This is a genomic window from Companilactobacillus zhachilii (genome assembly GCF_003606365.2).
GTDB lineage: Bacteria > Bacillota > Bacilli > Lactobacillales > Lactobacillaceae > Companilactobacillus > Companilactobacillus zhachilii.
On the sequence record NZ_CP031933.2, the window covers coordinates 1,671,049 to 1,728,719 of the forward strand.

Here is a 57,671-nt window from a genome sequence, read left to right on the forward strand (position 1 = left end):
TTTGATTAAATAGGTCCATTCAGCTTTTAGCATTAGAATCACCATCCATTCAATATCTTGTATATTTCATATAATAGAAAGTTTGGCAATTTAAACAATATTCAATATTTCAATATGTGTTGATTTGTATTTAGCCATTTAAATGCAAAAATAAGTTATATCAACTTTAAACAATCAACATATTCAACAAAGTGTTGATTACTTGAATTTATTATTTTTTTCATTATGATTAGCTTCAACAAATCAACCAAGTGTTCAATAGGTGTAAATCATGGAAACTGATCTCAAGGTTATTCAAACAGAAATAAAGATACAAAAAGCATTTATCAAACTAGTGAGTTTGAACGGTTTCGATAAACTATCAGTCAAGGACTTAGTCACTGAGGCTCAAATAAACCGTGGCACTTTTTATTTACATTACTTGGATAAATATGATCTAATTGAAAAATATGAAAACGAAGTCCTTCTTCAAATCGAGGATATCTTCGAAAAATATCCCAAAGCTTCATCGACTGATATCAAAAATAATAAGTATAATAATGCCTTCTTTCAATTATTCAAATACTTATATAGTCAAAAGGAGCTTGCCGTCGTTTTAATGAAAAGTCCCGATTCAGTTATCATTCGAAAAGCTAAATTATTAATATTGCGAATCGTGCATGGTGGAACGATGTTTAAAGATAAAGTTCCGACTGATTTTGCTAATGAAATTTTGTCACAGGGAATTATCGACTTTATTCTCTATTGGTTAAGTCAAGCTCACGTTAAAAGCCCTAAAGATGCATACAATATTTTCTTGAATTCACGAGCACTCAGTCCGGAATTACTTACTCAAGATTAAAAATGCTATATTATTTGAAATTGAATATAATCAAAAACGGCTAGATATTTTTTCTGGATATACCAAAAAATATCTAGCCGTTTTTACATTCATTTCTATAACCAAAGCTGAGAAAGAACCAAAATATGTAAGGATGAGAGCTTTTTTACTGAGTAACTTCAACTTTTAATGAACTAATTTTACCTGCATTATCAAACTGATAATAATCAAAGCCATGCAATGAGAACAAGCTCCCATCACTCTTTAATCCAGCAACGACCCACTCAGTTTGATATTTGTTAGCCACATCTCTAACTGACATAATATGTTTCAATTGCTCATTGCGGCCAAAAAACACTTTGAAAAAATTTGAAATCTCAGTCTTCCCTGTAAACTCGTCACTTGTAGCCGTTTGAATATGAGCTGTTTCACTAAATAAAGATACTATTTCCTGAAAAGCTCGCATATCACTTGAAGCATAATCAGATAGTTTAAAATATTTTTGAATCGTTTTGACATTCATTTCTACATCAGCCATTTCAGTCGCTCCTATTGCTAAATAATAAAATGATTGTACGCCAAAATTAATTTAAAAATACCCCACTATACTGCTCGTCACTATTTAGTTTACTTTCTTACGCCAAAAAGTCTCACAATCTTTTTTATCTTCAACATTATATTCAATAAGATCTTTTAACAAATCATAGTTAACATCTTGATCGAAACCAATCCGAAAAATATGACTGCCATGGCCATATCCAGCAGCTTCAACTTTGGAGACAAACTGATCCATCCACTTCTCTTCAGGTGCCACAGCAATATGCTTCTTAGCGACACTGAAGCCAATAATGAAAGTTCCATGATCAGTAAACATTGGTTGATTCCAAGCAAATCGCTTGTTCAAATTTGGAAAGGTCTTTTCGACCCAATTCAAAATATCTGCCATACGTTGACGATGTGTTTCATCCTCAATATTATTTAAAAAATCCTCGAATACATCCATAATTTTCTCCCTGATAATCTGACTTTTATTTATTATAACAGTAGCGTTCAACTTTTATAAAAATGAAGTACCCATCCTTATGAAAAAAATTCACCATTAAGTTGAAATCTCAAGACTTCAAACTTAACAGTGAATTTTTTTCTAATGATTTATTAACTAAATATCCTTTTGATAAATAAAAAGTTCTCCCAATTTTCCAACTGCTCGACGTTGCGTATCAACAAAGCCTGCTTTGACATACAAGGCTTGAGCTGGGAGATTATTATGATTAACGGCAATAATAATCCGTTCAATTTCTTTATAATGAAAATAAATGAACTCCGGTAGCTGTAACAATGCTACTAAAGCAAAATCTTTTCTTCGAAAACGACTATCGATTGAGAAAGCTCGCACCAAAATATCAGTTCCAAAATTGCCGCCGTAAGCCAGCGGACCATCATTTGTATGCAAACAAAAACTACCAACTAAGCGCTTATCATCTAAAATCATAATTGGCGTCATATTAGAATTACTTTGACTGCGTTTTATTAAAGACTTAGGTTTACTAATCGGTTCATCTTCATTCAACTGATAATCATCTAGCATCGACTGTGTTATCACAGTTGGATCATATTCTACTAATCTAATTTTCATCTTGCGTCACGACCTATTAAGAACAAAACTTAATTAGCTTTCTGCCAAAATATTTTTCACTTAATTTGAAACAAATTTGATGAAAAAATCTTGACACCCTGAGTATAACCACTAGCTTTCACTTTGGGTATTAATAAGTCTATCCAACTATTCAACCCAAAGCACCATGACATGTTTAATCAAAAATAATCGAAAGTAATAACAAAACTTGCTCAGCTTTGTCCTACTTTCGACTATTATTTTAGCCTATGACTAATTTTTTTCACATCAACTTTACCCAAAATACAATTACCATCACAATCCCCATTGCAATCGTAAGACCGGTAAATTCATTCATGAGTGATTCAATTTTTCCAGTTGTAATCATTCTAAAACCTGTGTATGTCATTAACACCATTAGTCCGACCAAAATCCAATTTGACGGTATGCTCAACGATACAATTAACTTAGCAAAAGCAATTGCAGCAATACTTTCAAATATAATCGATTCTAGTGGATGTCTGATAACGTTATTTTTCAATTTTCTCATTTTAAAAATTAATCAATTCCCCATCGCTTAATCATCAAACTAAAAAATGATTAAAAGTTTAATGCAAAACTTGGTTCTTTAACCGCGATACTTGGAACTGAATCAGCATCACCATATGACATATTAACGAATCGATTCTTGCTATCACTTATCTTAATCCATTCGTTATTCGATACTTGACCCCAGTAAACATTATTACTATTAACAACGACTTGACTTACCTTCCATGATGAACCGTTCTGTAACGACCTAGTTAAGGTATTTGAAGACGTGTCATAAACTTTTTGATTGCCTAATAAAGTTACAGTTATAGAATTATTAACCGGTGTGTATGCTCTTTTAATCCATTGATTAGTGGCAACACGGTAATATCTAACATTATTGATAACTTTAACTTGATCGGCTTTCCATGATGAACCAACTGGTAAAGTTCTGCCAGTTACTACACCACTGTCGTTAACCACCGCTGTTTCAGCATTACCAACTGTTACGGTCATATCAACCTTGGCAGTTTCTACGTTGGAACCAGTATTATTATCATTAGACTTTACGATAATAGCTAAAATATATTCATTAGTTGCAACTTGATAATAATTATTACCTTGAATCGTTACGAGCTTACCTAATTGCCATGACGAACCTGCGGGAAGAATTACTCCATTAGATTGTCCATTAATATCGACAACTTTAACATTATAGCCTAATGTGCCAACAACTTTTTGTTGTGTATTAGTAGCTGTACTGCTACCTGTTGAAGTAGTATTTGAGCTATTGTTATTAATCTTCATTACAACAGCATCGGCATATGCATTTGTGCCCACTTGATAATAGGTATTTCCCTTAATAGTTACCAACTCGCCAAGTCTCCATGACGATCCGGCTGGTAATATTCTTCCGGTAAAATCTCCATTAGCATCAACTAATTTAACGTCATAACCCAAAGTACCGATTTTGGGCGTCGTGGCAGCCTTAACTGCGATAGGTTCCTCTACATGAGCGACAGAATCAATTGAATTTAAAATTGAAGGTGCCATTAAAATTGCTAATGAAGTTGCTAATACGATTCTTTTTTTATTCATAATTTTTTCATCCCTTGAAATAAAAATTTTCTAATATGACAGTGTTATTTATATAAACTCTACTATTACTGTTTATCACCATATAACATCTTAATCAAAGTTCGACAGGCCATTACAGAACTCAATAATTTTTCACCATTAATCATCGTAATTTCTCTAGTATGACGGTCAATCGTTTTAATATTTTTTGTGTTCACCACAAAAGATTTGTAACAACGGAAAAAGGCTGCGTTCTCAGCTTCAATCTCTCTTATTGTACTGTAAAACTCGAACTGTCCATTCATCAAGTGAACTATCACTTTGTGTGGGACGGTTGAACTCTCAAAAAATAAAATATCAGCCACCTTAATAGAGCGAACGTGATCGGCTGTTTTGATTTGATAAAAATCTTCATTGTGAGATTCTTTTTGCTTGAACTGTTCAACCGCGAGATTCATTGCCTTAATAACCCGATTTTGAATTTCATCTGGAAAATCTTTTAAAACAAAATCGAGCGCCTCAACTTGATATTTGAAAGTTAAAAAGACAAGTTCCGCATGTGTGGTGATGAAAACTATTTTGCTAGTTAAATCACGTTTACGGATTTTAGAAGCTAATTCAATGCCATTGATATCAGTTTTTAAATCGATATCCAAAAAGTAAAGACTGTTATTAACTTCGTTATTTTTCAAATACTCTAAAATTTCATGCGGACTTTGACTTGCTACTTGAATCTTCATTTCCAAATCTTCAATCAAAATATAATTATTAATATAATTAACTATTTCATTCAATTGTTTAGCGTCATCTTCACAGACATAAACATCAATCATTCTGTACCTCCCCGATTTTAATATTCAACTTTTGTAAGAAGTAACCGTTCAACTTCATCGTTTCTAAAGTAACGTTTTGATTTCGATCGATTATTTCCGTTAGATTTGCTAAACCCATTCCGCGATTATTTCCTTTAGTCGAATATCCTGGAGTCTTCATTTTCCAAACGGGTGGTGTTTCTTCTGTGATAGAATTCTGCACAATTATCATGATTGAACTTTCATCTTTCATTATTCCTGTCAGAATATCGCCATGGCTTTGTTTTTCGGTATCTTCAATCGCATTATCCAAAATAATCCCCAATGCTAACGCTAAATCCAACGAATCAACATAAAAATCATTTATCGGACTTCTAGCTTCAAAAGTTACTTCGATTCCTGCCATTTGAGCTGAATATAATTTATTAAAGATAATACTTTTTAATTCTTTATTTCCAACTCGGCTAATATCTTCCAATTTGTACTTTTCAGAATTCAACTTGGAAGATATCGGTTTAATCGAGTTGTCATAATATTGCTTTAACCCGTCAATATCATCCGTCTTAATGTATTCGTCCAATGACAATAAAGTATTTTGATAATCATGTCGAAACTTTCTCAACTCATTGTAGTGTTTTTCCATTTCTTTGATATAGCGATTATCATTTTTAATACGTTGCTTTTGGCTACGTAATTCGTAATCCCTTTTCGTCTGTTGAACACGTTCGTAAGATATTACGAAAAAAATAATAACTATCAAAATCAATAAAATTAAATTATAGACAATATTATTCAAATGATTATCTTGTCGTATTTCCGTAAAGAAAATCAATAGACAAAATATAATAGATGTCACCATCGCCATAACAGATTCAAGCTTCGTAAATTTAATATCGACATAACTCTGTCTATTTCTCACATACCTAACAAATAAACTTAAAGATAGGGCAAAAATGATCTCTAAAATAATCAAAACAATTAGATATAATTGTCCTAGTTTAAAGGAATCTACAATTATATCCGAAAAATGATCAAGCATAATGCCAGCCAAATATGACATAGTTACTGCAATCACTGAGGTTTCAAGATTACGTATATCTAGATACAAATAGATACAAGTTATCGAAACAAATATTGTCATTGCCAACAGTTGACTAAAATTACTCAGATACCCAATCAGATATGCTCCTGCAATCGAAAAAACTATATCCTTAATTTGAATCTTTTCACGACCTAAAGCAATCTTTGCATTCAAAACTATCATTAACTGCTGAACAAACAACATACTAAGCATTAGCAATAAATATCCTCTAATTATCTGATTTTAATTCTAATAGAATTATATCAAATAGTGCTCCAGTAATATGAAGTTGTCAAAATTCACTCATTTATTATCTTAAACTGATATTTATATTTCAAAATTATTCTATGTATTAACACACTTCCATTTCAAAACAAATGAATATATTGATTATCGATAATAATTTCATTTTTACAAGTTTAGTTTGCATTCCTCCCCAGGTATTATTCAAAACTATACAGATATGAAAATACTCTATCGATTTCATCAATAGTTCTAATAATATCGTATGAAAGTACCTGCAATCGATATTTATCTTAAACTACCTTTTTGCGTTCAAAATCTATTTAAATTACATTAACCATTTGATAATGACATCAAAATTTTTTACTTTTATTCCGATACTCCAGTTATCAACGATACAATAATATCCAAAATTATTTACCATTAATTAAAGAATAAATAATAAACTAGCCGGAAAGAACAAGAAATTTGGGTCGCTGTGAAGGTAGCTTTGGCACTTTAGTACCTACACCACGGGACAACTTTTGAAACTTTCGATTTATACAAGGCTCCATCCAGTCCCATTAGCGACCAAAATGTCTTGCTCTTGTTGGCGGAATATTTAACTAGCACTACGCGTAAAAGCCAGTTTATTAAAAAAGATATAAACTACTCTAAACTGATGATTTTTTAAGTTTGAACGAAAAAATTATCCCTAAAATAGAAATAAGACCAGCACTTAACATTACTGCTCGAAAACCATTGGTAAACAATGCTAAACTACCCATTCCACCAAATTGATAAAAGATAATCACTGAAATAGTCGTTCCTACTGCTCCACCTAATAAACGAAATACGTTATAAATTCCTGAGGCCTTACCGATTTCTGTTTTAGCAACTGCCCCTAAAACAACTTTTTGCAGAGCTGGTCCAGCCATTGACAAACCAACTCCAGCAATCGCTAACGGAATAATCAACTCTACATATGAACTACGATTATTCACTAATATCATAATCAAAATATAGCCAAGGCCTTGAAAGATCAGTCCCCATGTTGCAATCAATTTTTCTCCATATTTATCAACTGCGGTACCTGCAAACGGAGCCACTAATACCAAAGTCCCTGTCCAAGGTAATAGCTCTAAACCGGCAGTTAATGAATCGGCTCCTCCAACTACTTGTAAAAACTGTGGTAAGAAGAAAACTACCCCATACATTGACCCATACAGTAAAAAGGTCGCAATGTTTCCACCTGTAAAAGTTACTGATTTAAAATATTTCAGCGGAATCATTGGCTTAGTTTCCGACTTTTGACGTAATACGAACCAAACACCCGCTAATAAGCCTAAAACACCGACTCCAAGCGGCAATACACTTGATTTAATATCTGTTATGGCGGACAAAGCCCAGATAATGCTACTTGATGCGACTATAACTAACAGTGAATCAAGTAAACCCACCTTATCGCTATTACCAATACTCTCTGGCAACATCTTAACTGATAAAAGGATTACCATGATTCCTATTGGAACATTAATCCAAAATATCCATTGCCATGTCAATTTGGCTACGATCAATCCGCCTAAGGATGGTCCGACAATAAGTGCTAAACCACCGATACCACTCCAAATTCCTAAGGCTTTACCTCGTTTAGAAATTGGTAAAGCATTCGTCAAAATTGCCATCGACATTGGCGTCATCACTGATGCTCCGATTCCTTCAATAACACGGGCAAACACTAGAAATGTAATGTCAGTTGATAAGGCACAGAGAACTGAACCAATCGTAAAAATAAGTATTCCTAAGTTATAAACTTTTCGACGACCAAATCTCTCACCAAAAGAAACCCCAACTAAAAGAACGGCTGCAATCGTAATATTGTAGGCATTCATCGCCCACTGCAAAGTTGAAACGGAAATATGAAAATCAGTGCGAATTGCAGTCGATGCTGTAGTCACAATCATTGAGTCCATCATCGACATGAAAAATCCTAATGACGTTAAAACTAAAATCCAACTTGAGTTAATTTGTCTCTTTATCATTTCTCTTCCCCAGTCTTAAATTTCGTTCCAAAATAGTTCAAAACATTTTGAACTATTTAAAATTAACATGGGGCAAAATCTCTAGCAAGTAAAAAAAGCCAAACAAAAAGAGTGGAAATATCCACTCTTAAATATTTTTATAAAAATTAGTAACATACTTATCAAACGTTGACTGATTGAGACTGACATATTTTTCGCGAGCTTCTTTGTGAGCATTTATCAAGCCAGCTGCTTGTAAGAGCTTAAAGTGATATGATCCAGAGGTTTTACTAATATCAATTGCCCTACCAACTTCACCACAAGAAACTTCGTGATCGGTTTGCTTTAGATATTGAATTATCTCCAAACGCACGGGGTCCGCCAAGGCTTTAAATACTGCTATTTGTTGTGTCTTATTAATATTCTTCATATTGCTTATAATACTAAACCTCTATCATATTATTCAAGTATTCCTAAACCTATTTCTTTTCAAAAAATAATTCAAATTTGCTTTTAAGAATCTTTTTATAAAAAATATTAATACTACTTTATTGACAACATTTTTTGTTTATCCTTTAAATTCAAAATTATTATTATAATAAAAATAATCAAAACAGTTCCAAAGACATTATGGAATGAATTAAGCAGTACTTTATGAATAGCCACCGAATCCTCGATTTTTATAGAACTATTTGTCGAAATAGCCATGTTCAAATGCGCCAAACTTAAACCAGGATACAGTTTAAGATTATGATTAACAGTCAAATTAAAAATCAATCCTAAAATACCTGTCATAAGTGTCTGCCCTAAAGTAATTCCTAAAGTAACCATTGATGAAGCCATCCCGACATTCTTTTCGTCTACCAATGCTTGGGCCAACATAGTGTTCATCGTAATAACAATTCCCAAACCAGCACCTGTTATTCCGGCGATGATGTAAAACCAAACTACTGGCACTTTAAAACTGCTTAATACAAGAATTAAATAAAATAATCCTTGTATCGTTGCAACGGTAATAGTGATATATTTGGGAACATATTTACTAATTAACACTCCCGTAAAAAATGAAGTTATTAACCACATAATAGGACTAGGCGTAATAGCTAGCCCAGCAACTGATGCCGGAAGTTGGTATATTGCCTGAATCCACATTGGAAAATAAATCTGAAAGCCAATTTGAATGCCACTCATCAATAAAGCAGTTGTGACTTGAATCGTAAAAGTAGTTGACCTAAACATCTGTAGCGGGATTAATGGATCCAATGACTTTTTTCAATATGAATAAATAAAAACAATGAAATAACAAATATAAGTAATCCGCTAACAATTATCACTACATTTGGTCGATTGATTCCTAATAGCTGTAAACTAACTAAGGCTGAAAACAACATAATTGTTAACAAAGTTATGCCTAAATAATCAATTTTCAATAAATCATTCTTAACAAAGCTTTCTGTAAACTTAAATAAAATCAATAAGAAAACAATAATTCCTAATGGTACATTTATAAAAAATACCCAATGCCAATTCAATTTATCCACTATGAAACCACCTAACAATGGTCCTGATAAAGCAGAAACACCCCAAGCTGTATTATTCAATGCCATAATTTTAGAACGTTCTTGAAAACTGAACATATCAGCAATTATGGTAAAAGTAATCGGCCGTACAGCTCCGGCACCAATTCCTTGTATAGCTCGAAAAATAATTAATGAGTACATGTTAGTCGCAAAACCACATAAAAATGATCCTAAAGTGAACAAAAACACTCCTATTAAGAAAACCGGCTTACGACCTATATTGTCACTTAGTTTTCCATAAATTGGCGTTGAAATTGCAGTCGTTAACAAATAAATAGCAAAAACCCAACTTTGAATTGATAATCCATTCAGACTACTAACAATAGCTGGTAAGGCAGTCGTCACCACCGTAGTTTCGACTGATGTCATAAATGTAGCTATGAAAATAGATATTAATAATATCCTTCTGTGCATATTCTACATCTCCAAATAGTTTCATTAGTTGTATAACTATCGAAGTACGAACTAATAAAAAGATCCTATAAAGAATCTAAAAATCCTGGTAAATATTTCTTAAATGTTTGTCGATTAATGGATAAAAATTTGGTTTGAGCTTCCCTTCTTGTATTAGTTAGACCTATCTCACGAAGTGCTTTAGCATGATATGATACTGTTGACAGACTAAGGCTCAACAATTCACTCATTTCACTGCAAGACATTTCTTTGTCAGTTTCATTTAAAATCCGAATCATTTTCAAGCGATTTGGTTCTGAAAGTACCTTAAATATTTCTGAAAGGATTTTATCTTTGTTCTGTTCTTCGATAATCATAAAAGTATAGTAACTCCTATTTGTTAATTTTTCCATACTAATTCTTAAAATATACACAACGTTTTTATTATATATATCATTATTAATTTTATACTATCACTAATCAAAAAACATTTAACTGAATCAACTAAATGTTTTTACTACTAATGTTCTTTACGACGTTCTTGTCTTCTATCATAGTGACTGTTCTCTTTTCTTTGTGCCACAATATTTGTTGATATTTTTTGAGGATATTTAACTGAAGCTCGATACCAAACCATCCCTCGTTGTATCAACAATGTCACGCCTAAATATAATAGCAACTTTCATTTTTAAATTTCTACAAAAAAAGACAATCAACTTCATCATGAAATTAACCGTCTTTCCCGTCTCTGGTTCAATTTTTTCTGTGCAAAATAGACACTTTTTATTTATGAATATACATTCTTGTTATATCAGTGTCATCGTCCGCTTGAACCATACACAAAAATTTCCAGCCATATTTTCCATAAAAATTCGTATGATCTGTAATCAAATAGATGGGAGTAATTCCCTTTAATTTCATATCTTTTACAACAATATCGAGTAATTGTCCTGCAATTCCTTGATTACGATATCCTTGCTCGGTATATAATGCACATACGTTTGGAGCCAAATCTTTCCTGTTATGAAAATCATTTTCGATTACGCCCAGGCCACCTACAATATGCATATTATCCAAACAAAGATACCAACCGTACTCTGTTTTATGATTAAGATAAGATTCTATACATTCAAGGTAAGCCTCTTGTGGAACTTTCCATTTGTCATGAAACCACTCAGCTGCTATTTCTTTTAATTCTGGCACTTGTCTCAAAGTGACATATTTATATTCATTCATATCAGCATTTCCTCAATCTTAATTTTTTCTTATTAATGAAATGGCTGTTTTCTTATATCCACCAACTAGTAGTGATATCTCCTAATTTGACAATTTTCTTATTTTCATAATCCAACATAATCTCAATAGATTGATAATTCTCCGGCATCAGCTGCACCATAAATTCTCTACAGGCGCCACAAGGTGGGATAACTTTTCCTTTACCACCAATGGCTATAACTCGACAAATATCTTTCTCACCATTTGTAATCATATTGGCAATAGCACTTCTTTCCGCACACATCCCCAAAGAACATGCTGTGTCAATACAGACGCCGACATAAATATTTCCCTTATTCGTAAGAACTGCTGCACAAACACCTCCTGCTTCAATCAAAGAAGATATTTCTCTTTCATATTGGACATTTCGTGCAACAAGATACATTTTATCCCATGTTCCATCAAATTGTGAGAGGGCTAATTTTTCTATTTTTTGCACAAAATTATCTTTTCCATCACAATATCCATCTATGTCATAAGGAAATTCCCTTGCAAGTTCTTTTTTATCTTTGCATATTCATCTCGTTCTTTCTTATGGGTGCGCATATAATCACGAAAGGCAAGATGTCTTCCAATATTATTCCAGTCCTCCGCCTGAAAGATATGAATTTGATATGTTCGTTCATCTCCGCCTTTACGAAGATACCGTCTACCTTTAATTCCAAATTCACCAAGATACTCATATCCTATTTTTGAAAAATCAGCTGCGGTATGATCTACCCTCACCATACCGGTTCGCTCATTATATATGTCAGAACTTATATCTTCAATATTCATAGATTTAGTAGCATTCTTTAAATCATACTCTTGATGTTGTTCAAATAGACTTTTATAGACTGGAACAAATGATATTACACCGTTATCGTCCATTCTTAATAATGTAGTTATATACAAACATTCTAAACTGATTCACTCTTCATGAAATCACTCGGAATTACCCCATCCATCCCAATCATAGGGTTAATAGCATTATTCATAACCATATCCATCGTCAAACGGTAATCTTTAGGTTCAGCATCTTCCGGTTCCACGTCTTTATCAGTTTCAACATCAGGCTGCTTAATCTTAAAGGTCGTAAAGATACGTTCCTTCAAAGTTGTCTGACGTTCACTTGATTGATCACGAATTGAACGCTCAAAAGCACTCCGATCGCCAACCATAATCAACAAACGTTTAGCACGAGTAACAGCGGTATACAACAAATTACGGCGTAACATCCGTGATTCTTCATTGACCAATGGCAAAATTACCATCTCAAATTCAGAACCTTGCGATTTATGAATCGAAGTACAATAAGCTAACGTGATATTAAGCCAATCTTTCCGGTCCAAAGTTACTTCATTCCCGTCAAAATCAATGACTAATTTATCAACTTTATCCGTATTCTCTTTAGCTAGAATAATACCAACAATTTGACCAATCTCACCATTGAAAACATTGTCTTCCGGCGTATTGACCAAGTAAACAACTTTATCTTTAATCCGATACTTAATGTTTCCCATCGAAACTTCTTTACGCTTAGGTGTCATCGGATTGACGACATTTTGAATCACGTAATTTAAATTATCGATTCCGGCAGTACCACGATACATTGGGGCTAAAACTTGAACATCCGCAATATCAAAACCACGTTCACTCGACTTACTAATAATCTGCGACAAGACATTGGGTACATCTCGACTTGTACAATTGATAAAACTACGGTCAGAACGATTTTCGAAAATTCCGTCAACAATAATACCTTCGTTGATATCATGTGCCAATTGAATAATCGTTGAATCTTCGTCTTGACGGTGAATGTCTTTCAACATCATCGTTGGAAAGGCCTCACTATTGATCAAATCAGCGAACACTTGCCCCGGTCCGACTGAAGGTAACTGATCACGGTCACCAACAAGCACTACTTGTGTTCCCGGTTGAACGGCTGAAATCAAAACTTTAAACAATTTCGTATCAACCATAGACATTTCATCAATAATCAACAACTTACAGTCCAAACTTGGTTCAGCATACTCATCGTCTTCTGTACCAGTTAAACCTAATAACCGATGAATCGTCATTGCTGGCAATCCAGTTGACTCACCCATATGTTTAGCTGCACGTCCTGTTGGGGCTGCTAAGGCGATTGCATAATCATCGGAGCTAGGGTCAAGGGGCATATCGTTTAAGCTCCCATAGGCTTTAACAATCGCATTGATAATTGTTGTCTTACCAGTACCAGGACCACCAGTTAGTAGAAATATCGGTGCGGTCAATGATTGTTCAATTGCTTGAGCTTGTGAATCATCATAATGAACATTGAAATCCGACTCAATTTCTTTAAGTTCTTTTTTCAACGCCTTTTTCTTCCAGGGAACACCCTTAAAACTATCCGTAATCATCTTCAATGATTGAGCAATTGACCATTCGCTGTCTGCTAAATCCTTCAAATAAACATTACCATCTTGAACTAACAAAACACCGTCTTTAACTAAATTACGTAACCCCGCAACAAGTTTATCTTGTAAATTATCAGTTGAACCGGCACGCAAAACTCCACTTACACGTCGAATCAATTCTTGACCATCAACGTAAGTATCGCCAGTCTCATTGATCAACAAACTAACCATTTGAATCAAAGCACCTTTAATTCTACGTGGGTCATCACCGGTAATTCCTAATTGTTTGGCCAATTCATCAGCACGTTTAAACCCGACACCTTTGACATCGATCACCAACTGGTACGGATCTTCGGTCAATTTATCAAGGGTCTGGACACCATACTTTTGAAAAATTCGCGCACTAAGGGTTGGTCCAAAACCATAATTATTCAACTGATACAATGTCTGTTCAGTTTGATGATTGCTAGAAATTTGTTCGACAATCATCTTAGTTTTGTCCTCACCAAGTTTGAGAAAATCTAAAGCATGTGGATCTTGGATAATTTTGTCAATCGCACCCTCACCAAGTTCATCAACAATTTTCTCAGCTTTTTTCTTGCCGATACCAGGAAATTCATCTCCTGAGAAAAAGGCAATCAACTGTTTGCGGCCACTAGGTCGGCTCCGTTTATAAGTTGTCGCTTTGAATTGTTTACCATATTTAGGGTGATCAACGATTTCACCTTCAAATTTATACTCTTCTTCAGCTATTTCACCAAAACTACCGGTGACAACAATATCGCCGGCATCCCAGTCAGTATTGGTCTTCTTAACTTTAATCGTAAAAATTTTATAGAGATTTTCTGGATTTTCAAAAAAGATGGCTTTGACAGTCCCCAAGAAATATGGTTTCTCGTTACTTTCTGTCATCGCTATCTCCTTGTTTGATAAATTCTTGTAAATCGGCTAATTTTTTCTCGTTTTTCAAATAATACTTTTCATCAAGTTTTTTCGATTGATCCAAGTAATTTTGATAATCTTGATGTAAGTTCATCGCACATAAAGCCATATTGAAGTAATACTTCGCCTGTGGCTTGATTTTGTTAGCTGTCTGGTAAAACCCTAAGGCTTCTTGAAAATTACCGTTAGCGAGCAATAAATCAGCTAATAGCTCATTAGCTTGTAAATCACGTGGGGCCTTTTCAGTAGCAGTCAAAGCGTACATAATTGCCAACTGCTTTTTACCTTGTTGATCAAGCGTTTTAGCCATCATGAAATAAGCTTCAAACGCATAGTTATCATTAATTAAACTTTGGAAAATCTCATTTGCTTTATCAAATTTATCGGCTAGATAATAAACATTACCTAAGTTATAAAGTAAATCTTGATTATCCTTAAACATTTCTAATGAACGCGCTAGTAATTCTTCAGCTTGTTCCAAATCACCGGCTTGAACCAAATAAGTCGACAATTGTAGAATTTCAGGTAACTGTTTAGGATTTTTATTCAAATCAGCCACAATCAGTTTGATTGCTTGTTCTTTGTCACCTTGATTAAATAATTTTTCTGCCTGTTTGTTCATAAATACCTCAAATAGTATCCGAACTCTCTAGTTTCTTGTTCAGATATCCTGTCTCATTCCATTTAATTAATCTAAAATAGCCATCCTCATAGCGTAAATGCGTCAAACTAGTATTCGATAGCCCACCGTTTTTGCGGATATCAGCTATTTTGGTGCCTAAAAGTGATTGGATCATAGTAACTAAAGCTGCCCCGTGACTGACGATAACAATATTACTTTGTTCATCGTTTTCGGCCACGATTTTTTTAACCGCTTTGGTCGTCCGTTCAGCAACTTTTTCAAATGATTCCCCTCGAATCAAACCATAATCATAGTTAGTTGGATCATTTCTAAAAGCGTAAATTACTTCGGGCATTTCCTCTTCTAGCTCAGAGAATTTACGACCTTCCATGATACCCAAATCAAATTCACGCAAGTCACGGACAATTGATAACGGAATTTGATGTTTCAAATCTTTGATCAATGTTTCTGCAGTAGTTTTAGCACGGGGTAATGGACTCGAATACATATGATCAATCTTTGTATTCTGAAGTCTTTTTGCCAACAGACTGATATCATGCAAACTTTCTGGTAGTAATGGTGAATCACCATGTCCACCTTGATACTTTCCCTCTAAGTTCCATTCGGTCTTTCCATGTCTGACAAAATACAATTCCATTTTTTTCTCACCTTACCAAGTTAGTTAAGTATAATTATCGGTTTTTTTGTTGGTTTTTTCAAGGTGGATTGAATATAGTGCTGATGTGTATAACATATTTAATAGAATTTTACGAATTGTCTTTTATATATAAAAAGGTTCACTTGAAGTTTGTTTTAACTTCATAGTGAACCTTTCGTTTTTTTGTTGTTTTAAACCATATATTTGCGGCGGCTCTAAAACGAGCTACGACAGGGCAACTCCTTCCGCTTTTCATAGGACTGCAAATCGCACACAAAACCGGTGTGCAATTCACAGTCCTACGAAAATGCTCGGGAGCTGGGCGCCCTGTCTGCCTCTCTGCCTCTCTTAGATATACTGCAACTTCTTCTCTGCCATATAAGCAGCGTCGATTGTTGCTCCTCCTAGGCACTCTTCACCATCATAAAAGACAACTTCTTGTCCTGGTGTGATAGCACGTACTGGATTATCAAACTCTACGTTTACCTTACCATCGTCCAAGACGTGAACTGTAACGCCGACGTCTTGTTGACGATATCTGAACTTAGCTGTGGAATGGAATGTATCGCCATAGTCTAAGCCTGTGATAAATGATAGGTCTGATGCATCCAAATGATCGGCGTATAGTGCTGGATTGTCATATCCTTGGTCAACGTAAAGAATGTTCTTTGACATATCCTTACCAACTACGAACCAAGGCTCGTTTGACTTACCATTTCCGCCAAGACCAAGTCCTGATCTTTGACCGATTGTATAGTACATCAAACCAGCATGCTTACCTTTAACTTCACCATCTGGTGTCATCATTGTACCAGCTTGGGCAGGCAAGAATTCGCTTAGGAACTTACGGAAGTTTCTCTCACCGATGAAACATACACCTGTTGAATCCTTCTTCTTAGCAGTAGCTAAACCAGCCTCTTCAGCAATACGACGTACTTCTGACTTTTGCATACCACCGATTGGGAACAAAGCCTTTTGTAGTTGATCTTGTTGAACAGTACTTAGGAAGTATGTTTGGTCCTTGTTAGCATCACCACCACGTAACAAGTGAACAACACCATTGTCATCGCGGAATGTTTGGGCATAATGACCCATAGCAATGTAGTCAGCATTTAACTTATTAGCATAGTCAAGGAAGGCCTTGAACTTAACTTCCTTGTTACACATAACATCAGGGTTTGGAGTTCTACCCTTACGATACTCATCCAAGAAATATTCGAACACACGGTCCCAATACTCCTTCTCAAAGTTAACTGAGTAGTAAGGAATACCAATCTTGTTGGCAACCTTAGCAACATCCTCATAATCCTCAGTTGCAGTACATACACCAGAGTCATCAGTGTCATCCCAGTTCTTCATGAAAACTCCGATAACCTCATAGCCTTGTTGTTTCAAAAGAAGTGCACTAACTGACGAATCAACGCCACCACTCATACCTACTACAACACGCTTCTTCTTATTATCCATTTCAAAACCTCATTTTATTGGACTTTCTTTATCTTCGGTCGTACCACAAAAACAATTATTAACTTCATTCAATATTTTTTATAGTTATATCGCACAAAAAGTAACAAATACACTAGCCACTGGTTGCAACAAATGTTGACCGCAGTGAAGGTGGCGTTATGGCTTTAGCCATTACACCACGGGACGACTTTTGAAATTCGCGTACTTTGCGAAGTTCAAAATCGAGACTTGAGACCGCTCTTCGGCTCAAGTCGGTCCCCACAGCGGCAACATTTGTTGCAACCAGCGGCGGCAGCTAACCAAAATTAAGAAAAATCCATTTATTTAACTAATACATTTTTTTCTTTTAAAAAGTTCATTAAGTATCGATAATCACTTACTTCTGCTTCAGTGTTCTTTACTTTGAACATATTGATATTATGCAATCCTGATTTATCAGTAATTGCTAATTTTAAACTATCTAAATCTTTGTCAACAGTTGCACGCAAATAATAGCGAGCTTCATATGGAGACGATCCATTGATTGGATGTACCAAACGAAAACTTCCTTTATTTGATTCCATGAATCCTGCATCCATTAGTGAATATTTCTTTACTTCGGGGTCAAGTGTGTAAACCTCTTGGTCCCCTTGTACTTGAGCTTGTCGTTTATCCATTTTATTCATCCCTTACAAAAATTTTATCTTAATTATAAGTTTGAATAAAATGACCTAATTAGTCAAGTCGGAAACGATTTCAATCAATTTGTTGGTAAATTTAACAACTTCTTCTTCAGTGTTATCTTTACCAAAACTAATTCTAACTGAATCATGAACTCGCGGACTATCTTCACCATACATCGCAATCAATACGTGTGAAGGTTCCAAACTACCAGCAGTACATGCCGAGCCACCGGAGATAGCAAAACCTTCCAAGTCTAATCTAGTTAACAAGACGCCACGATCAACTCCTGGCAAATACAAATTCATCACATGATTCAAAGCATGGGCATCTGTTGGCCCATTGATAGCAAATTTTATATTATTTTCTTTTAAAATATTTTGAATTGTTTGTTTAAAACCAAAATATCTAACTTGTCTAGCTTGTTTTTCTTCCGGAGTAATCAGTTCGACGGCTTTAGCAAACCCAGCGATGGCAGGAACATTTTCTGTCCCAGCACGTCGTTTGGTTTCTTGGTCGCCTCCTTTAACAAATGATGGAATTGAAATTGCATCATTGATATAAAGAAAACCGATAAATTTAGGCCCATTAATTTTATGAGCTGATGTCGATAACATATCAATGTGTTCTTTTTTTACATCAATATCTTCCATTCCAAATGCTTGAACAGCATCAGTATGGAAAAAGGCTTGATGATCTTCTAGAACTTCTCCAATTTCCTTGATAGGGTTCATGGAGCCGACTTCGTTATTGCCATACATGATTGATACTAAAATAGTATCGTCTCTGAGGGCATTTTTAACTTGTTCGGCAGTCACTTCACCACGTTCATTAGGTTTCAAATATGTTACTTCAAATCCTAATGATTCAAGATATGCTAAAGGTTTGAGGATAGCCTCATGTTCAATAGCAGTTGTAATGATATGTTTACCTAATTTTTGTCTAGATAATGCTGTTTCGATAATCGCTGTATTATCACTTTCAGTACCACCACTAGTAAAGACAATTTCTGAGTCTTTAGCGTTAATACTTTGAGCAATCGTATGGCGACTTTCATCTAAGACTTTTCGTGCCTGACGACCAAAATAATTGGTAGCTGAAGCATTACCAAAATTATTAGCCATCTGGTCATGAATCACATCGACTACAGGTGTAGCCATCGGTGTGGTGGCAGCATTATCTAAATAAATAAATGCCACAATAAATCCCCTCTATTCTTGGTCTAAAAAGTTCAGCAACATAGTTACTGATTTGCGTCCGGCTTGTAAAACAAAATCGTCAAAATTGACACTAGCATCTTCGTCTCCCACATCACTCATTGAACGAATAACAACAAATGGTGTATGGAATTGTGCACAAGTTTGAGCCACAGCGGCACCTTCCATTTCAGCGGCTAAAGCATCTGGGAACGACTTTTTAATTGTAGCAATTTTTTCTTTAGAGTCAACGAATTGGTCTCCGGTCACAATTAATCCGACACGTGCAGTTAAACCTGTCCGTTCGGCAGCGTCAGAAATTTTCTTAACGTAAGTGGAATCAGCATTGAAATAAAGCTCTTGTTGTGGAAGTTGACCAACTTTGTAGCCAAAACCAGTTGCATCAACATCGTGATAAGCCATTTTATCAGAAATGACTACATCACCGATATGTAAGCCAGTACCAATACCACCAGCTGAACCTGTATTAACAACAAAATCTGGTTGATAACGGTCATTGATCAAAGCAGTTGTAATACCAGCTTGAACCTTACCAATACCACTTTGAGCTAGATATACATCATGGTTCTTATATTTACCAATTGTAAATTCAACACCAGCAACTGATTCCTCTTTAACATCAGTTAGTGATTCCTTCATTAATTTAATTTCTTCTTCCATTGGAACAATTACACCAATTTTCATACTTTACCCCTCAAATAAAAAATAATATTAAAAATACTAACACAATTAAGCCGAATACTGTAATGATGGCAATATTTAACTTTTTTTTCAATTTATTTGTCTTTTCATCAAAAACCGATAAATTTTCTTGTATTACTTGCTCTGGATGTTGCTGACGATACTCTTCTTCAGCCCGACGACGTTCTTGTTCGCGAATCTTTTGCTGTTGAGCTTCAACTTGATCAGCTCGAACGACCGTCTGCGGTTGTTTGGATGATTTAACTTTTGAATTATAAAAGTCCTTTATTTTATCAAACATTTATTTTTCCCTTGCTTGTAATAACTCCCAATAAGTAATGGCATAAATTGATTTCGAATCACAAATTACACCAGCCTCAACTTGAGCTTTGGCTTCATCAAGAGTTAGTTTTTCAACATTCAAGAATTCATCTGGATCAAGTGGACGTTTGAATTCAACTTCCTTCAAGTCAGTTGCCTTAAAGACAGTTAATTTTTCATTGGAATAACCCGGGCTAGCAAAAAAGGCCGTTACCTTTTCTAGCTTGTCAGTTGTCATCCCCAACTCTTCATCCATTTCACGTAAAGCAACTTCTTTCAAGTCACTACCTTCATCTGGATCAATTTTTCCGGCTGGAATTTCTAAAGTTTCTTGTTCTAAAGGTGTCCGCCATTGTCTAACAAAAATCATCTTGCCATCATTAGTAAACGGAATAATCGCCACAGCACCATGATGTTGTACAACCTCACGAATATCAGGAATACCGTTAGGCAAAACAACTTGTTCCACGTCAACGTTAAAGATTTTGCCGCCAAACATCCGTTTTTTAGCAACAACCTCTTCGTAGTATCTTGAGTCTTCTTTTTCCATTGTAGAACCTTCTTCTTCAGATTTATCAAATAGAGCCAATGCAAGTATTTTACCAGATTTTCTATTATCTACAAGGTTCCGCCTCCAGTAACAAGCAAATTAGAGCGCTATGGGGACCGACTTGAGCCAAAAAGCGGTCTCAAGTCTCGATTTTGAACCTCGCAAAGTACGCGAGTTTCAAAACTCGTCCCGTGGTGTAAGTGCCAAAGCACTAACACCACCTGCACAGCGCTCTAATTTGCTTGTTCCTTCTGGCTCTTATATACATTATTTTATTAATAAATAACAAATACTTTTAACTAATTTAGTATAAATGAATAGGAATTTTGAAGCTATTCCGCGACTAAGTGCAACGTAATAGTTATAGTGTCTGAACATTCTTGATAGTTTAATCTTGTCTATTAATTAAATTATCCTATTTTAGAATACTTAAGCAATCCATGGAAAAATTTAGTTCAAAAAACTAGTCGGAAGAACCGAGAAGTAATTACTGGCAGTGAAAGTGGCGTTAGGCCGAGTGAATTCCTCGACCATACACCACCGGGCGTGTTTGGAGACTCGCCGCTTTTGCGAGGCTTCAAACCGAGGTATGAGACCTTGGCTCATACCGGTCCGCACAGCCTGTAATTATTTCTCGATTCTGGAGACGGCATGCTACCCATAAAAAAAAAGAAAGCGCTATTCAGCACTTTCTTCCTCTTCTTTAATGGTAATATTGACAGCTTGTGGTCCCTTATAACCGGGCGCAACTTCATAGCTAACCGTCAAACCGTTCTTGATGAAATAGTCATCACGGTTCAACACTGAGTCAGCAAAGAAGAAAATATCCTCGCCATCGTTACTAATAAAACCAAAGCCACGATCATTATTAAATCTTACAATTTTTCCGGTAAACATTTAGTCACCTATCCTATTTTTCATCAAAGCCATCTGTCATTGTTTCTGGATACTCTGCAGCAACAATTTTAGCACATCTAGCACAGAATGTTGGATAATTTTCATCACTACCGACATCTGTCTTGATCATACGACATCTTTGACAAACATCGCCTTCAGCTTTTTCAACTAATACATCAGCAAGTTCATACTTGTCAGCACCGTCTAAATCAGCATCAGTTAAGGCAAATTGTGACACGATCAATAATTGACCAAAGTTACTATTGATTTTATCAAGAACGGCCTTCAAATCTGCACTTGGTTTAACAGTTACTTTAGCTTCAAGTGACTTACCAATCAACTTATCAGCACGGGCAACTTCAAGTGACTTCAAGACGTTATCTCTAAAGTCCATGAAGACTGACCAGTCTTTTTCAATTTCAGCTTGATCAGCAATTTCTTCAACCTTAGGCATTTCTGCTAGTTGTACGAAATCTTCTGGTTCCTTCAAGTATTCCCAAACTTGTTCCATAGTATGAGGCAAGATTGGGGTCAATAACTTAGCTAATTTAACAGCAACGTTATAAATAACAGTTTGCATTGAACGACGTGCATGTGAATCTTCAGCATCAATGTAAACGACATCTTTAGCAAAATCTAAGTAGAATGTTGACATTTCATTAACGATGAAACTAACAACGTCTTTTGATACGTCAGCAAAGTCATACTTATCATAGTCAGCTAGAACTTCTTTAACGAGGTCATTTAACTTAACAGTTACGTACTTGTCTTCTGGACGAAGGTCATTGTATGCAACAGCATTAGTCTTAGGATCAAAGTCAGTTGTATTAGCTAACATAAATCTGATGGTATTTCTAATCTTACGATATGTTTCAGAAACTTGTTTGAATGAGTCCACTGAAACAGAAACGTCAGAACTTGAATCAACTGAAGCAACCCAGAGACGAATAATTTCAGCACCGAATTGTCTTTCGATATCGCTAGGAGCAATAACATTACCAAGTGATTTACTCATCTTAACGCCGTTCTTATCAAGGGTGAATCCTTGTGAAAGAATAGCTTTATAAGGTGCAACACCATAAGCAGCAACTGAAGTTACAAGCATTGAGTTGAACCAACCACGATATTGGTCAGAACCTTCAAGAATCAAGTCAGCTGGGAATGTTAAGTTGTCACGAGTCTTGGCAACACCTGAATGCGCTGTCCCAGAGTCGAACCAAACATCCAAGATATCTGTTTCCTTAGTAAATTTACCATTGGGACTACCTGGATATGTAAAGCCTTCTGGTAGAAGATCCTTAGCATCACGTTCAGCCCAAACGTTTGAACCATATTTACCGAATAAGTCAGCAACATGATCAATTGTCTCTTTAGTCATGATTGGATCGCCATTTTCAGCATAGAAAATTGGTAGTGGAACACCCCAAGCACGTTGTCTTGAAATTACCCAGTCACCACGATCACGAATCATGTTGTAAAGACGAGTTTTACCCCAGTCAGGCATGAAGTCGATTTTTTCGATTTCATCAAGAATTTGTTGTCTGAACTTGTCGATTGATGCAAACCATTGTGGTGTAGCACGGAAAATAACTGGTTTCTTTGTACGCCAATCATGTGGATAACTGTGAGTGAAGAAACTTAGTTTCAAAAGTGAACCATTTTCTTTCATTCTGTCAGCAATGATCTTATTAGCATCATCATAGAAGACACCTTCATATTCAGGTACTTCATCAGTAAACTTACCTTGAGCATCGATTGGTGAGAAGATTGGTAATTTGTATTTCATACCAACAACAAAGTCATCAGCACCAAATCCAGGGGCTGTATGAACTAAACCAGTACCATCATCAAGTGTAACGTGGTTACCAAGAATCAAGAGTGATTCACGGTCATAGAAAGGATGTGTAGCTGTGAGGCCTTCAAGATCACGACCTTGAATCGTCTTAATAACTTCAACATTTTCCCAACCTAATTGTTCTTGAACGTATTGCAATCTTTCTTGAGCAACAACGTATTTCTTACCGTCAGCATTAACTTCGCTATAAATGAACTTAGGGTTCACACAGATAGCTTCGTTTGATGGGATTGTCCATGGAGTAGTTGTCCAAATAATGAATGAAGCATCTTGATCAACAACACCTTTACCATCACGTACTTTGAAAGCAACAAAAATTGATGGTGACTTAATATCTTTATATTCAACTTCGGCTTCAGCTAAAGTAGATTCTGAAGATGGTGACCAGTAAACTGGCTTCTTACCACGGTAAATGTAACCTTTATCAACCATTTCACCAAAAACTTCTACTTCAGCTTTTTCAAATTCTGGTTGGTAAGTAATGTATGGGTGATCCCAATCTGCAGAAATTCCCAAACGTTTGAATCCTGCCATTTGTTTCTTAATTTCACCTTGGGCAAATTCAAAACATAACTTACGATAATCAGAAAGGCTCATTTCCTTACGTTTAACACCTTTTTTAGCAAGTTGTTGTTCGATTGGAAGACCATGAGTATCCCAACCAGGTACGTAAGGTGCACGGAAACCATTCATTGATTTATAACGAACGATAATATCCTTTGAGATCTTATTTAAAGCATGTCCCATATGGATATCACCATTAGCAAATGGAGGGCCATCTAGTAGTTCAAAAGTTGGCTTACCTTCATTTAATTTTTGACGACGTTCATAAAGTTTATTTTCTTCCCAAGCTTTTTGCCATTCAGCTTCTTTGGTAGGTAAACTACCACGCATTGGAAATTTAGTTTTACCTAAATTTAAAGTATCTTTTACTCGCATTCTTTCACCCCTTCTAAAATAAAAAAAACTCATCCAATTACTAGGACGAGTTCTCGCTATACCACCTATTGGTAAATTACATAAATTGTCTAAGAGCTGATATACCCGAAATTATTTTTACTAGTCTCACACCATACACTAGCTCGCTGAAAAAATATCTTTTAAGGCACGTGGTCTCTTATTCTTTTTTAGAATTATCATTGTCGGTATCATCTTTAAAATTGAACGTTGGTTCATTTTGTTGATGATTGATCGTGTAAGATTCATCCGGCTGATCATTCTGAATATTGTCATTATAATTCATTTGCTCGGAATTGAAAACCGAATTTTGGTCATTTTCATAATCTTGTTGATTATTTGGTTGATCAGCTTGATAATTTGGGTCCATTTGTGAGTTTGTCTGGTCGCCAACTTCTTGTTTAAGTTTATCGGTAGATGTACCGTCATTAAGTTTTGACCACTCTGGACTGTCGACCATATCTAACTGTTGCTTCAACATTCCCTGTAACCCTTGACGGAAGGAATTGACACTCCGCTTCAAGTTGTCAGTTTCAATCGTGACTTGACGAGCACGCTCAGAAGCATCTTGCAAGATTTGATTAGATTTTTCAGTCGATTGATTCAATAAATCACGAGCTTTTTTTTGTGATTCTTCGACAATAATTTGTGCTTCTTGCTCAGATTCAGTTTTAACTTTTTCAGCCGCTTCTTGCGCAACTAAAATCGATTGATTCAAAGCATCTTTCATATCAGTAAAGTATTTCAACTGTTCTGAAGTTTCTTTAAGTTCTTTTTCTAATTGCGCATTTTTTTGCAATGCCAAATTATAGTCTTGAGCTGCTTGCTTCAGAAAGCTGTCAACTTGGTCGCGGTCATAGCCTCGAAATTTACTATCAAATTCTTTATCATGTATTTCTACTGGTGATAATACCATAACGTCACGCCCCTACTATTTCTTAATGATATTGACCGAAAGTAAGTATTTTTTATTCTTTGATCGACCCATAATATCATTAATTCTTATTCGGCCATAGCCTCTGGTACTTAGTGTATCAGTAATTGTAATAAATGAGCTAGCATTTTTATTCACAACCCAATTAATCTGGACTTTACCATGTTCAACTAATGCTTTCGCATTTTGTCGTGATAGATCATATACATCTGAAATAATCGTGTCCAAACGTAATGATTGAACAGTGATTGTCTCATCAGTCGACTCATCTTTTGGTAATAGCAAATCATTGAAGCTCTTCGCAATTAAATGAATCTTATATGGCCCAATTTTTTTAACTTGGTCTTCAATGTAATCACTCATTGACTCAAAAACAAAAAATTGCCAATTTTCGCCATCGGTAATAATGTCTCCAAAACGGTCACGTTCAACGCCTGATCCCGTTAAGGAGCCTAATATTTGACCGTGATGCAAATTAGCAAATTTTTCTGGATAACGAATCTCATACATTGCGATTCCATAATCCGACTCTTTGGGTACAAAATAGTCAGGAGCAATTATTCCCCTGACTCGTTCTGCACCATCATAACCACCAAAGTAGTGAACGAACAAATCGTCATATTTATTGATCAAGTTATTTAAAATCGTCTGTTCACGCAGATTCAAAAAATCAGTGAGTTGTGGAGTGTACATTGTTTGAGCTTTTAGTAAAATATCGCTTACTTTATCAATGAACGTTTTCTCTTCTGGACGGAAAAAACCTCCACCAATGATTGTTTTTTTATCATCCATATTTAGATTATTAAGAATACCGCTTTCTGCAATAATTGAATTACGATAAGTGCAATTATTGGAGAGAAATCAAGAAAACCTATACTTGTTGGTATAATTTTTCTGATTAGATTTAAGAATGGTGCCACCAATGCAACGATGAACCTTCCAAAAGCTGAATTGTATAGTGAAGGTATAAAGGATAACAAACAGTATACAAAAATTATGAATTCATACAATTGAAAAGCCATGCTGATGATAAATGGCAAGCCACTTAAAATTCGATCCATATCTTTCCTCGACTTTATTCGTTTATATCTGGTATGCTTCCATCAATTTCAAACTTAGGTGGTGTACAAAGAAAGATTTTTTCTCCAACACGTTTAATTTCACCATTTAAGGCAAAGATAGTACCTGTTAAAAAGTCTACGATTCTCTTCGATTGTGCATCATTGACATTATTAAAATTAACAATTACAGCTTTATTATTCAAAAGTTGCTTGGCAATAACTTTTGCATCTGAGTAAACTCTTGGTTGATAAATTGCAATTTTACTACTTGATTTAGTCCTTGCCTCACTAGCTGTACTCATTGATACTACCTTTTCATTATTTGAATAATTTGATTTAGGTTGTTCAGTATTAGTTTGACCAACGGCTTTTTCTTCAAAGTCCTCATCATCATTAATACCAAAGAAACTGCCTAATTTTTCAAATGCCATCAGAAAATCTCCTTTTATTTATTATTACGACGTTTAAAAATTGGAGGAGTTGAGTCATCATCGTCGTCACTTAAATCAATTGTTTCTGGTTTTTGGAAAATTTCAAAATCGCCCTTTTCGCCAGAAGTGTTCTTTGACTTAGATGCTTCACGATTGATGTCCCAGTCGGCCAATGGGTCATTAGATGGTTGTTGTGTAGGCTTTGGTTGTGCAGTTTCACTGCCATCAGCCTTTTTATTATTATCTAATGTTGCACGAGGGTTGTTAAGTGGACGTCTAGATGGTTCACGTTTCTTGCTCTCTTCACTTTCAACACCCGTAGCAATAACGGTAACTTTAACTTGGTCACCCAAAGTATCATCAATTGAAGTACCAAAGATAATATTAACATCAGATGTAGCTTGTTCGGAAACAATTTGCGCTGCATCTTGAGCTTCAAATAGTGACAAGTCTGGGCCACCGGTAATGTTAAGAAGAACTTGTTTAGCACCATCGATTGAAACTTCAAGTAATGGTGATGAAATAGCCTTCTTAGTAGCTTCAGTAATTCTGTTCTCGCCGTTAGCTTGACCAATACCCATAAGAGCTGAGCCTTGATCTGACATAACTGTTTTAACATCGGCAAAATCCAAGTTAACGAATCCTGGTGATGTAATCAAATCAGAAATACTTTGAACACCTTGACGTAAAACATCATCAGCAATACTGAATGCTTCACTCATTGGTGTCTTCTTATCAACGATTTCAAGTAATTTACTATTTGAAATTAAGACTAGTGTATCAACGTCTTTTTTCAATTCAGTAATACCATCAGCGGCAAAGCGTGAACGTTTTGCACCTTCAAATGCGAAAGGACGTGTCACAACACCAACTGTTAGGGCACCACTTTCTTTAGCAATATTAGCAACGATAGGAGCAGCACCTGTACCAGTACCACCACCCATTCCGGCTGTTACGAAGATCATATCAGCGCCTTCAAGGGCTTCTTTAATGGCTTCTTCACTTTCTTGAGCAGCTTTTTGTCCAACCTCAGGGTTTGAACCGGCACCTAGACCACGTGTCAATTTAGGTCCTAACTGAATTTTTGTTTCAGCATTTGAATTTTCTAGAGCTTGAACATCAGTATTAGCGGCAATAAATTGTACGCCTTTGATTCCTGCTTCTACCATTCGATTGACAGCGTTGCCACCGGCACCACCGACACCGATAACTTTGATTACCGCTCCCTTATTTTGGGTAGAGTCTAAAGTATATTCCATTAAGGAGTTCCTCCTATATAAATCATTTATTATTTATTGTTAATCAAAAAATTTGCTCCAAAAGTCTTTGAATTTCGACATTTTTTTACCCTTATCGGGTGTCGTCTCATCTTCAGTTGGTTGGTCCTCTTGGTCCATTGGCTCAGGTTGTTTTCTTTGTGGCTGTGGTTGTGGATCAGCTGCAACCTGAGGTTGTGGTCGACTGCCGCGGTCAACAGTTGCTCCATTGACAACATTGTCAGCAATCACTCCAATATCATTTAATCGTGAAGCATAAGTAACCAAGCCCAGTCCCAATGAATACGATGGATAACGCATACCCATCTGTGTTGGAACATAGCTTCGTACTTTGACATCAAAAATCTTTCTAGCCAAGTCTTCCACATTAGGTGTAGCTGCTACCCCACCGGTCAATACAATTCCACCCGGCAAAGATAAGGCTCCTGCATCCTCTAATGGTGCTTGTAATCTAGTAAAGATTTGATTGAGTCGTGCTTCAATAATTTCAGCTAAATATTCTTCTGAAATCATTGTTGGTTCGTTCTTACCGACAACTTCAACGCTAATATTTTCATCAGTCGCTGATTTATCAGCAGAAGCGTTACCGTAATAAAGTTTCAATTGATTGGCGTTTTCCACCGTTGTATTCAATACAACGGAGATATCATGCGTTACATAGTCGCCACCTTCAAAATCGACAGTTGATAATTTTAAGTTGTGATCGTGCACAACTGAAGCGGTCGTTTGACCAGCTCCCATATCAATAATTACAGCACCAAAGTCACTTTCGCCGTCGTTTAAGACAACTTGACTTAACGCCATTGGAGAAATAACTTTATGAATAATGTTTAGGCCAGCCTTTTGGATAGCCTTCTTCGTATTATGTACGATTGTTTTTGGTGCTGTATACAAAATTCCCGACATCTCTAGACGGACACCGATCATTCCACGGGGATCTCGAATATTATTAAATCCATCAACGGAAAATTGCTTAGGTATTAGAGAAACAACTTCTCTCTCACTAGGTAAGTTTTGCACCATAGCAGCCAGCATAACTTGTCTGACATCATTTTCATTGATTTCCTTCGATTGAGATCCGACCGCAATCATACCTTGACATTTCTCAATCTGTAACATGTTAGCCGATATACCGACTACAACGTCACGAATGGAGATATTTGCTTGTGTTTCGGCCTTCTTGATGGCTCTTCTAATAGCGTTTGCCGCTTTGTCTATGTCGACTATAACGCCACGGCTTACACCTTCTGATCGTTCGCTTCCTACGCCGACAATGCTTAACCTGTCATCAGACGATTCAGCAACAACTACTTTTATCGAATTTGTGCCAATATCAAGACCTACAAAAAATTCAGAATTGTCCATTAATCGTGGCAGCCTCCCTTACCTAGAAAAAATCTATTCACTAAAAAATTTTAACACAAATATGATTATATTAAACCTATTTCTTACCTTTAAAGGGATAAGAATAGGCTCCAATCTCCAAATCTATAACGCCCTTCTTTTTCATTTGCGCAGCCATTCCCGGATAATACTTCAATTTCGACTTGACAGTACGCATATCGGCAACCACTTTGTTACCATCATTCATATCAATTTTAATACGATATGGGTTTAATTTGGTTGGTGCGTTATAAAATTCGGATACGTTCGTCTTAACGTTACTAGGCAAATTTGCGTATATGTTCGACATTTGTTTCAAACGACTCTTACTAAATCCACTATATGTCGGATAATTTCCAATTGGTGAGCTCATCTTTTGCTTCAGAATTTGACCGTTATCAATAATTCGATAATAACCACCGTTCTTAGAAATGAATCCCAAGGTTGGACGCTCTTGCACGTTGATTGTTAAATCACGTAAATTATGTGTTCGAAACGAAATAGACTTAATTGATGGTAGTTTTTTTTCAGTTTTTTCAGAAATTGATTTGTGATGCAGTAATACATTGAACAGTGTCGAATTATCATCAATCTTTGTTGCATCGATCACTTGTTGCGCACCAAGATCGTTAACACCCTTAACATTGATATTACGAACTTTACTCAACGACGAACCAAAATAAGCAATCAATACTATGACAAAAACTATTATAAAAATCAGACTATTTTTACTTATTCTAATCCTTTTCTTCAACACTATTAATCCTCATATTACTTATTTACTAAGTCCGTTAATACTTTTATCAAACGATCAGCGGCGTCTGGAACTCCAATATGTTTGGAATTTTCAGACATTTTTTCCTGAACCTTGTTATCACTCATGATTTCGTTAACTTCTTTGAACAGTGAATCAGGAGTAAGTTCTCCTTCAGGAATTAACTTAGCTGCTCCAACCTTCGATACAGACATAGCATTTTTAGTTTGATGATCATGCGTTACGTAAGGACTTGGAATAAAGATGGCTGGAATGCCTAAGGCAGTAATCTCAGCAATACTTGTTGCGCCGCTACGTCCCACAATCAGTTTAATGTCAGGTAAAATTTCTGGCATATTATCAATATATGGTAATACAGCAATATTTGCACTATTTAAATACTTAGAATCAATTAATTTAACAACATTGTCATAATGAACTCGTCCTGTAACGAACAAAACTTGATAATCAGCTTGTACAAAACGATCCATCGTTTCAATTGTCGCTTGATTAATCGGCTTAGCTCCACGTGAACCACCAAAAATCATCACTGTATCTTTATCGGGAGATAACTTAAATTCTTTCAAACGGTCATTTTTTTGAATATTAACAACTTCTTGGGCTCGGGGGTTACCGGTGAAAACAATTTTCTTCTTTTCACTAAACTGATCAGTTGCTTCAGTAAAAGCCACAGCAATCTTATCGACAAAATGTCCTAAGAATTTATTTGTCACGCCGGCAATGGTATTTTGCTCGTGAATGACAGTCGGTATATGCATTGAATGTGCCGCATAAACAACCGCACTGGAAACATAACCACCAGTACCAATAACGATATCTGGTCTAAACTCTTTAATAATTTTGCGTGATTTGCGAATACTGGATAAGAATAATTGGACAGTTTTAACATTTTCCAATGTCAAACGACGCTTGAAACCTTGAATCTCAATCGTCTTAAAATTCAAGCCCGCATTCTTCACTATTTTGCTTTCTAAGCCTTTTTCGGTCCCCACGTAAAGAACATCATCAATCAAATCGCGTTCCTTGAGACGCTTAATTAAGGCCATTGCTGGATAGATATGGCCTCCGGTTCCACCACCAGAGACAATTACGCGCATTTTTGTCATTTATTTAACGTCTCCCTTTAAAGTTTCGACCTCTTGAATAAATTGATCACCACGTTCTTCAAAGGTATGGAATTGATCCCAACTAGCAGCTGCTGGAGATAGTAAGATAACATCCCCATCGTCGCTTTGTTTATAAGCCTCTGGAACGGCTTCAGTCAAGTTATCAACTTTAACGATATTGTCAATATCAGCCTTTTTAGCAGATGAAATCAACTTGTCAGCCGTTTGACCATAAACAACTAAATTGTGAACTTTTCCCTTCAACGAAGGAACCAATTCGTCAAATCCATTACCACGATCAAGTCCACCTGCAATTAAAGTAATTGGAGCCTTGAATGCTGTCAATGCTACGATGGTAGCTTCTACATTGGTTGCTTTAGAATCATTATAGAATTTATGTCCACCAAAAGTATCGACATATTGGATTCTATGCCTGACACCTCTAAATGATGATAATACTTCAATGATATCTTCATTTTTAACATCGAATAACTTAGCTACAGTAATGGCGGCCAAAGCATTTTGAACGTTATGTTCACCGGGGATTTGAATCTCATCGGCTGTCATGATCTTTTCACCATTACAGTAAAGAACATCATCTTTAACATATGCTCCATGTTCTAATTCTTGATTATCAGAAAATGGCAAGATCTGTGCATTTGACTGTTTAGCTAAATCACGCCATTCTTCAGTATTGTAATTGATAACAAAGTAATCATCCGCTGTTTGGTTCTTAGTAATATGCATCTTAGCTTTAATGTAATTAGAACGGGTCTTATGAAAATCCAAATGGGTTGAATAAATATTGTTCAACACTGCCACATGTGGATGGAGATCAATCGTTCCTTGAAGTTGAAAACTGGACAACTCAGTAACGACAACATCATCTTTAGTAGCTTTTTGAATCACATCTGAAATTGGAATACCGATATTACCAGCATAATAGGAATTCTTAAACTTAGGTGAATGTTTCAACATTAGTTGAATCAAAGTTGTAACAGTAGTTTTCCCATTTGTACCCGTGACACCTACCATTGTGGCATCTGCATAACTATAGGCAATTTCTGGTTCAGTAATAACTGGAATCTCCAACTTTTCAGCTTGTTGAATCAGTTCATTTGAATAAAAAATACCGGGGTTCTTAACTAGGTAATCGTATGAATCATCAATCAAACTAGCATCATTACTACCAGTGATAACCTTAAAACCGGCATCAATCAAAGCTTGTGCTTCGGTATTTCCCTCTAGTGGATTCGAGTCAACAACTGTGACCTCTGAACCCATCTTTTTTAATAATTTGGCTACAGCAAAGCCACTTTTAGCTAAACCTAGAACTAAGATCTTTTTATTTGAATAATTACTCTTTGTTTTCATTGCTATCTTTTACTTCCTATACGAATAAAATTAAATAAATTGCTGAACAAATGGCACCAATAATCCAAAAGACAATGTCGATCTTCCACTCAGTCCATCCCATCATCTCAAAATGATGATGAATTGGTGTCATCTTGAAAATACGACGATGGAAAACTTTGAATGAAAAGACTTGTAACATAACACTCAATGTTTCAACCACATAAACAAGACCAATCAATAGTAATGACCAGTAACGTCCAAGTAAGATTGAAATTGCTGCCAAACCAGCACCAAGTGCTAGTGAACCAACATCACCCATAAAAATTTTGGCTGGTTTGTGGTTATAAATTAAGAATGCTAATAGTGCACCCACGACTGAGAAACAGACGATAGCTAAATCAAAACGATTTTGATTCAAAGAAATAATTCCGTAGGTTGCGTATGAAATTGCTCCTAAACCACCTAATAGACCATCAAGTCCATCTGTTAAATTCGTCGCATTTGAAAAACCAACGAGCCAAAAAATTGTAAACAGTATGAAAACCACTGCCGAGTTGATTGACAATACCCCTGGAATGGTAAAGTTCATTGGAAATTGGTCGCCGTTATAAACGTATAAGAAAATGATACCGACAACGATTTGAAGTAAAGCTTTTTGATAAGCTCGTAAACCAAGATTTCGTTTCTTAAATACTTTAATAAAATCATCAATAAAACCAATGCAACCGTATAAAACAATGACAAAGGTCGTAATTAATAGTGAATGCGTCAATTGACCTTGCCAAAGGCCAACCCAAATATCAGTGATCAAGGTGGCTACAATAATCAGCAAACCACCCATCGTTGGTGTTCCTGATTTCTTTTCGTGCCACTTTGGACCTTCCTCACGAATAGATTGTCCTTCTTTATGTGCAACCAGATAACCAATTAAAAATGGCATTAAAATGGCCACGATTGCAAAAGAGCTAACTATGTCGAAAATAATATGACTAAATTCCATGAAAATCCCCTTAATTATTTATTTTTCAATGTAACTATAATTTTACCACTCCCATTTATCACATGACCAGACTTGACCGACTGTTTAACGACATATCCGTCACCTTTTGTGGTAACTTGCTTGCCGGTTATTTCAGCAAATTTCAAGACATCATTCTTCGACCAACCTGTCAAATCGGGCATTGTCATAGCTCCATTGGTCAATAGGACGATTCTTTGATCAGGCATAACTTTTTCACCACTGGCTGGTAATTGTTGTACGACCTTGTTACCAGTACCAATAACACCTGATTGAAGATCAAGATCTTTGATTCTTGCGAGTGAGTCGTTGGTTGATTTGTCCAACAAACTTGGGATGCTGACATACTGACTGCCAGCTTCAGTAGCTTTGGTAGGAGATTTACCTTGGTTGACTAATCTCTTAACTAACGGATTGAAAACTTCAGAAAGTATTCTTTCGGGAGCTTCAGTCATTTTTTGTGGTTGTTTCATCGTTACATAAACAATGTAATTAGGGTCATTATAAGGAATCATCCCTGCGACTGAAAAAATATAGTTATTTGAGCCTGTTAAATAACCACCAGCAGGCGAGGCAATCTGGGCAGTACCAGTCTTTACTCCAACCTTAACTCCAGGCACATTATAAACCATACCAGTACCATAATTCTCTGTAACAACTTTACGCATTGCCTTTTGAACTGCTTTAGCGGTACTTGCTTTTATCGGTTGACCAACAACTTCACGTTTATATGTTTTCGTTGTTTTTCCGGTATTTGGATTCACAACTTTTTTAATGATTTGTGGTTTGATCATCTTACCGCCATTAGCAATTGCCGAAAAAGCTTGTAACATTTGAATCGTATTAACATTGACACTTTGTCCAAAGGACGTCATCGCTTGATCACTCAAATGTTCATAAGAAATATTTCCCGCAACTTCGCCAGGTAATTCAATCCCCGTTTTGTCACCGATACGGAATCTCTTCATGTATTTCATCCAAGTTTTAGCACCCATTTGTTCTTCAAGCTTAACCATACCAACGTTTGATGATCGAGTGAATGCTTCAGAAAGTGGAATGTAACCCCAACCTGCGGTATTCCAGTCACCAATTGTTCGACCACCAACTTCAACTGTTCCTGACTTATACAGCTCATCAGGATTATAGTTACCTGAATCAATTGATGCTGATAATGTCAAAATTTTCATAACGGAACCAGGTTCAAATTGGTCTTCCACTAATGTATCACGCCAACTAGTATCAAGGCCTTTACCGGTCGTTGGATTAAAGGTTGGGCGTTGTGTGGCCGCTTCAATTGCGCCAGTTTTAGCATTCATTACTAAAATCTGTAAGTCTTTTGGTTCATACTTTTCATCGATATTTTGAGCCAAAATCTCAGTATACTGTTGAATCTTACTATTCAATGTTAAATAAACATTAGAACCATCAGCTGAACTCTTTTCAATTACTTGTGAATCTGGTAATTCATTTCCGCTATTATCAACTTTAGTGATTTTTTTACCATCACGTCCGGCCAAAATCTTATTGAAATATTTTTCAATTCCCATCACACCACTAATATTACTATTTTGATCATTAGCATTATTAGCTTGGGTGAAGCCAACTAAATTAGTTGCAAAGACCCCATTTGGATAAGATCTTGATGGCAATTCAACGAAATGGATCCCAGGAAGTTTTTGAGCTGCAATCTTTCGTTTGATTTCAATCGACAGACCACGACCAGATGGTCCAAATTCAACTTGATATTGTTTTTTATTTTTTGGTGACAAATACTGACGTAATTGCTTAGCTGATAAAGGCAAATACTTACTTAAAATTCGAGCTGTCTTTTCACGATCGACAACATAATCAGGTTTACCAGCCATCGTTTTCGACTTTTTCGAAACAATTGCGTAAATATTGTAAATTGTGGAGTCACCAGCAATCATATCGCCGTTGACATCCAAAATATCGCCACGCTTGGCATTAACTTTATCTACATTTTCATACTTTTGTTTAGTCCTTTGTTCCAAATTAACGCCATCATATTGCTTACTCATGGAAATATAAGCAAATCTTTGGATAAAAAGGATAAAAGAAAAGGCAGTCGCAATCAAAATTACCATACCAACAATATAATGATTGCGTCTTGCCTTATTTTTAAATAATTTTCTGAACTTACTCATTTTGAAATGTTCCTTACATTGTTGTCACTCATTTTCAAATTATGCTTTTTTGCAAAAGAAGAAAAACGATCAAAACTAGTTAATTCAGAAATCTCTTGTCTTAAATTAACGTTGCTCGTGTTTGTTTTGGACACTTGCGTCGTTAGACCGTCCAATCTGTTTTGAGAAGAAGTCATCGAAACCTTAATACTAACCAAAGCAACCATTAATGCCAAGGTCAATAAGCCTAATCCTACAATTGAAAAACTTTCAAATTTGGACAGGGATACACTGCGGGTCTTAGGGGCCGACTGAACTTTAGGTTCAGGTTGGGCTGCAGTTTGATAATCTTGTAAATTTCTAGCAGTACTTTCTTCTCTCATATTCTTAATTCTCCATTATATCTTTTCAACAACACGTAATTTAGCACTATGTGCTCGATTATTTTCAGATAATTCTTCAGTGTTAGGCAATATTGGCTTGCGAGTTATTTGTTTCAAGACGGGTTTTATATCGTCGGGAATAACGGGAAGTCCTCTTGGTAAATCGACATGGGAATTGTCTTTAAAAATATGTTTAACGATACGATCTTCTTTGGATTGAAAAGTTATAACGCTGATTCGGCCTTTTGGAGCTAATAAATCAATTGCTTGTTCAAGTGACCTTTCAAGTGAACCCAATTCATCATTAACTGCAATTCTAATAGCTTGGAAAACACGCTTAGCTGGATGACCACCGGTTCTTCTTGCCGCAGCCGGAATAGCGTTCTTAATAATATCAGCTAATTCCAGTGTTGAAGTAATACGATGTTCAGCTCTTGTTCTCTCAATGGCACGTGCAATTTGTTTAGCAAATTTTTCATCACTATATTTATAGAAAATACTTACTAATTCATTGTAGGACCAATCATTAACGATTTTTTCTGCATCAAGATCTTGTCTTTGATCCATCCGCATATCTAAGCGAGCTTCTTTTTTGTAACTGAAACCACGAACGGCATCATCGAATTGAGGCGATGAAACCCCCAAGTCATAAACAATACCGTCAACTTTCTCTACTCCAAGTTCATTCAAACGTTCTTGCATATTTTCAAAATTGTCACGTATTAATGTTAATGAGTTATCGCCAATAATTTTGGCATCGTTTTGAATACTCTCACCGACTTCAATGGCAGCCTCATCACGATCAAACACATAAAGATGACTATTGTGTACACGACTTAATAGTTCCTTGGTGTGACCACCACGGCCAAAGGTAGCGTCTACATAAATTCCATTGTCATGGGGATTTACTTCGTCAATAGTTTCTTTTAAAAGTACTGTTTTATGTTTATATACATTAGAAGTCAAAGTCTGTCATTTTCTCCGATATTTCTTCAAAATTATCTTCAGCCTCTTGGCTAAATTTATTCCAACGGTCCTCATCCCAAATTTCAATCCGGTCTGAGACACCGACTATTACACAATTTTTAGTTAGTTTAGCGAAATTGACTAAGGAAGACGAAATGTTGATTCTTCCCTGTTTGTCAAATTCCATCTCTGCCGCAGCAGAATAAAAGAAGCGAGTGAATGCCCGAGCATCCTTTTTTGTCAAAGGCAACTTATCAAGTTGAGCCTCCAACTTATCCCATTGTTCAAGGGGATAACCAAAAAGGCAACCGTCCATGCCACGCGTAATAACAAAGCTATCACCCAGCAACTTTCTAAACTTAGCAGGCACGATTATTCGGCCCTTAGTATCAAGTGTGTGATGAAATTCACCCATAAACACGGACAGTTCACCTCGATTCTTTAACACTACTTAATTTACCACAATTCCCCACTTTTAACCACACGATATTTGACAATCAGTCAATTAATGTGAAAGCAGTTACTAATTATACAGTTCAAGCAGTGGGGGATAATTTCAATTTTCGATATAGGCGCTTACAAATATTGCATATTTTGTATATGTGAAGTAACATTTCACTATACATGAATTAGGTGGTGGAAGCTTTGGACGATAAAAAACCTAAGAGCACTTTGACTAAAATTACACAAGTGGTTGTTTGGCTAATGATCTTAGTAACAATTGGCGGTGTAGTTTTAGGTGCCGTAATGAGTTTTATTTAATCTACGTAGATAATTGACACTTTGAATTGGGGACAATTCATGGTGTTTTTTTGTTGGCCGTCTCCGGGAGAACACTACACAAGCCAGTCTGCTGTGGGACCGCCCGGAGCCAAGGTCTCCGAGCTCGATTTTGAACTTCGCAAAGTACGCGAATTTCAAAATACGTCCGTGGAGTAAGAGCTAAAGCTCTAACACCACTATCACTGCGGACTGGCTTGTGTAGTGTTCTCCCTCCGACTAATTTGACTTTTTTCTCTAATACAATTCGTCTATTTGAATAAAAACATAACAAAACAAAAAAGGCCTGGCGATTTTGAAAATTATTCAAAATCGCTAGGCCTTACTTATTATCTTCACATATGAAATTAAATTCTAATCAACTTTATCCAACTAGTTATCCAAAACAGAGAATACACTAGCCGGAAGGAGCAAGAAATTTTGGTTGCTGTGCAGATGGCGTTAGTGCTTTAGCACTTACATCACGGGACGACTTTTGAAATTCGCGCACCTTGCGAAGTTCAAAATCGAGCCGAAAGACCTTGGCTTTCGGCGGTCCCCACAGCGACCAAAATTTCTTGCTCCTGGAGGCGGCACCAATTATTTAGCTTTTCACAATAATCAACTGCTTAAAGACCCGGTTCAATACAACTACCAACACTGCCAACATAATCATATTGGCTACAAAGCTTCCACCATTGATTACCAATGAGTAGATCCATGGATTCATACCCTTAGGAGCATACATCCCCAATAAATACCACCAGCAATGAAGTGGAAGAAGTATTTCGCAAAAAATCCAACTGCTGAATAAAACAATATCAAGCCCATGGCATTTTTTCCACGTTCAATTGCTTCCTTAACTGGTTTGCTACCAAGTCCAACTAAACCAACTACCGCAAAAGCTACTGGAAATTCAACAAATCCTTGTAAAGGATTTAGGACACTTCCCTTGCTAATTCCAAACAGTAGCATATCAGCCAATCCCCAGACTAGCCCGGCAATTAAGCCAGCTCTCAAGCCTCGGCGTAACGCATAAATTGCCATTGGAATCAATCCATAGACAAATTCAATGGCTGAAACTCCGGTTGTATGTGGAACGAATGATAAAGCTAATGCTAAAGCGGTAATTATTGCCCCTTCGGTAATAACAATCAATTCGTTATTTTTACCAACATTAGTCATAAAAAAAGAACTCCCTTCTGATTTTAGCCATCACAAGAGAGTTCGAGCGTCTGCTTGAACAACACTATCCCTACGCATGTATTAACATAACAGGTTTAAAGGGTCTGAACAAAATGTTCACTCTCAGCCAAAGGCTCCCCCTGTGTTGACTTATTCAATTACAAAAGAATTGTACCACAGAGCATTATTTTCTACCAAACACTCTGCCCCAAAAGCCAACTTTTTTTGTATGCTCAGACAAATTCAACGGTATATTTTCACCCAACATCCGATGAGCAATATTTTGATAACTGTGACCTGCATCACTGTCATTATCAAAAACTACTGTTTGTCCGGAGTTAGAAGCAGAAATAACTTTATCTTCATCAATTACGATTCCCAACAAGGGAATTCCTAAGTGATTAACGATATCGTCAATTTTCATTGATGTGCCATCGTTAATCATATTTTTACGGATACGATTAATAATTAAATGCGGTGTTATTGGCATATTCATGCTTTCTAAAATACCAACTACTCGATCAGCATCACTCACAGAAGCAACTTCTGGATTAGTGACAACCAAAGCCCCATCAGCAATTGATACTGCATTTTGAAAGCCATATTCAATCCCTGCCGGACAATCGATCATCACAAAATCGAAACGTTGTTTCAATTCGCCAACGATATTACCCACTGACTCTTTGTCTAAAACATATTTATCCGCAAACTGTGAGGCTGCCAATAAATATAAGTTATCCTCGAATCGTGGATCACGAACTAGAGCTTGTGAAACAACAACGCGATGTTGCGCTACATCAACGATATCGTAAACGATTCGATTGGTTAATCCCATTACCGCATCAAGGTTACGCAACCCAATGTCTAGATCGACCATACAAACCTTTTTACCAAGGCTCGCTAAGACAGTACTAACATTTGCAGTTGTAGTTGTTTTACCAACTCCACCTTTTCCAGAAGTTACAACGATTGATATCCCCATAGCTAACCTGTCCTTTTTCCTAAATCATTTAATCTATCTTTATAATTAGTTAAATCATCAACACTAATTGAATGCAAGTCATCAATAAAAGCAAATTTACCAGCTTGAAAATCTTTTTTGTTATCATCTGTAACAATTTCAATCACATCAGCGATTCGCAATTGATCAACATTTTGTAAATTCCCAAAAATGGCTGCTTTGGTATTGTCTGGATAACCTGCTTGCACAATACCATTGACCTCACCCAAAATATAAATTGAACCAGTTGTACAAATTTGTGCATCCCGATGTAAGGTCCCCAAGAAAATTAAATCACCTTCATAGTCTAATTTTTGACCACTGCGGACAATTCCTGATTCAATATTCATTTTATTGGCTTTTAAAATTTCAGCCACTTTTACTTTATCTTCAACATCTGATTGAATATCTTTTAATTCTAGCTGTGGATATTGATCAAAGAATTCTCTAATTCCATCTTTTTGTTCATCAGTCAAAAGCCGACGACCAGTTTTAACCGTAAAATAAATGACATCATCATTTTCATTGGTTGATTCAACGTTTTGCTGCATAATCAATTCTTTTAGTTTTTTAAACGCATTAACGTAATTAGCTTTATCATCCATTAATACAGAAAAGCCGTTTTTATCACCCTTTAAAATGATATCTTTCATTTATTATCCCTCCGATATTTCACCAGCCATTCGGACAAATTATTCAGTGGAATGTAAAGAATAAAGAAAACAACGATATTCCAAAGTAAAGTTGGTCCTAATGTATATGTGATGAAATCAAAAACATTTGTATTAGTCTGCTGTAACAATCTTTCCAACAGATAAATACCTGATTGTAAAAATGTCAACGACAAGAAGTAAATTGATAGTTCATATCCCAAATTATTTTTAACTAGTAAAAACTTAAAGTGATCGATTCCCACCATCAACAGTGGTAAAAGAATGGTATAAAGACCAATAATTCCATAATAATAAGAATCATAGATCAATCCAAAAACCACACCATAAGTAATCAGTTGTCGACGATTATCGATCCGCATTGTTAGCATCACAATTAACATCAACATCAACTGTGGCAAAACTGCAAAAGTGCCGTGATTCATATTATTTAAAAAGGCCCATTTCATTAAACCATCAAGGTAAAATGCAAGAAAAATAAATAATACTTGTCCGACAACCTTTCGATTTTTAATATTCATTACTTTTCACCATTAACAGATGACTTGATAACCGTAACTACTGTAAAGTTACGCAATTCAGCAGCTGGAGTAATATATACCGAATTCGTCATTCCGTAATTATCCTTCTTAATTCCGTAAACTTTACCAATGTACAATCCACGTGGTGTTAGACCACCTAAACCAGATGTGATAACGCTTTGGCCTTTTTTAATATTCTTTGTCGAATTAACATTTTCCATCACTAAGTCACCAGTTGCACTATCATAGCGACTCACGACACCCGTGATATTCTTGTTATCACCCATGATTTCAGCAGCAAATTTATCATTCAATTCATTGTCGGTTGAAATCAATTCAACTTTGGAACTAATCTTATCAACTTCAACGATACGACCAATCAAACCACGTCCAGACATAACTGGCATATTTTTCTTAATACCACTAGTTTGTCCACGATTGATTGTTAAATAACTTTGCCAACTACTTGGTGAGCGTGACAAAACAGAAGCATTAACCGTCGTATAGTCAGTCAATGAACCAGTAAGTTTCAACTCTTGTTTGAGCTTTTTATTTTCATCTTGAACTACTGCTAACTTAGCCTGATTTTGTGCTAATTCACCAATTCTGGCTTTAAGGCGCTTATTTTCAGAATATGTATTATACAAATCAGAAAATTCTGAGGTAGCATTTTTAACAGCGTTCGTTGGATAGGCAAAAACACCACCTACGACACTGACGACATCATTACCAACTTGTTGAATAACTGGCGGTGTACTTTTCTTATCACGAATGTTAACCGTAACTGCCAGCAGTCCAAAAGTAACGATAATAAGTATCATTAAAATAATTAATTTTTTATTTGAAAAAAACTTTTGCATTGCTTCCTCCTAGTAGATCAACTAACCAAGGATGAAAATGTCTGTTCTTTGCTTCCATTAGTTAATATCTTAAATATTACCAGCATTTTCGACTATTCAATTCTTTCATCCTAAAATCAAATAAAAAAAACGGGATTAACCCGCTTATTTTTGGCGACGCATTACATCGATATTTTTAAGTGATTCACCAGTACCGATGGCCACACAATCTAGTGGGTCTTGAGCAATGAATACAGGAACTCCCGTTGCTTCAGATATTACTTCTGGTAAGTGATGTAATAATGCACCACCACCAGTAAGAACGATACCATGATCGATAACATCGGCAGCAATTTCAGGAGAAGTTTCCTCAAGAGTTTCTTTAATTGTTTCAATGATCTCTTCAACATTTTCATGAATAGCTGTCGCAATGTCTTCACCTGACAATTGAACTGTCTTTGGTAGACCAGTAACTAAATCACGTCCACGAATTTGCATTGATTCGAGTTCTTTTGATTTTTCAATTGATGCTGAACCGACTTGAATTTTAACATCTTCAGCTGTTCTTTCACCAATTTGCAAATTAAAGTTTGACTTAATGTATGCAGAAATTGATTCATCAAACTTGTCACCTGCAACACGGATTGAACGTGAGGAAACGATGCCACCTAATGAGATTGTAGCAACATCAGTAGTTCCACCACCAATATCAACGACCATGTTACCTGTTGGATCCATAACTGGAAGTCCAGCACCAATAGCAGCTGCAAATGGTTCTTCGATTACATAGGCTTCACGAGCCCCAGCATGTTGAGTGGCTTCAATAACAGCACGTTTTTCAACTTCTGTAACGCCACTTGGTACACAGACCATAACTGATGGCTTTGAGTTGTTAGCTGTCTTCTCGATGAAGTACTTCATCATAGCTGCCGTTGTATCGTAATCGGCAATAACACCATCACGCATTGGACGAATTGCAGAAATACTACCCGGTGTACGACCAATCATTTCCCTTGCATCTGAACCGACTGCAACGATTTCTCCAGTGTTATTATTCTTTGCAACAACTGAAGGTTCATTTAAAACTATACCTTTTCCTTCAGCATAAACTAGAGTATTTGCAGTTCCCAAGTCTATACCGAGCTTCTTTGATCCAATACCAAACAATTTATTTTCTCTCCTTTAAAGTACACACCACATTTTACGCTAAACAAAATTATATCATAGAAAACGTCGAATTAAAGTGCGACGAAATCATATCCTAAATTAAATTTAAAGTCTTAAGACTAGAATAAGTTTTTTTTGTAACAATTAGATGATCGATAAAGTTTATTCCTATTAATTGACAGCCTTTTTTGAGCCGCAGACTGAACTCCTGGTCATTTTGTGAAAACACCAATGATCCATTGGGATGATTGTGCACAATAATGAGTTGGGTTGCTGATATCTGAACAGCTTCTCGCAAAATATCACGCGGATGAACAGTGGCTTGATCAACTGTACCAATAAAAATAATTTTTTCATCAATTACATGATAACTATTATTTAAATAAACGGCTACTAGTTTTTCTTGTGGGGCATTTCCTATTTTATTTATTAAATGCTGACCGATTTCATCAACAGAAACGACTTTCTCAGATAACGTATCATTTTGAACTTTACGACTGCCTAATTCAAGCGCAGCCATCACTTTACATGCTTGGGCAACACCTATGCCATTGAATGACATAAGCTGCTCTAAGCTCAAATTTAATCCCGATTGACAAATAATCTTTTGGGACAAGTCCAAGACTGAATTCTGTTTGGTGCCGTTTCCTATAATTACAGCCAATAATTCTTCGTCTTTTAAATTACTAACACCATGGGCTAAAATTTTTTCTCTTAAATTTATCATCATATCTCAAATTACGAGAAATAATCTTCCAAATCCGAAATTAAATAAAACGAACCAGTTATTAATAATAATTGGTTGGAATTCATTCCATTTAAAATTTTCTGTAATTCTTTTCGATAGTTTTCAACGAACGAGACATTCTCATATTGTGACAAATTATAATCACTAGCCGTGGCAGAACGTGCCATATCAAGCTTTGTGATATAAACATGCTCTACCTTTGGTGCTAATTCTTCCAGAATCTCATGACGATCCTTATCCTTCATTCCAGCGTATAAGACAATTATATCCTTATTTTCATAGTTTTTTATCAAAGAATTAATTAAATTGTAAATTGCTGAAATATTATGGGCTCCATCCATTAAAACTAACGGATTTTCATGCATAACTTGAGCCCGACCAGGTAAATGTTTTTTATCCAAATTATCAATAATCGTTTTTGACGTTATCGAAACATGATGAATCTTTTGATACAGCCAAAACGATTGAATCGCAATCGAAGCATTCATCGCCGTAGTCTTCTCGAAACCCTGACAATGAATCTCTTCTACTGTTACTTTATCATCATAATATGTAAACGAAACATCAAAACCATTATTTTTATAATTTCTTATACCAAAATCTTGACCAAACTCAAATATGGGACTATCTTTTTCCGTCGCTGTTGTTTCCACGATGGATCGTACCGATTCTTGTAGGAATCCCGTAATAATCGGTCTTTCTGGTTTAATGATTCCTGATTTTTCTTGGGCAATATCCTGAATAGTTGGTCCAATCAGTTTTTCATGATCCAAGTCAATGGACGTAATAATCGAAAGCACCGGAGTTATGACATTAGTTTTATCATGCTTGGCACCGATACCAGCTTCAATCACAGCTACATCAACACGTCCACGGAAATAAAAATAACCCAAAATGGTCACAAATTCAAATTCAGCTAACGGAATATCACCAATTTTTTCAATTAGATAATTAACATTCTCCAATAAATCCGCATCCGAAATATATTGATGATTTATTTGAATCCGTTCATTAAACCTTGTTATAAAGGGCGATGTAAACATTCCGACACGTTTACCAGTACCTTCCAAAAGGTTAGCTAAAAAATTAGTTGTCGTCCCTTTCCCATTGGTTCCAGTAATATGTATCGTCTCATAATCATTTTGGGGATCATTTAAACGATGTAAGGCTTGCTTAATATTGCCAAGATCATTAGTCCGTTGAAATTTTGGTAAACCATGAATATAATTGACCGCTGCCTGATAATTTTCTAACAATTTATACGCTCCATTTTTTAATACGATTTTACAAAAAAGCCTTTATTTGAATCTTGGTTATTCTTAAAAGTTAAATATGCTATGAAGATGGTGGTAGGCCGCCTCCAAGAGCCAGAAAATTAGGTCGCTGTGGGGACCGACAAAAGCCAAGGTCTTTTGTCTCGCTTTTGAACTTCGCAAAGTACGCGAATTTCAAAAGTCGTCCCGTGGTGTAAGGGATAAATCCCTAACGCCACTTTCACGGCGACCTAATTTTCTGGCTCTTTCCGGCTGGTTGATTCTTTATTTTGAATAAACCTAAGTAAATTAGTATCACATTGTAGTCTTGACTACTTGAGTGTCAATAACAACTAGGACCTGTCTTCAAATTAGTCTCATAAGAATTTATTCTGATACGGATAAATATTTTTTAAGAGCATGATTGTTCCAGAATCCTATCAAAACGGTAATAAAAGCCATAAAAGATATTTGAGATATCAGGTTATTCTTGAGTTAATAAAGAACTAGTCGGAAGATTCGGACAGTGATTACTGGCAGTGAAAGTGGTGTTAGAACGACCGCTCTTGTCGTTCTTACAGCACCGGGCGCGTTTAAGACTTGCCGAACTTGCAAGGCTTAAACCGAGGTCCGAGACCTTGGCTCGGACCGTTCCGCACCGCCAGTAATCACTGTCCAAATCTGGAGACGGCATATCCATAATATAAATAATTTGAAGACACATCCTAGATAACCAAGACTTAAAGTATACTTGTAATCTTTCAATCTTTAGATATGAAATCGAAAGTTTCAAAAGAAAAAGGGAGCAGACTGCTGTCCTCCCCCTTTTTAATTATATACTCAAACTTTATTGATTGTCTTTGAGTTGTTGAATTCTTTGTTGAACTTTAGCTTGACGTGATTGATAATCAGCCAATTTTTCTTTTTGTTCATTAACAACCTTTTCAGGTGCTTTGTCAACAAAGTTCTTATTTGATAATTTCTTATCTAAACGTGTGATTTCTTGATCTAATTTCTTCATTTCCTCATTTTGGCGAGCAATTTCCTCATCAATATCAATCAACTCAGCCAATGGAACATACAATTCGGCGCCGGTTGTTACAGCTGTCATAGCTAAAGCTGGGGCCTTCAAGTCTGTTGCCACGTTCAATTCTTTTGGATGCATGAAACGGTCAATGTATTCTTTGTTATTTAAAATAACCGCTTTAACTTTTTCATCTTGTGGTTTGATCATAATATCAACCGCTTTTGACATTGGTGCGTTAGCTTCCAAACGAATCTTTCTTGATGATTTAATTAAATCAATCAAGACATCCATTTGATCCATAGCTTCAGCGTTATCTAAGTCTGCTTGATATTCTGGATACTTAGCATGCATGATTGTCTTACCGTTATGAGGCATCGTCAACCAAATTTTTTCAGTAACAAATGGCATGATTGGGTGCAAGAGACGTAGTGTTTGATCTAAAACGTATGTCAAAATCATCTTCTTTTGTTTCTTAGCTGCTTCATCATCACCAGTAAGTGTTGCCTTACTCATTTCGATATACCAGTCACAGAAATCGTTCCAAATGAAGCTATAAATATTACGTTCTACTTCACCAAATTCAAAGCGATCTAGCAAGTCGTTAACATTCTTAACAGTTGCGTTTAATTTAGCCAAAATCCACTTATCTGATAAATCATAGCTTGTTACTTGTGAAAGATCATCCATTGCCGGAGTATCATCGTCTAGGTTCATAATAACGTAACGTGAAGCATTCCAAATCTTATTGATAAAGTTCCAAGCTGCGTCCATCTTGTCATAACTGAAACGTGTATCTTGTCCAGGAGTTGTTCCATTCATGGCAAACCAGCGTAAGGCATCAGCACCATATTTTCCAATAACATCCATAGGATCAATCCCGTTACCGAGTGACTTACTCATCTTACGGCCTTGAGAATCACGCATTAAACCGTGGATAACAGTATTTTCAAATGGTTTCTTACCAGTAAACTTCAAACTTTGGAAAATCATTCTTGAAACCCAGAAAGGAATGATATCGTAACCGGTAACTAAGGTATCAGTTGGGAAGTAACGCTTGTAGTCTTCAGCATTTTCATCGGGCCAACCCATAGTTGAAAATGGCCATAAGGCACTTGAGAACCATGTATCAAGCACATCTTTATCTTGTTCCCAATTTTCAATATCTTTAGGTGCTTCTTCACCAACGTAAGTTTCACCAGTTTGTTTGTTATACCAAGCTGGAATTTGATGTCCCCACCATAATTGACGTGAAATAACCCAATCATGAATGTTTTCCATCCATTGTGTGAAGGTATTTTCAAATCTTTCAGGAACAAAGTTAACTTTATTATCACTCTTTTGATTCTTCAAAACAGTTTCAGCAAGTGGCTTCATCTTTACAAACCATTGTGTTGAAAGTCTTGGTTCAACTTGAACACCTGAACGTTCTGAATGACCAACACTGTGGACATAAGGTTCGATATTGATCATGTAGCCTGCATCTTGCAAGTCTTTAACGATAGCCTTACGAGCTTCAAAACGATCCATACCGTTATACTTGCCGGCATTTTCGTTCATTGTTCCGTCGGCATTCATTGTGTTGATACGTTTTAGATCATGTCTGTTACCAACAGCAAAGTCGTTAGGGTCATGGGCTGGAGTGATTTTAACCATACCAGTACCAAACTCCTTATCAACATAATGGTCAGCAATAATCGGAATCTTACGGTCAACTAATGGTACGATGATTTCCTTACCAACGATATCCTTGTAACGGTCATCATCAGGTGCAACGGCAACCGCAACATCACCAAACATTGTTTCAGGACGTGTTGTAGCAATTTCGATGAAACCAGAACCGTCAGCATATGGATACTTAACGTGATAGAAAGCACCTTCATCATCCTTGTGGATAACTTCGATATCTGACAAAGCAGTTTGAAGTTGCGGATCCCAGTTAATAATGTATTCGCCACGGTAGATCAAGCCTTCGTTATATAACTGTACAAAAACCTTACGCACAGCCTTTGACAAACCTTCATCCAAGGTAAATCTTTCACGTGAGTAATCAAGTGATAAACCTAATTTACCCCATTGTGATTTGATAATTGAAGCAAATTCATCTTTCCATTTCCAAACTTCATCAACAAATTTTTCACGGCCAAGGTCATAACGCGTTACACCTTGTTCACGTAATTTAGCTTCAACTTTAGCTTGAGTAGCAATACCAGCATGATCCATACCTGGTAAATACAAAGTGTCATAACCTTGCATACGCTTGTAACGAATCAAAGTATCTTGAATAGTAGTATCCCAAGCGTGACCCATGTGCAACTTACCAGTAACATTTGGTGGTGGGATAACAATTGAATAAGGCTTAGCCTTCTTATCACCTGATGGTTTGAAGTCATCTTCGTCAAGCCATGTTTGGTAACGACCTGCTTCGACTTCTTGCGGATTGTATTTCGTATCCATGTCGATTTCTCTCATAGTTAGTTCTCCTTTTATAAATCTCTTTATCATTAATTTAAGATGCAACAATCTGCGTTGGGTTCCGTCTCTGGTCACGAGAAATTTAGGTTGCTGTGGGGAACGGTTCGAGCCAAAATACGGTCTCGACCCTCGATTTTGAACTTCGCAAAGTACGCGAATTTCAAAACTCGTCCCGTGGTGTAGGGACTAAAGTCCCAACGCCACCTGCACTGCTGCCAAAATTTCTCGTGACCAGAGACTAAGTTATTATTTGAAGATTCTTATAATTCACCATTCAATGATATTTATCTAATTAACATTTGAAATCAGAGATAACAGAATTTACAACTAATAACTTAGCTGGAGGGTGCCAGTGCTATAAGTACGCTGTGAATGTGGTGTAAGGGCTTTAGCCCTTACACCACGGGGCGACTTTGAAGACTTGCTGGTTTTGCAAGGCTTCAAAGCGAGGTGCGAGACCCTGGCTCGCACCGGTCCCCATAGCGTATTTATAGCACTGGCATCCTCCGGCGGCACCCCCAAAAAACAAAAAAAGACTTCATCCCTAATAGGACGAAGTCTTCGCGGTACCACCTAAATTAAGAGTCTTACTGACTCTTCACTCAACAGTTAACGATGGCCCGATCATAAATTATGATAGCTCACAGGTAACAGTCTTTTAGTTCGATTCGGCAATTCTCAACAACATGCCTTCTCTGAAATCTAGCTAAAAAACACTCCTGCTCAAAGCTGATATTTTGATAATAAATCATAAATCAGTAAACGTCAATTAATTTTATAGTAAACTACTGATGTTTTCTTGGTCACTTTCCATAAACTTGTCACCATGTTCGATGGTTGTAATCTTAATGCCATCCATTGCACGTTGAATCAAGCCATCAATATCAAGTGAGCTTTCAAACTTACGTGTCTTTTCAATGTTTGGACGTGTTTTTGGTGAAGGTGGAGCAAAGACGGTACAGCAGTCTTCGAATGGTTGGATTGAAAGATTAAATGTATCGATTTTTTCAGCCAAACGAATAATCTCAGTCTTGTCCATTGTTGCAACAGGACGCAAGATTGGGGTTGTTGTGACGTCATTGATTGCTGCCATACTTTCCAATGTTTGTGAAGCAACTTGTCCAACGGCTTCACCGTTAAAAATAGCTAAACCATGACGTTTTTCACGAATCAAGTCAGTCAAACGTAACATGAAACGACGTTGGATAGTCATCAAGTAACCTTCTGGAACACTTGATTTGATAGTTTCTTGAATTTCGGCAAAAGGAACTTCAATAAAGTTGATATTGCCACCAAAGGCTGTCAATTTCGAAGTCAATTCCTTAGCTTTATTCAAGGCTTGTTCTGATGTATATGGTGGACTGAAGAAATGAACCATCTCAATGTCAACACCACGTTTCATTGCTAAGTAACCAGCAACAGGTGAATCGATTCCACCAGAAAGCATTAGCATCGCTTTACCTGCAGTACCAACGGGCAAACCACCAGCACCTTTAACAGTTAAGTATGACAAGTAAATTCCATCTTGACGTACTTCAACAGAAATCTTAATATCTGGTTTCTTCATTTCAACATCAATCTCAGGGAACTCATCACAGATGGCATCCCCTAATTGTAAGTTGATTTGATTAGTATCAAGTGGATAACTGTGATCTGAACGCTTTGTTCCAACTTTAAAGCTCATGCCGGGCTTATAAGCCTCATGCATCATTTCAACAGCTTTTTTCTTAACATCTTCAAAATCACGTGAAACCTTAACACTCAACGAAAAAGTTTGAATTCCAAAGACATTCTTTAATTTTTCCATAACTGGCTTGGCGTCAGTTCCATTTAATTTGATATGCAAACGGTCACGATGTGGTTGCATTCTAAGCTCAGGGAAGTCTTTCAAAACTTTAGCAACGTTACCATGTAAGCGGTCGATAAAGCTCTTACGATTCTTACCCTTTGTTGATAGCTCGCCGTAACGAACCATAATTTCAGTATATTCCATTTAATTCTCCTAATTCAAAATTTGGAAATGATCGTGGATCTCATCCAAATTCTTGATAAATTCATCCATTTCTTTTTCTGTATTACTTTCATCTAAACTGACACGAACAGCACTGGTTGCAACATTTTCTTGAATATTCATTGCTTTCAAAGTTCCTGATTCGAGTCCCTTCTTTGAAGAGCAAGCACTTGTAGTTGAAATATAAATGTCACGGTCTTCAAAAGTATGAACAACTGTTTCACCGCGCACACCATCGATTGTAAAACAAATGATATGTGGCGCAAAATCTTCCCCAATTTGTGAGAAGACGTGAACATTATCCATTCCCTTTAAGTGATTGACCAATTTTTCTTTCAACTGTTCCATCTTGTCAGCTTTGCCAGCTTCATTCTCTTTTAACAAGCGAATAGCTTTAGCCATACCGGCAATCGCTGGAGTATTTTCTGTCCCACTACGAAGGTTTGATTCTTGACCACCACCAGCCATCAATGGTTCAAGTTGTTTACCTTCTTTCATATAAATAAAGCCGATTCCACGAGGTGCATGGAACTTATGACCAGAGAAAGTATAAAAATCAACTCGAGGATCAATAAATTTCGACTGCAAATTCTTACCGATAGCTTGAACAGCGTCCACATGATAACTGATGCTTGGATAATCTTTTAAAACTTTAGCAATCTCATGAATTGGTTGAATCGCACCGATTTCATTATTGACAGCCATTGTTGAAACTAAAATCGTATCATCACGAATAGCATCCTTAACATCCTGCGCACTAATATGACCCGTCTTATCAACTGGTAAATAAGTTACCTCAAAGCCTAATTCTTCAAGCTGATGCATCGTATTCATTACCGATGGATGCTCAATTGAAGTAGTAATAATATGTTTACCAAATTCACGTTTCTTAAAAGCAGTTCCCTTGATGATCCAGTTGTTCCCCTCAGTACCACCACTGGTAAAGACAACCTCGTCTTGCTTGAAACCCATCAAGTTAGCAATTTGTTTACGAGACGTTTCTAGTAACTCATAGGCTTTCAAACCCAATTTGTGCAAACTAGAAGGATTACCGAAGTATTCTTGACTAGCTGCATTGTAAGTTTGGAGAACTGAATCGTTCACCTTAGTTGTTGCACTATTATCAAAATATATCATTTTTGCCTCACCAAAATAAAAAGGCCCAAAGGGCCTAAATTTTTATCTATTATAACTTAACACACTTTTGAAAAATTATGAATTTATTGTCTCTTTAATTCTATCAACTGAACCAGATTCGACTTCTTCCAAGGCTTTAGATATGACATCGACAGCGTCATTATAGTTATAATCATCATCAAACAAAGCTCGGGCACGAACTAATTGATCAGTAAACTCTGGATTCTTGTTAGCATAGCGGTTGGCATACTGAAGTAATTTCTCAGCCAATTGAACGTTATACTTCAACTTCTTCGATTTTTCAACTAGGTTTTCCAAATCTTCTTGAGTCACAATAACTTGTTTACTAATGTCTTCCATATTAATTTGGTCTGCATCAAGTTCATCATACAATTTATTAATTTCATCATAAACCATATAGAAATAGTCCAAATAATCATCAGGGAGACCATTCAAACGTAACTGTTCCATCATTTTCTTCTGAATTTCTAAACGTTTAGCATAATCGTCGACACTGTTACGAGCAATTTGTTCACTTGAAAGCATTTGATTCAAATCGTCATTGATTGTCTTTTCACTTGCTTCAATATCATCAAGTTGTTTAACAATTTCTTTAAAATCAGTTTTAACTTCTGAGAAAATCACTAGTCTGTCAGCGATACTTTGCACATCAGCATCATATTTTCGACGGATCTCATTTAGGGTATCAAAATTATTTTGGAAAGTATCTAACGTCTTGTCTGCTAAAATATAGCTTTCTTGTAACTTTTGGATGCGTTTATCCAAATGGTTATGTTGATAAACCGCATGATTCAAATAATCTAAAACAGGCTTTTGTTCTTTTAAAACATCACGTTTTCCATCAATTTCTAAAGTCAACGTTTCATATAAGTCATCAATTCTTTGTTTAATATCTTCATTATTAGTATTGACCGCATCAAAATTCAACTCACCCAATTTTGTATTTGATTCGTCCACTTCATGTTGAACATCTGAAATCAATTGCACGATATCGTCAGAAAACTTGAAATGTTGTTGAGCCAACTTTTGATAAACAAACTTAATTTCATCGATTTGGCCTGGGAAAACTTCATTCAAATCATGGAACAATGGTTCAATAATCTTCAATTGATCAGTGATCAAACCTAATTTAATTTTGACATCATCCAAACATTGACTGGCTTCTATATGGTCACCTTTTTGAGTCAATTGCTTCTCTTTATCCAACAGATTAGCAATCTCTGAAAGTTCATCCTCTAACTTATCAGTGGCTGGACCATAACTGAATGATTGGGTCAAAACTTGTTTACGTAAAGTCTGATATTGGTGTTGCAATTCTTCACTGTGAGTCGCGTTCAATTCATTGCTTGCCAACAATTCATCGAAGCCCTGTGAAACCTCACCAATTTTACTTTCAAAATCATTCATTTCATTATTTAATTTTTTCAGGTCATTAGCGGAACCAAAAACTTTGAATTCCGTATTTTTATATTCCGCTGCCCGAATTTGTCTTAAAATATCGGAAAAGATATCATCTGTCTGTTTATGATATTCAACCTTCAACTGATTGAAACGGTCATCACTCGCACCTGATAGCTTCATATCTTCCAATTTTTTGATTTTATCATCTAGTTGAGCCTTTTTTAACTCATCAGTTCGTTCCTTATATTTATTGAGAGTGGCAGCGTTACGCTTTTGTAGGAACCACATATACCATAGGAAGAACAAAATAATTAAGATTATTCCAATAATAATTACAAACACATTTACACCCCTAATGACGATTCAGTCTTATCTTTAAGAAATTATAACAAATATTAGTCCTATTATTGTCGCTGTCTACTTTTCATAATAAAGTTTTAAACTATTGGTTTAGAAATATGCCGTCTCCAGAATTGAGAAATGGTCGGTGGCCATGCGGACCGGCATGAGCCAAGGTCTCATACCTCGGTTTGAAGCCCCGCAAAAAGCGCGGGTCTCCAAACACGTCCGGTGGTGTAATGGCTAAAGCCATAACGCCACTCTCACGGCCACCAACCATTTCTCAATCCTTCCGACTAGTATCATTATGATGATTCTTTTACTATTGTATTATGTAATTCTTTAACTATTAGTAACATATGAAGCTATTTGATTTTTGATTATTGATTCAAAATCAAAAAAAAAACTAGCCGGAAAGAGCAAGAAGTTTTAGTCGCTCTTGGAGGCTGCATATTTAATTTGTACCACGCATTATTGGCAAAAAACATTAACTCTGCTCTAACAAATCAGAGCTATCAAACACTATATTGACTAAAGTTGTATACAATACCTACAAATTAACTTTGACATTCGTCCATCATCACGGTATACTAGCCTTCGTGTAAAATATGCAGCAAAGAGCGGCAAGAACGTCAACAGTTATCGACGATTTAGTTCAACTAGTAACCTGTGGCTGCACAAGGTGAAGACTGTAACGATAACTGCACGAATGCTAAGCTCTAGTTAATTATTTTACTCCAGACAAACATTTTGGAGGAATTTATTTATGTCAAGATATACAGGCCCACGTTGGAAATTATCACGTCGTTTAGGTATCTCACTTTCAGGTACTGGTAAGGAAATCGCTCGTAGAAACTATGCCCCAGGACAACATGGTCCAAATGGTGGTCGTCGTAAGATTTCTGAATACGGTCAACAATTAACAGAAAAGCAAAAGTTACGTTTCATGTATGACGTTAACGAACGCCAATTCCGTAACCTATTTAACCGTGCCGGTAAAATGGATGGTATCCATGGTATTAACTTGATGATCCTTCTTGAAACAAGATTGGATAACATGGTTTATCGTTTAGGTCTTGCAAGTTCACGTCCACAAGCTCGTCAACTTGTAAACCACGGTCACATCACAGTTGATGGCAAACGTGTTGATATCCCTTCATACGAAGTTAAAGTTGGTCAAAAGATCAGCCTTCGTGAAAAGTCAAAGGACCTTGCTATTGTTAAGGATAACCTTGAAAACGTTGTTGGTCGTCCTGGTTTCGTTACTTTCGATGACAACACATTGACAGGTTCACTAGTACGTAACCCAGAACGTGACGAACTAGAACCAAATATTGATGAATCATTGATCGTTGAATACTACAACCAAATTCTTTAATATTTGCGAAGAATACATTCACTTATTGGTGGGTGTATTTTTTTTGCGCTCATTTTCTTAATCTCTATATACTTATAACTGACTGAACAGTAACAAAATTTTCACCACATCATTCAAGCTATACGATTATTTCTCAAAAATTAAAGACTAGCAACCCAAAAGTTGGATTACTAGTCTTGTTCGTTTTAATATTCGAAAGCTGACCGTATTTAGTAATACTACTTGTGACACTAGTTGTTTTTTGACTATGGAATGGAAATAATTTTTAAAGAAAAAAGATTCAGAGCATATTTCTATATCCTATAATTCTAGTCATCGATGGCAAAATAACGCTTAAAGTTATTTAATATTGATTCAAAAATAAACAATGAACTAGCCGGAAAGAGCAAAAAAATTAGGTCGCTGTGTAGGTGGCGTTATGGCTTTAGCCATTACACCACGGGACGACTTTTGAAACTCGCGTTCTTTGCGAGGTTCAAAATCGAGACAAAAGACCTTGGCTTTTGTCGGTCCCCATAGCGACCTAATTTTTTTGCTCTTGGAGGTGGCATATTTAACTAGCACCACGCATAGTTATACTACCTTTTTGATTATATTTTTAATTTTCCAATTACATTCAATACTAGAATCATCCCCACAATGGTTGAAACTAATGCACCCCACCACATAATGTCATATGTAGGAATAAAGAATAGTTCAAAAAACGCCATTGTTATTAATATTCCGATCCAAAACTCAACTGATTTATACCATTTCATCTTGATCATCCCTTTGACTAACCCTATATTTACTTTCATTATAATAAATTTATCTAGAAAATAAATGGTAAAGCTCATTAAAATAATTATTATTCAACTTCTTGATTAAATGACACTAGAAATTTACTCAATTGCATAAACTTATCAATCAACAATTGATCATAATTACCTTTTTGAACAATCGGGTCATCAGCTCTTAACTCATAACCGATTACTAAATCACTTGACTTCACTTTTTCATAATGAGCAACTACTTCTGGAAAATCATTTGCCGGTTTCATCACACTTGAAGTGTGGTCATTTGACACGTTCCAGTCCTCTGTTATGATTGTATTTTGGTGATTTTTTAAGAGTGGATAATACCCAGAACGATTTTTAATATCGGCCAACAAACTAAACGTAATAAAATAACGGTCGGGCCACAAGCCTAATTCTAAATGTGGGGTCTTTTTATAACCGCGTTTATCTTGATTAATAGCTAACCATGTATCGGGCGGCGGATTCTTGGTCCGTCGCTGATGTTTAGCAATTTTCATATAGAACTGTTGTTGATATTCTTCCTCCAAACGTCGCATCAACTCAGAACCAATTTCTTCAAATTTTGGATCTAAGTTAGTTTTGATCAATTCAAGGCGTCCAGGTAGAGTCATATCCTCAAAAATTTTAAAATCATTTTTATCAAACATGTTCTCATTCCTTTGTTGTAAAATATACATATCAATTATATAGGAGGTTCTATGCAAAAACCACTAGCATATCGAATGCGTCCAACTAACATTGACGAAGTTGTCGGTCAACAGCATCTTGTTGGCCCTCATAAAATTATTCGTCGCATGGTTGAAGCAAAAATGTTATCTTCAATGATACTTTATGGTCCTCCTGGGATCGGAAAGACAAGTATTGCTAGTGCTATCGCTGGTAGTACAAAATATGCTTTCAGAATGTTAAATGCGGCAACTGATAGCAAGAAAGATTTACAAATTGTTGCTGCCGAAGCCAAGATGAGTGGTACGGTCGTTTTGATGCTTGATGAGATTCATCGTCTCGACAAGACTAAACAAGACTTCCTTTTACCTTTACTTGAAAGCGGCTCAATTATTTTAATCGGTGCAACAACTGAGAATCCATATATCAATATAAGCCCCGCAATTCGCTCAAGGGTCCAAATTTTTGAATTACACCCTCTTGAGAGTGATGACTTAAAAAAGGCCGTCAAGCGTGCTTTAAAGGACAAAGAGAACGGTCTAGGAAAGTACAACGTCACCTTGGATGAAAATGCCCTAGATTTACTAGTTAGTTCAACTAATGGTGATCTCAGAAGCATTCTCAACGGTTTAGAATTATCAGTTCTTTCCACCGAACCCAAAAAAGATGGTTCAATTCACATTGATTTACAATCGATTGAAGAATCAGTTCAGAAAAAAGCTATTTCTTCTGATAAAGATGGTGATAGTCACTATGATGTCATGTCAGCTTTTCAAAAATCGATACGTGGGAGTGACCCTGACGCCGCCCTAT

The 57,671-nt window shown here is 36.1% G+C and carries 57 protein-coding genes, 2 pseudogenes, 1 riboswitch and 1 other annotated feature (2 of these 61 only partly in view); of the genes and pseudogenes, 4 read left to right on the plus strand and 55 right to left on the minus strand.

Features of this window, described 5'->3' with window-relative positions; all coding sequences use genetic code 11:
* On the minus strand, positions 1 to 33 hold the 5' end (the start) of the coding sequence (locus D1B17_RS12780; protein WP_240704385.1) for a YhgE/Pip domain-containing protein. Its footprint begins 816 nt before the window's first position; 33 of the gene's 849 nt are visible here — the first part of the coding sequence; its start codon is at positions 31 to 33; its stop codon lies off the left edge, out of view.
* A gap of 238 nt (positions 34 to 271) precedes the next feature.
* Between D1B17_RS12780 and D1B17_RS07540 the strand changes: the two genes are divergently transcribed.
* Complete coding sequence (locus D1B17_RS07540; RefSeq protein ID WP_120142271.1) at positions 272 to 841, plus strand: TetR family transcriptional regulator; 570 nt, start codon at positions 272 to 274, stop codon at positions 839 to 841.
* A gap of 145 nt (positions 842 to 986) precedes the next feature.
* Here the strand turns inward: D1B17_RS07540 and D1B17_RS07545 are convergent, their stop codons facing one another.
* The 40 genes and pseudogenes from D1B17_RS07545 to mraZ form a co-directional block, all read right to left on the minus strand.
* A complete protein-coding gene (locus D1B17_RS07545; protein WP_120142270.1) occupies positions 987 to 1,358 on the minus strand; it encodes a hypothetical protein in 372 nt (123 codons plus the stop codon).
* Between the two features lie 84 nt (positions 1,359 to 1,442).
* Entirely contained in the window at positions 1,443 to 1,823 is a 381-nt protein-coding gene (locus D1B17_RS07550) for an iron chaperone (protein ID WP_120142269.1), read from the minus strand.
* Positions 1,824 to 1,979: 156 nt separating this feature from the next.
* Positions 1,980 to 2,456, minus strand: a complete 477-nt coding sequence (locus D1B17_RS07555) for a GNAT family N-acetyltransferase (protein WP_120142268.1) — start codon at positions 2,454 to 2,456, stop codon at positions 1,980 to 1,982.
* A 262-nt stretch (positions 2,457 to 2,718) separates the two neighbouring features.
* Positions 2,719 to 2,985: a hypothetical protein gene (locus D1B17_RS07560; RefSeq protein ID WP_120142267.1), complete on the minus strand. Its 267-nt coding sequence runs from the start codon at positions 2,983 to 2,985 to the stop codon at positions 2,719 to 2,721.
* Between the two features lie 50 nt (positions 2,986 to 3,035).
* Complete coding sequence (locus tag D1B17_RS07565; RefSeq protein ID WP_120142266.1) at positions 3,036 to 4,064, minus strand: SLAP domain-containing protein; 1,029 nt, start codon at positions 4,062 to 4,064, stop codon at positions 3,036 to 3,038.
* A 65-nt stretch (positions 4,065 to 4,129) separates the two neighbouring features.
* Positions 4,130 to 4,876 carry a LytR/AlgR family response regulator transcription factor gene (locus D1B17_RS07570; protein ID WP_120142265.1) on the minus strand — a complete coding sequence of 249 codons (747 nt, stop codon included), beginning with the start codon at positions 4,874 to 4,876 and terminating at the stop codon, positions 4,130 to 4,132.
* Positions 4,869 to 6,149: a sensor histidine kinase gene (locus D1B17_RS07575; protein WP_166806645.1), complete on the minus strand. Its 1,281-nt coding sequence runs from the start codon at positions 6,147 to 6,149 to the stop codon at positions 4,869 to 4,871. Before D1B17_RS07575 ends, D1B17_RS07570 begins: the two co-directional genes overlap by 8 nt.
* Positions 6,150 to 6,832: 683 nt before the next feature.
* Complete coding sequence (locus D1B17_RS07580) at positions 6,833 to 8,200, minus strand: MFS transporter (RefSeq protein ID WP_120142263.1); 1,368 nt, start codon at positions 8,198 to 8,200, stop codon at positions 6,833 to 6,835.
* A gap of 127 nt (positions 8,201 to 8,327) precedes the next feature.
* A complete protein-coding gene (locus tag D1B17_RS07585) occupies positions 8,328 to 8,609 on the minus strand; it encodes an ArsR/SmtB family transcription factor (RefSeq protein ID WP_120142262.1) in 282 nt (93 codons plus the stop codon).
* Between the two features lie 113 nt (positions 8,610 to 8,722).
* Positions 8,723 to 10,173: pseudogene (locus tag D1B17_RS07590) on the minus strand (MFS transporter).
* Between the two features lie 65 nt (positions 10,174 to 10,238).
* A complete protein-coding gene (locus tag D1B17_RS07595) occupies positions 10,239 to 10,529 on the minus strand; it encodes an ArsR/SmtB family transcription factor (RefSeq protein ID WP_120142261.1) in 291 nt (96 codons plus the stop codon).
* Between the two features lie 143 nt (positions 10,530 to 10,672).
* Entirely contained in the window at positions 10,673 to 10,813 is a 141-nt protein-coding gene (locus tag D1B17_RS12625; protein ID WP_166806646.1) for a hypothetical protein, read from the minus strand.
* Positions 10,814 to 10,935: 122 nt separating this feature from the next.
* Positions 10,936 to 11,388 carry a GNAT family N-acetyltransferase gene (locus D1B17_RS07600; RefSeq protein ID WP_120142260.1) on the minus strand — a complete coding sequence of 151 codons (453 nt, stop codon included), beginning with the start codon at positions 11,386 to 11,388 and terminating at the stop codon, positions 10,936 to 10,938.
* A gap of 52 nt (positions 11,389 to 11,440) precedes the next feature.
* Positions 11,441 to 11,812, minus strand: coding sequence for a cytidine deaminase family protein (locus D1B17_RS07605; RefSeq protein ID WP_120144229.1), 372 nt, complete (start codon positions 11,810 to 11,812; stop codon positions 11,441 to 11,443).
* Between the two features lie 83 nt (positions 11,813 to 11,895).
* On the minus strand, positions 11,896 to 12,297 hold the full coding sequence (locus D1B17_RS07610; RefSeq protein ID WP_205880146.1) for a GrpB family protein: 402 nt from the start codon (positions 12,295 to 12,297) through the stop codon (positions 11,896 to 11,898).
* Positions 12,298 to 12,326: 29 nt separating this feature from the next.
* Positions 12,327 to 14,717, minus strand: coding sequence for an SF1B family DNA helicase RecD2 (gene recD2, locus D1B17_RS07615; RefSeq protein WP_120142259.1), 2,391 nt, complete (start codon positions 14,715 to 14,717; stop codon positions 12,327 to 12,329).
* Positions 14,704 to 15,369 carry a tetratricopeptide repeat protein gene (locus D1B17_RS07620; RefSeq protein ID WP_120142258.1) on the minus strand — a complete coding sequence of 222 codons (666 nt, stop codon included), beginning with the start codon at positions 15,367 to 15,369 and terminating at the stop codon, positions 14,704 to 14,706. The genes recD2 and D1B17_RS07620 overlap by 14 nt, the downstream gene beginning before the upstream one ends.
* A 7-nt stretch (positions 15,370 to 15,376) precedes the next feature.
* Positions 15,377 to 16,027, minus strand: coding sequence for a histidine phosphatase family protein (locus tag D1B17_RS07625; RefSeq protein WP_120142257.1), 651 nt, complete (start codon positions 16,025 to 16,027; stop codon positions 15,377 to 15,379).
* Between the two features lie 348 nt (positions 16,028 to 16,375).
* Complete coding sequence (mnmA, locus tag D1B17_RS07630) at positions 16,376 to 17,494, minus strand: tRNA 2-thiouridine(34) synthase MnmA (protein WP_120142256.1); 1,119 nt, start codon at positions 17,492 to 17,494, stop codon at positions 16,376 to 16,378.
* Between the two features lie 320 nt (positions 17,495 to 17,814).
* Positions 17,815 to 18,150, minus strand: coding sequence for a hypothetical protein (locus D1B17_RS07635; RefSeq protein ID WP_120142255.1), 336 nt, complete (start codon positions 18,148 to 18,150; stop codon positions 17,815 to 17,817).
* A 54-nt stretch (positions 18,151 to 18,204) separates the two neighbouring features.
* Complete coding sequence (locus D1B17_RS07640; protein WP_120142254.1) at positions 18,205 to 19,353, minus strand: cysteine desulfurase family protein; 1,149 nt, start codon at positions 19,351 to 19,353, stop codon at positions 18,205 to 18,207.
* Between the two features lie 12 nt (positions 19,354 to 19,365).
* The gene (locus tag D1B17_RS07645) at positions 19,366 to 20,055 is read right to left on the minus strand and encodes a 5'-methylthioadenosine/adenosylhomocysteine nucleosidase (protein WP_120142253.1); all 690 of its coding nucleotides are present in this window, start codon (positions 20,053 to 20,055) and stop codon (positions 19,366 to 19,368) included.
* A 10-nt stretch (positions 20,056 to 20,065) separates the two neighbouring features.
* Positions 20,066 to 20,353, minus strand: a complete 288-nt coding sequence (locus D1B17_RS07650; RefSeq protein WP_120142252.1) for a hypothetical protein — start codon at positions 20,351 to 20,353, stop codon at positions 20,066 to 20,068.
* Positions 20,354 to 20,923 (minus strand): NUDIX hydrolase, encoded by a 570-nt coding sequence (locus D1B17_RS07655; protein WP_120142251.1) that lies wholly within the window; start codon positions 20,921 to 20,923, stop codon positions 20,354 to 20,356.
* 678 nt (positions 20,924 to 21,601) lie between these two features.
* Positions 21,602 to 21,820, minus strand: a complete 219-nt coding sequence (locus D1B17_RS07660; protein ID WP_120142250.1) for a cold-shock protein — start codon at positions 21,818 to 21,820, stop codon at positions 21,602 to 21,604.
* Positions 21,821 to 21,833: 13 nt separating this feature from the next.
* Positions 21,834 to 24,614 carry an isoleucine--tRNA ligase gene (ileS, locus tag D1B17_RS07665; RefSeq protein ID WP_120142249.1) on the minus strand — a complete coding sequence of 927 codons (2,781 nt, stop codon included), beginning with the start codon at positions 24,612 to 24,614 and terminating at the stop codon, positions 21,834 to 21,836.
* A 178-nt stretch (positions 24,615 to 24,792) separates the two neighbouring features.
* Positions 24,793 to 25,548, minus strand: coding sequence for a DivIVA domain-containing protein (locus tag D1B17_RS07670; protein ID WP_120142248.1), 756 nt, complete (start codon positions 25,546 to 25,548; stop codon positions 24,793 to 24,795).
* Between the two features lie 15 nt (positions 25,549 to 25,563).
* Positions 25,564 to 26,358, minus strand: coding sequence for a YlmH family RNA-binding protein (locus tag D1B17_RS07675; protein WP_120142247.1), 795 nt, complete (start codon positions 26,356 to 26,358; stop codon positions 25,564 to 25,566).
* A gap of 2 nt (positions 26,359 to 26,360) precedes the next feature.
* Entirely contained in the window at positions 26,361 to 26,627 is a 267-nt protein-coding gene (locus D1B17_RS07680) for a YggT family protein (protein WP_120142246.1), read from the minus strand.
* A gap of 14 nt (positions 26,628 to 26,641) precedes the next feature.
* Positions 26,642 to 27,058: a cell division protein SepF gene (locus tag D1B17_RS07685; protein WP_120142245.1), complete on the minus strand. Its 417-nt coding sequence runs from the start codon at positions 27,056 to 27,058 to the stop codon at positions 26,642 to 26,644.
* A gap of 14 nt (positions 27,059 to 27,072) precedes the next feature.
* Positions 27,073 to 28,317 (minus strand): cell division protein FtsZ, encoded by a 1,245-nt coding sequence (gene ftsZ, locus D1B17_RS07690; protein ID WP_120142244.1) that lies wholly within the window; start codon positions 28,315 to 28,317, stop codon positions 27,073 to 27,075.
* Positions 28,318 to 28,356: 39 nt separating this feature from the next.
* On the minus strand, positions 28,357 to 29,700 hold the full coding sequence (ftsA, locus tag D1B17_RS07695) for a cell division protein FtsA (protein WP_120142243.1): 1,344 nt from the start codon (positions 29,698 to 29,700) through the stop codon (positions 28,357 to 28,359).
* A gap of 76 nt (positions 29,701 to 29,776) precedes the next feature.
* Positions 29,777 to 30,475, minus strand: coding sequence for a cell division protein FtsQ/DivIB (locus D1B17_RS07700; protein WP_120142242.1), 699 nt, complete (start codon positions 30,473 to 30,475; stop codon positions 29,777 to 29,779).
* Positions 30,476 to 30,489: 14 nt separating this feature from the next.
* Positions 30,490 to 31,590 carry an undecaprenyldiphospho-muramoylpentapeptide beta-N-acetylglucosaminyltransferase gene (gene murG / locus D1B17_RS07705; RefSeq protein ID WP_120144227.1) on the minus strand — a complete coding sequence of 367 codons (1,101 nt, stop codon included), beginning with the start codon at positions 31,588 to 31,590 and terminating at the stop codon, positions 30,490 to 30,492.
* Positions 31,591 to 31,599: 9 nt separating this feature from the next.
* Entirely contained in the window at positions 31,600 to 32,973 is a 1,374-nt protein-coding gene (gene murD, locus D1B17_RS07710) for a UDP-N-acetylmuramoyl-L-alanine--D-glutamate ligase (RefSeq protein WP_120142241.1), read from the minus strand.
* A gap of 16 nt (positions 32,974 to 32,989) precedes the next feature.
* On the minus strand, positions 32,990 to 33,955 hold the full coding sequence (gene mraY / locus D1B17_RS07715; protein ID WP_120142240.1) for a phospho-N-acetylmuramoyl-pentapeptide-transferase: 966 nt from the start codon (positions 33,953 to 33,955) through the stop codon (positions 32,990 to 32,992).
* A 14-nt stretch (positions 33,956 to 33,969) separates the two neighbouring features.
* A complete protein-coding gene (locus tag D1B17_RS07720; protein ID WP_120142239.1) occupies positions 33,970 to 36,138 on the minus strand; it encodes a penicillin-binding transpeptidase domain-containing protein in 2,169 nt (722 codons plus the stop codon).
* Positions 36,135 to 36,500: a cell division protein FtsL gene (locus tag D1B17_RS07725; protein WP_120142238.1), complete on the minus strand. Its 366-nt coding sequence runs from the start codon at positions 36,498 to 36,500 to the stop codon at positions 36,135 to 36,137. The genes D1B17_RS07720 and D1B17_RS07725 overlap by 4 nt, the downstream gene beginning before the upstream one ends.
* 15 nt (positions 36,501 to 36,515) lie before the next feature.
* The gene (rsmH, locus tag D1B17_RS07730; RefSeq protein WP_120142237.1) at positions 36,516 to 37,466 is read right to left on the minus strand and encodes a 16S rRNA (cytosine(1402)-N(4))-methyltransferase RsmH; all 951 of its coding nucleotides are present in this window, start codon (positions 37,464 to 37,466) and stop codon (positions 36,516 to 36,518) included.
* Positions 37,456 to 37,887: a division/cell wall cluster transcriptional repressor MraZ gene (gene mraZ, locus D1B17_RS07735; protein ID WP_120142236.1), complete on the minus strand. Its 432-nt coding sequence runs from the start codon at positions 37,885 to 37,887 to the stop codon at positions 37,456 to 37,458. Before mraZ ends, rsmH begins: the two co-directional genes overlap by 11 nt.
* Positions 37,888 to 38,102: 215 nt before the next feature.
* Between mraZ and D1B17_RS07740 the strand changes: the two genes are divergently transcribed.
* On the plus strand, positions 38,103 to 38,228 hold the full coding sequence (locus D1B17_RS07740) for a DUF4044 domain-containing protein (protein WP_420022528.1): 126 nt from the start codon (positions 38,103 to 38,105) through the stop codon (positions 38,226 to 38,228).
* A 601-nt stretch (positions 38,229 to 38,829) separates the two neighbouring features.
* On the opposite strand, the pseudogene thiT reads toward D1B17_RS07740, so the two are convergent.
* The 12 genes and pseudogenes from thiT to D1B17_RS07800 all read right to left on the minus strand — a co-directional run bounded on the left by thiT (position 38,830) and on the right by D1B17_RS07800 (position 54,020).
* A pseudogene (gene thiT, locus D1B17_RS07745) lies at positions 38,830 to 39,410 on the minus strand (energy-coupled thiamine transporter ThiT).
* A gap of 49 nt (positions 39,411 to 39,459) precedes the next feature.
* Positions 39,460 to 39,561, minus strand: a riboswitch (TPP riboswitch).
* A gap of 33 nt (positions 39,562 to 39,594) precedes the next feature.
* Complete coding sequence (gene minD, locus D1B17_RS07750; RefSeq protein ID WP_120142235.1) at positions 39,595 to 40,392, minus strand: septum site-determining protein MinD; 798 nt, start codon at positions 40,390 to 40,392, stop codon at positions 39,595 to 39,597.
* A gap of 2 nt (positions 40,393 to 40,394) precedes the next feature.
* Positions 40,395 to 41,063 (minus strand): septum site-determining protein MinC, encoded by a 669-nt coding sequence (locus D1B17_RS07755; protein ID WP_120142234.1) that lies wholly within the window; start codon positions 41,061 to 41,063, stop codon positions 40,395 to 40,397.
* A complete protein-coding gene (mreD, locus tag D1B17_RS07760) occupies positions 41,060 to 41,602 on the minus strand; it encodes a rod shape-determining protein MreD (protein ID WP_120142233.1) in 543 nt (180 codons plus the stop codon). Before mreD ends, D1B17_RS07755 begins: the two co-directional genes overlap by 4 nt.
* A complete protein-coding gene (mreC, locus tag D1B17_RS07765; RefSeq protein WP_120142232.1) occupies positions 41,602 to 42,462 on the minus strand; it encodes a rod shape-determining protein MreC in 861 nt (286 codons plus the stop codon). Before mreC ends, mreD begins: the two co-directional genes overlap by 1 nt.
* 144 nt (positions 42,463 to 42,606) lie before the next feature.
* A complete protein-coding gene (locus D1B17_RS07770; protein ID WP_120142231.1) occupies positions 42,607 to 43,608 on the minus strand; it encodes a rod shape-determining protein in 1,002 nt (333 codons plus the stop codon).
* A 94-nt stretch (positions 43,609 to 43,702) separates the two neighbouring features.
* Positions 43,703 to 44,338 (minus strand): RadC family protein, encoded by a 636-nt coding sequence (radC, locus tag D1B17_RS07775; protein WP_120142230.1) that lies wholly within the window; start codon positions 44,336 to 44,338, stop codon positions 43,703 to 43,705.
* 8 nt (positions 44,339 to 44,346) lie between these two features.
* Positions 44,347 to 45,612 carry a bifunctional folylpolyglutamate synthase/dihydrofolate synthase gene (locus D1B17_RS07780; RefSeq protein WP_120142229.1) on the minus strand — a complete coding sequence of 422 codons (1,266 nt, stop codon included), beginning with the start codon at positions 45,610 to 45,612 and terminating at the stop codon, positions 44,347 to 44,349.
* A gap of 844 nt (positions 45,613 to 46,456) precedes the next feature.
* Positions 46,457 to 49,105 (minus strand): valine--tRNA ligase, encoded by a 2,649-nt coding sequence (locus D1B17_RS07785; protein WP_120142228.1) that lies wholly within the window; start codon positions 49,103 to 49,105, stop codon positions 46,457 to 46,459.
* A 548-nt stretch (positions 49,106 to 49,653) separates the two neighbouring features.
* Positions 49,654 to 49,844 (minus strand) — a binding site (T-box leader).
* Positions 49,845 to 49,883: 39 nt separating this feature from the next.
* Positions 49,884 to 51,101: a tRNA uracil 4-sulfurtransferase ThiI gene (thiI, locus tag D1B17_RS07790; RefSeq protein ID WP_120142227.1), complete on the minus strand. Its 1,218-nt coding sequence runs from the start codon at positions 51,099 to 51,101 to the stop codon at positions 49,884 to 49,886.
* A 9-nt stretch (positions 51,102 to 51,110) separates the two neighbouring features.
* Positions 51,111 to 52,256 (minus strand): cysteine desulfurase family protein, encoded by a 1,146-nt coding sequence (locus D1B17_RS07795; protein ID WP_120142226.1) that lies wholly within the window; start codon positions 52,254 to 52,256, stop codon positions 51,111 to 51,113.
* 75 nt (positions 52,257 to 52,331) lie between these two features.
* Positions 52,332 to 54,020, minus strand: coding sequence for a septation ring formation regulator EzrA (locus tag D1B17_RS07800; protein ID WP_120142225.1), 1,689 nt, complete (start codon positions 54,018 to 54,020; stop codon positions 52,332 to 52,334).
* A 763-nt stretch (positions 54,021 to 54,783) separates the two neighbouring features.
* Between D1B17_RS07800 and rpsD the strand changes: the two genes are divergently transcribed.
* Entirely contained in the window at positions 54,784 to 55,395 is a 612-nt protein-coding gene (gene rpsD / locus D1B17_RS07805) for a 30S ribosomal protein S4 (protein ID WP_120142224.1), read from the plus strand.
* A gap of 590 nt (positions 55,396 to 55,985) precedes the next feature.
* On the opposite strand, the gene D1B17_RS07810 is transcribed toward rpsD, so the two are convergent.
* Both D1B17_RS07810 and D1B17_RS07815 read right to left on the minus strand, forming a co-directional pair.
* Positions 55,986 to 56,192, minus strand: coding sequence for a hypothetical protein (locus D1B17_RS07810; RefSeq protein WP_137432118.1), 207 nt, complete (start codon positions 56,190 to 56,192; stop codon positions 55,986 to 55,988).
* 50 nt (positions 56,193 to 56,242) lie between these two features.
* Entirely contained in the window at positions 56,243 to 56,869 is a 627-nt protein-coding gene (locus D1B17_RS07815) for a DUF1054 family protein (RefSeq protein WP_240704389.1), read from the minus strand.
* A 21-nt stretch (positions 56,870 to 56,890) separates the two neighbouring features.
* On the opposite strand from D1B17_RS07815, the gene D1B17_RS07820 reads away from it, so the two are divergent.
* A protein-coding gene (locus tag D1B17_RS07820) for a replication-associated recombination protein A (protein ID WP_120142221.1) crosses the window boundary here: on the plus strand, positions 56,891 to 57,671 show its 5' portion. It continues 524 nt past the right edge of the window; the window shows 781 of its 1,305 coding nt (coding positions 1-781); its start codon is at positions 56,891 to 56,893; its stop codon lies off the right edge, out of view.

Excerpts from the sequence above, each read along its gene's own strand:
- mreC (WP_120142232.1), bottom strand. The coding sequence starts at position 42,462 with ATGCAAAAGTTTTTTTCAAATAAAAAATTAATTATTTTAATGATACTT.
- murD (WP_120142241.1), bottom strand. The coding sequence starts at position 32,973 with ATGAAAACAAAGAGTAATTATTCAAATAAAAAGATCTTAGTTCTAGGT.
- D1B17_RS07675 (WP_120142247.1), bottom strand. The coding sequence starts at position 26,358 with ATGGATGATAAAAAAACAATCATTGGTGGAGGTTTTTTCCGTCCAGAA.
- D1B17_RS07610 (WP_205880146.1), bottom strand. The coding sequence starts at position 12,297 with ATGGACGATAACGGTGTAATATCATTTGTTCCAGTCTATAAAAGTCTA.
- D1B17_RS07660 (WP_120142250.1), bottom strand. The coding sequence starts at position 21,820 with ATGTTTACCGGAAAAATTGTAAGATTTAATAATGATCGTGGCTTTGGT.
- thiI (WP_120142227.1), bottom strand. The coding sequence starts at position 51,101 with ATGGAATATACTGAAATTATGGTTCGTTACGGCGAGCTATCAACAAAG.
- recD2 (WP_120142259.1), bottom strand. The coding sequence starts at position 14,717 with ATGACAGAAAGTAACGAGAAACCATATTTCTTGGGGACTGTCAAAGCC.
- D1B17_RS07560 (WP_120142267.1), bottom strand. The coding sequence starts at position 2,985 with ATGAGAAAATTGAAAAATAACGTTATCAGACATCCACTAGAATCGATT.
- D1B17_RS07810 (WP_137432118.1), bottom strand. The coding sequence starts at position 56,192 with ATGAAAGTAAATATAGGGTTAGTCAAAGGGATGATCAAGATGAAATGG.
- D1B17_RS07680 (WP_120142246.1), bottom strand. The coding sequence starts at position 26,627 with ATGGATCGAATTTTAAGTGGCTTGCCATTTATCATCAGCATGGCTTTT.
- D1B17_RS07600 (WP_120142260.1), bottom strand. The coding sequence starts at position 11,388 with ATGAATGAATATAAATATGTCACTTTGAGACAAGTGCCAGAATTAAAA.
- mraY (WP_120142240.1), bottom strand. The coding sequence starts at position 33,955 with ATGGAATTTAGTCATATTATTTTCGACATAGTTAGCTCTTTTGCAATC.
- D1B17_RS07625 (WP_120142257.1), bottom strand. The coding sequence starts at position 16,027 with ATGGAATTGTATTTTGTCAGACATGGAAAGACCGAATGGAACTTAGAG.
- mreD (WP_120142233.1), bottom strand. The coding sequence starts at position 41,602 with ATGAATATTAAAAATCGAAAGGTTGTCGGACAAGTATTATTTATTTTT.
- D1B17_RS07685 (WP_120142245.1), bottom strand. The coding sequence starts at position 27,058 with ATGGCATTTGAAAAATTAGGCAGTTTCTTTGGTATTAATGATGATGAG.
- ileS (WP_120142249.1), bottom strand. The coding sequence starts at position 24,614 with ATGCGAGTAAAAGATACTTTAAATTTAGGTAAAACTAAATTTCCAATG.
- D1B17_RS07550 (WP_120142269.1), bottom strand. The coding sequence starts at position 1,823 with ATGGATGTATTCGAGGATTTTTTAAATAATATTGAGGATGAAACACAT.
- D1B17_RS07585 (WP_120142262.1), bottom strand. The coding sequence starts at position 8,609 with ATGAAGAATATTAATAAGACACAACAAATAGCAGTATTTAAAGCCTTG.
- murG (WP_120144227.1), bottom strand. The coding sequence starts at position 31,590 with ATGCGCGTAATTGTCTCTGGTGGTGGAACCGGAGGCCATATCTATCCA.
- D1B17_RS07575 (WP_166806645.1), bottom strand. The coding sequence starts at position 6,149 with ATGCTTAGTATGTTGTTTGTTCAGCAGTTAATGATAGTTTTGAATGCA.
- D1B17_RS07605 (WP_120144229.1), bottom strand. The coding sequence starts at position 11,812 with ATGTATCTTGTTGCACGAAATGTCCAATATGAAAGAGAAATATCTTCT.
- D1B17_RS07555 (WP_120142268.1), bottom strand. The coding sequence starts at position 2,456 with ATGAAAATTAGATTAGTAGAATATGATCCAACTGTGATAACACAGTCG.
- D1B17_RS07720 (WP_120142239.1), bottom strand. The coding sequence starts at position 36,138 with ATGAGTAAGTTCAGAAAATTATTTAAAAATAAGGCAAGACGCAATCAT.
- D1B17_RS07755 (WP_120142234.1), bottom strand. The coding sequence starts at position 41,063 with ATGAAAGATATCATTTTAAAGGGTGATAAAAACGGCTTTTCTGTATTA.
- D1B17_RS07725 (WP_120142238.1), bottom strand. The coding sequence starts at position 36,500 with ATGAGAGAAGAAAGTACTGCTAGAAATTTACAAGATTATCAAACTGCA.
- D1B17_RS07545 (WP_120142270.1), bottom strand. The coding sequence starts at position 1,358 with ATGGCTGATGTAGAAATGAATGTCAAAACGATTCAAAAATATTTTAAA.
- D1B17_RS07670 (WP_120142248.1), bottom strand. The coding sequence starts at position 25,548 with ATGGTATTATCACCAGTAGAAATACATGATAAAGAATTTGATAGTAAA.
- minD (WP_120142235.1), bottom strand. The coding sequence starts at position 40,392 with ATGGGGATATCAATCGTTGTAACTTCTGGAAAAGGTGGAGTTGGTAAA.
- D1B17_RS07645 (WP_120142253.1), bottom strand. The coding sequence starts at position 20,055 with ATGAAAATTGGTGTAATTGTTCCAATGGAAGAAGAAATTAAATTAATG.
- mnmA (WP_120142256.1), bottom strand. The coding sequence starts at position 17,494 with ATGGATAATAAGAAGAAGCGTGTTGTAGTAGGTATGAGTGGTGGCGTT.
- ftsZ (WP_120142244.1), bottom strand. The coding sequence starts at position 28,317 with ATGGAATATACTTTAGACTCTACCCAAAATAAGGGAGCGGTAATCAAA.
- D1B17_RS07650 (WP_120142252.1), bottom strand. The coding sequence starts at position 20,353 with ATGTTTGATAAAATAAAGGACTTTTATAATTCAAAAGTTAAATCATCC.
- rpsD (WP_120142224.1), top strand. The coding sequence starts at position 54,784 with ATGTCAAGATATACAGGCCCACGTTGGAAATTATCACGTCGTTTAGGT.
- D1B17_RS07580 (WP_120142263.1), bottom strand. The coding sequence starts at position 8,200 with ATGATAAAGAGACAAATTAACTCAAGTTGGATTTTAGTTTTAACGTCA.
- D1B17_RS07635 (WP_120142255.1), bottom strand. The coding sequence starts at position 18,150 with ATGGATAAACGACAAGCTCAAGTACAAGGGGACCAAGAGGTTTACACA.
- D1B17_RS07565 (WP_120142266.1), bottom strand. The coding sequence starts at position 4,064 with ATGAATAAAAAAAGAATCGTATTAGCAACTTCATTAGCAATTTTAATG.
- D1B17_RS07655 (WP_120142251.1), bottom strand. The coding sequence starts at position 20,923 with ATGGAAAAAGAAGACTCAAGATACTACGAAGAGGTTGTTGCTAAAAAA.
- radC (WP_120142230.1), bottom strand. The coding sequence starts at position 44,338 with ATGATGATAAATTTAAGAGAAAAAATTTTAGCCCATGGTGTTAGTAAT.
- D1B17_RS07570 (WP_120142265.1), bottom strand. The coding sequence starts at position 4,876 with ATGATTGATGTTTATGTCTGTGAAGATGACGCTAAACAATTGAATGAA.
- D1B17_RS07795 (WP_120142226.1), bottom strand. The coding sequence starts at position 52,256 with ATGATATATTTTGATAATAGTGCAACAACTAAGGTGAACGATTCAGTT.
- D1B17_RS07785 (WP_120142228.1), bottom strand. The coding sequence starts at position 49,105 with ATGAGAGAAATCGACATGGATACGAAATACAATCCGCAAGAAGTCGAA.
- ftsA (WP_120142243.1), bottom strand. The coding sequence starts at position 29,700 with ATGGACAATTCTGAATTTTTTGTAGGTCTTGATATTGGCACAAATTCG.
- D1B17_RS07620 (WP_120142258.1), bottom strand. The coding sequence starts at position 15,369 with ATGAACAAACAGGCAGAAAAATTATTTAATCAAGGTGACAAAGAACAA.
- D1B17_RS07540 (WP_120142271.1), top strand. The coding sequence starts at position 272 with ATGGAAACTGATCTCAAGGTTATTCAAACAGAAATAAAGATACAAAAA.
- D1B17_RS07815 (WP_240704389.1), bottom strand. The coding sequence starts at position 56,869 with ATGTATATTTTACAACAAAGGAATGAGAACATGTTTGATAAAAATGAT.
- D1B17_RS07595 (WP_120142261.1), bottom strand. The coding sequence starts at position 10,529 with ATGATTATCGAAGAACAGAACAAAGATAAAATCCTTTCAGAAATATTT.